The organism is Massilia sp. IC2-476 (assembly GCF_020707295.1).
Taxonomy (GTDB): domain Bacteria; phylum Pseudomonadota; class Gammaproteobacteria; order Burkholderiales; family Burkholderiaceae_D; genus Telluria.
In genome coordinates, this window is the sequence record NZ_JAJFER010000002.1 from 394,833 (window position 1) to 452,097 (window position 57,265).

53 protein-coding genes (2 of these 53 only partly in view) are annotated in these 57,265 nt (G+C 64.9%); 30 read left to right on the top strand and 23 right to left on the bottom strand.

From position 1 onward, the window contains the following. The 5 genes from LK539_RS06655 to LK539_RS06675 all read right to left on the bottom strand — a co-directional run. Positions 1-137: the beginning of an ABC transporter permease gene (locus tag LK539_RS06655; protein ID WP_227800126.1), read on the bottom strand. 955 nt of this gene lie to the left of the window's left edge; 137 of the gene's 1,092 nt are visible here — the first part of the coding sequence; its start codon is at positions 135-137; its stop codon lies off the left edge, out of view. After that, positions 134-1,663: an ABC transporter ATP-binding protein gene (locus LK539_RS06660; protein WP_227800127.1), complete on the bottom strand. Its 1,530-nt coding sequence runs from the start codon at positions 1,661-1,663 to the stop codon at positions 134-136. The genes LK539_RS06655 and LK539_RS06660 overlap by 4 nt, the downstream gene beginning before the upstream one ends. Positions 1,664-1,787: 124 nt before the next feature. Further along, complete coding sequence (locus tag LK539_RS06665; RefSeq protein WP_227800128.1) at positions 1,788-2,789, bottom strand: BMP family protein; 1,002 nt, start codon at positions 2,787-2,789, stop codon at positions 1,788-1,790. Between the two features lie 363 nt (positions 2,790-3,152). Then, positions 3,153-4,118, bottom strand: a complete 966-nt coding sequence (locus LK539_RS06670; RefSeq protein ID WP_227800129.1) for an alpha/beta hydrolase — start codon at positions 4,116-4,118, stop codon at positions 3,153-3,155. A 136-nt stretch (positions 4,119-4,254) separates the two neighbouring features. Then, positions 4,255-4,797 carry a DUF2231 domain-containing protein gene (locus tag LK539_RS06675; protein ID WP_227800130.1) on the bottom strand — a complete coding sequence of 181 codons (543 nt, stop codon included), beginning with the start codon at positions 4,795-4,797 and terminating at the stop codon, positions 4,255-4,257. Between the two features lie 321 nt (positions 4,798-5,118). On the opposite strand from LK539_RS06675, the gene LK539_RS06680 reads away from it, so the two are divergent. From LK539_RS06680 to pcp, 4 genes are all read left to right on the top strand, one after another. Beyond that, positions 5,119-5,421, top strand: a complete 303-nt coding sequence (locus LK539_RS06680; protein WP_227800131.1) for a YciI-like protein — start codon at positions 5,119-5,121, stop codon at positions 5,419-5,421. A gap of 70 nt (positions 5,422-5,491) precedes the next feature. Continuing rightward, positions 5,492-6,196: a DUF969 domain-containing protein gene (locus LK539_RS06685; protein ID WP_227800132.1), complete on the top strand. Its 705-nt coding sequence runs from the start codon at positions 5,492-5,494 to the stop codon at positions 6,194-6,196. Next, complete coding sequence (locus LK539_RS06690) at positions 6,193-7,146, top strand: DUF979 domain-containing protein (protein ID WP_227800133.1); 954 nt, start codon at positions 6,193-6,195, stop codon at positions 7,144-7,146. Before LK539_RS06685 ends, LK539_RS06690 begins: the two co-directional genes overlap by 4 nt. Beyond that, on the top strand, positions 7,146-7,790 hold the full coding sequence (pcp, locus tag LK539_RS06695) for a pyroglutamyl-peptidase I (protein WP_227800559.1): 645 nt from the start codon (positions 7,146-7,148) through the stop codon (positions 7,788-7,790). The genes LK539_RS06690 and pcp overlap by 1 nt, the downstream gene beginning before the upstream one ends. Before the next feature lie 45 nt (positions 7,791-7,835). On the opposite strand, the gene LK539_RS06700 is transcribed toward pcp, so the two are convergent. Then, on the bottom strand, positions 7,836-8,243 hold the full coding sequence (locus LK539_RS06700; protein ID WP_227800134.1) for a hypothetical protein: 408 nt from the start codon (positions 8,241-8,243) through the stop codon (positions 7,836-7,838). A 213-nt stretch (positions 8,244-8,456) separates the two neighbouring features. Between LK539_RS06700 and LK539_RS06705 the strand changes: the two genes are divergently transcribed. Continuing rightward, positions 8,457-8,666: a hypothetical protein gene (locus LK539_RS06705; RefSeq protein ID WP_227800135.1), complete on the top strand. Its 210-nt coding sequence runs from the start codon at positions 8,457-8,459 to the stop codon at positions 8,664-8,666. On the opposite strand, the gene LK539_RS06710 is transcribed toward LK539_RS06705, so the two are convergent. The 3 genes from LK539_RS06710 to LK539_RS06720 are packed head-to-tail and all read right to left on the bottom strand — an operon-like array spanning position 8,667 to position 11,630. Then, positions 8,667-9,566: a LysR family transcriptional regulator gene (locus LK539_RS06710; RefSeq protein ID WP_227800136.1), complete on the bottom strand. Its 900-nt coding sequence runs from the start codon at positions 9,564-9,566 to the stop codon at positions 8,667-8,669. A 13-nt stretch (positions 9,567-9,579) separates the two neighbouring features. Next, positions 9,580-10,488 carry a pseudouridine-5'-phosphate glycosidase gene (locus LK539_RS06715; protein WP_227800137.1) on the bottom strand — a complete coding sequence of 303 codons (909 nt, stop codon included), beginning with the start codon at positions 10,486-10,488 and terminating at the stop codon, positions 9,580-9,582. A 2-nt stretch (positions 10,489-10,490) separates the two neighbouring features. Further along, the gene (locus tag LK539_RS06720; RefSeq protein WP_227800138.1) at positions 10,491-11,630 is read right to left on the bottom strand and encodes a PfkB family carbohydrate kinase; all 1,140 of its coding nucleotides are present in this window, start codon (positions 11,628-11,630) and stop codon (positions 10,491-10,493) included. A gap of 286 nt (positions 11,631-11,916) precedes the next feature. Between LK539_RS06720 and xapA the strand changes: the two genes are divergently transcribed. From xapA to LK539_RS06785, 13 genes are all read left to right on the top strand, one after another. After that, the gene (gene xapA, locus LK539_RS06725; protein WP_227800139.1) at positions 11,917-12,759 is read left to right on the top strand and encodes a xanthosine phosphorylase; all 843 of its coding nucleotides are present in this window, start codon (positions 11,917-11,919) and stop codon (positions 12,757-12,759) included. A gap of 18 nt (positions 12,760-12,777) precedes the next feature. After that, positions 12,778-13,971 carry a phosphopentomutase gene (locus LK539_RS06730; protein WP_227800140.1) on the top strand — a complete coding sequence of 398 codons (1,194 nt, stop codon included), beginning with the start codon at positions 12,778-12,780 and terminating at the stop codon, positions 13,969-13,971. Continuing rightward, positions 13,968-14,924, top strand: coding sequence for a deoxyribose-phosphate aldolase (gene deoC, locus LK539_RS06735; RefSeq protein ID WP_227800141.1), 957 nt, complete (start codon positions 13,968-13,970; stop codon positions 14,922-14,924). Before LK539_RS06730 ends, deoC begins: the two co-directional genes overlap by 4 nt. Positions 14,925-14,942: 18 nt before the next feature. After that, positions 14,943-17,321 (top strand): aldehyde dehydrogenase family protein, encoded by a 2,379-nt coding sequence (locus LK539_RS06740; RefSeq protein WP_373889516.1) that lies wholly within the window; start codon positions 14,943-14,945, stop codon positions 17,319-17,321. 128 nt (positions 17,322-17,449) lie between these two features. Continuing rightward, the gene (gene deoA, locus LK539_RS06745) at positions 17,450-18,772 is read left to right on the top strand and encodes a thymidine phosphorylase (protein ID WP_227800143.1); all 1,323 of its coding nucleotides are present in this window, start codon (positions 17,450-17,452) and stop codon (positions 18,770-18,772) included. Between the two features lie 8 nt (positions 18,773-18,780). Further along, entirely contained in the window at positions 18,781-19,185 is a 405-nt protein-coding gene (locus LK539_RS06750; protein WP_227800144.1) for a cytidine deaminase, read from the top strand. A 152-nt stretch (positions 19,186-19,337) separates the two neighbouring features. Further along, positions 19,338-22,241, top strand: a complete 2,904-nt coding sequence (locus LK539_RS06755) for a type VI secretion system Vgr family protein (protein ID WP_227800145.1) — start codon at positions 19,338-19,340, stop codon at positions 22,239-22,241. Positions 22,242-22,250: 9 nt separating this feature from the next. Beyond that, positions 22,251-23,648, top strand: coding sequence for a hypothetical protein (locus tag LK539_RS06760; RefSeq protein ID WP_227800146.1), 1,398 nt, complete (start codon positions 22,251-22,253; stop codon positions 23,646-23,648). 1 nt (position 23,649) lies between these two features. After that, a complete protein-coding gene (locus LK539_RS06765; protein ID WP_227800147.1) occupies positions 23,650-24,387 on the top strand; it encodes a hypothetical protein in 738 nt (245 codons plus the stop codon). 127 nt (positions 24,388-24,514) lie between these two features. After that, positions 24,515-25,273 (top strand): hypothetical protein, encoded by a 759-nt coding sequence (locus LK539_RS06770; protein WP_227800148.1) that lies wholly within the window; start codon positions 24,515-24,517, stop codon positions 25,271-25,273. Between the two features lie 38 nt (positions 25,274-25,311). Next, positions 25,312-25,809, top strand: coding sequence for a hypothetical protein (locus tag LK539_RS06775; RefSeq protein WP_227800149.1), 498 nt, complete (start codon positions 25,312-25,314; stop codon positions 25,807-25,809). A 36-nt stretch (positions 25,810-25,845) separates the two neighbouring features. Beyond that, complete coding sequence (locus LK539_RS24535; RefSeq protein WP_227800150.1) at positions 25,846-25,968, top strand: SH3 domain-containing protein; 123 nt, start codon at positions 25,846-25,848, stop codon at positions 25,966-25,968. 111 nt (positions 25,969-26,079) lie between these two features. Next, positions 26,080-26,748: a DUF2076 family protein gene (locus LK539_RS06785; RefSeq protein ID WP_227800151.1), complete on the top strand. Its 669-nt coding sequence runs from the start codon at positions 26,080-26,082 to the stop codon at positions 26,746-26,748. 4 nt (positions 26,749-26,752) lie between these two features. Here LK539_RS06785 and LK539_RS06790 read toward each other — a convergent pair whose 3' ends face one another. From LK539_RS06790 to LK539_RS06820, 7 genes are all read right to left on the bottom strand, one after another. After that, on the bottom strand, positions 26,753-27,514 hold the full coding sequence (locus LK539_RS06790; protein ID WP_227800152.1) for a LytTR family DNA-binding domain-containing protein: 762 nt from the start codon (positions 27,512-27,514) through the stop codon (positions 26,753-26,755). Further along, positions 27,514-28,404: a sensor histidine kinase gene (locus LK539_RS06795; protein WP_227800153.1), complete on the bottom strand. Its 891-nt coding sequence runs from the start codon at positions 28,402-28,404 to the stop codon at positions 27,514-27,516. Before LK539_RS06795 ends, LK539_RS06790 begins: the two co-directional genes overlap by 1 nt. A gap of 3 nt (positions 28,405-28,407) precedes the next feature. Further along, positions 28,408-28,659 carry a hypothetical protein gene (locus LK539_RS06800; protein WP_227800154.1) on the bottom strand — a complete coding sequence of 84 codons (252 nt, stop codon included), beginning with the start codon at positions 28,657-28,659 and terminating at the stop codon, positions 28,408-28,410. A gap of 127 nt (positions 28,660-28,786) precedes the next feature. Next, positions 28,787-29,389 carry an energy transducer TonB gene (locus tag LK539_RS06805; RefSeq protein ID WP_227800155.1) on the bottom strand — a complete coding sequence of 201 codons (603 nt, stop codon included), beginning with the start codon at positions 29,387-29,389 and terminating at the stop codon, positions 28,787-28,789. Positions 29,390-29,400: 11 nt separating this feature from the next. Further along, the gene (locus LK539_RS06810; RefSeq protein WP_227800156.1) at positions 29,401-29,964 is read right to left on the bottom strand and encodes a GNAT family N-acetyltransferase; all 564 of its coding nucleotides are present in this window, start codon (positions 29,962-29,964) and stop codon (positions 29,401-29,403) included. A gap of 28 nt (positions 29,965-29,992) precedes the next feature. Then, positions 29,993-30,625 (bottom strand): TetR/AcrR family transcriptional regulator, encoded by a 633-nt coding sequence (locus LK539_RS06815; RefSeq protein WP_227800157.1) that lies wholly within the window; start codon positions 30,623-30,625, stop codon positions 29,993-29,995. A 7-nt stretch (positions 30,626-30,632) separates the two neighbouring features. Then, the gene (locus LK539_RS06820; protein WP_373889517.1) at positions 30,633-32,048 is read right to left on the bottom strand and encodes a PLP-dependent aminotransferase family protein; all 1,416 of its coding nucleotides are present in this window, start codon (positions 32,046-32,048) and stop codon (positions 30,633-30,635) included. A 361-nt stretch (positions 32,049-32,409) separates the two neighbouring features. On the opposite strand from LK539_RS06820, the gene LK539_RS06825 reads away from it, so the two are divergent. The 9 genes from LK539_RS06825 (at position 32,410) to LK539_RS06865 (ending at position 43,643) form a co-directional block, all read left to right on the top strand. Further along, positions 32,410-33,726, top strand: a complete 1,317-nt coding sequence (locus LK539_RS06825; RefSeq protein ID WP_227800159.1) for an aspartate aminotransferase family protein — start codon at positions 32,410-32,412, stop codon at positions 33,724-33,726. A gap of 7 nt (positions 33,727-33,733) precedes the next feature. Continuing rightward, positions 33,734-35,227 (top strand): CoA-acylating methylmalonate-semialdehyde dehydrogenase, encoded by a 1,494-nt coding sequence (locus LK539_RS06830; RefSeq protein ID WP_227800160.1) that lies wholly within the window; start codon positions 33,734-33,736, stop codon positions 35,225-35,227. A gap of 57 nt (positions 35,228-35,284) precedes the next feature. After that, positions 35,285-36,673, top strand: a complete 1,389-nt coding sequence (locus LK539_RS06835; protein WP_227800161.1) for an NAD(P)-dependent oxidoreductase — start codon at positions 35,285-35,287, stop codon at positions 36,671-36,673. Beyond that, positions 36,661-37,941 (top strand): NAD-dependent dihydropyrimidine dehydrogenase subunit PreA, encoded by a 1,281-nt coding sequence (preA, locus tag LK539_RS06840; RefSeq protein WP_227800162.1) that lies wholly within the window; start codon positions 36,661-36,663, stop codon positions 37,939-37,941. The genes LK539_RS06835 and preA overlap by 13 nt, the downstream gene beginning before the upstream one ends. 86 nt (positions 37,942-38,027) lie before the next feature. Further along, positions 38,028-39,509, top strand: a complete 1,482-nt coding sequence (locus LK539_RS06845) for an NCS1 family nucleobase:cation symporter (RefSeq protein WP_227800163.1) — start codon at positions 38,028-38,030, stop codon at positions 39,507-39,509. Positions 39,510-39,525: 16 nt separating this feature from the next. After that, a complete protein-coding gene (gene hydA, locus LK539_RS06850) occupies positions 39,526-40,917 on the top strand; it encodes a dihydropyrimidinase (protein WP_227800164.1) in 1,392 nt (463 codons plus the stop codon). A 9-nt stretch (positions 40,918-40,926) separates the two neighbouring features. Then, positions 40,927-42,165, top strand: a complete 1,239-nt coding sequence (locus LK539_RS06855) for a Zn-dependent hydrolase (protein WP_227800165.1) — start codon at positions 40,927-40,929, stop codon at positions 42,163-42,165. A gap of 144 nt (positions 42,166-42,309) precedes the next feature. Then, complete coding sequence (locus LK539_RS06860; protein ID WP_227800166.1) at positions 42,310-43,092, top strand: LamG domain-containing protein; 783 nt, start codon at positions 42,310-42,312, stop codon at positions 43,090-43,092. 77 nt (positions 43,093-43,169) lie between these two features. After that, positions 43,170-43,643, top strand: a complete 474-nt coding sequence (locus tag LK539_RS06865) for an MgtC/SapB family protein (RefSeq protein WP_227800167.1) — start codon at positions 43,170-43,172, stop codon at positions 43,641-43,643. Positions 43,644-43,656: 13 nt separating this feature from the next. On the opposite strand, the gene LK539_RS06870 is transcribed toward LK539_RS06865, so the two are convergent. From LK539_RS06870 to LK539_RS06890, 5 genes are all read right to left on the bottom strand, one after another. After that, positions 43,657-44,280: a response regulator gene (locus tag LK539_RS06870; RefSeq protein ID WP_227800168.1), complete on the bottom strand. Its 624-nt coding sequence runs from the start codon at positions 44,278-44,280 to the stop codon at positions 43,657-43,659. Then, on the bottom strand, positions 44,277-45,515 hold the full coding sequence (locus LK539_RS06875; protein ID WP_227800169.1) for a sensor histidine kinase: 1,239 nt from the start codon (positions 45,513-45,515) through the stop codon (positions 44,277-44,279). Before LK539_RS06875 ends, LK539_RS06870 begins: the two co-directional genes overlap by 4 nt. A 65-nt stretch (positions 45,516-45,580) precedes the next feature. Next, the gene (locus tag LK539_RS06880; RefSeq protein WP_227800170.1) at positions 45,581-46,168 is read right to left on the bottom strand and encodes a porin family protein; all 588 of its coding nucleotides are present in this window, start codon (positions 46,166-46,168) and stop codon (positions 45,581-45,583) included. Between the two features lie 95 nt (positions 46,169-46,263). Continuing rightward, positions 46,264-48,015, bottom strand: coding sequence for an allantoate amidohydrolase (locus LK539_RS06885; protein WP_227800560.1), 1,752 nt, complete (start codon positions 48,013-48,015; stop codon positions 46,264-46,266). An 85-nt stretch (positions 48,016-48,100) separates the two neighbouring features. Next, a complete protein-coding gene (locus LK539_RS06890) occupies positions 48,101-49,039 on the bottom strand; it encodes a LysR substrate-binding domain-containing protein (protein WP_227800171.1) in 939 nt (312 codons plus the stop codon). A 103-nt stretch (positions 49,040-49,142) separates the two neighbouring features. Between LK539_RS06890 and LK539_RS06895 the strand changes: the two genes are divergently transcribed. Next, on the top strand, positions 49,143-50,378 hold the full coding sequence (locus LK539_RS06895; protein WP_227800172.1) for a urate hydroxylase PuuD: 1,236 nt from the start codon (positions 49,143-49,145) through the stop codon (positions 50,376-50,378). After that, a complete protein-coding gene (locus LK539_RS06900; protein WP_227800173.1) occupies positions 50,378-51,619 on the top strand; it encodes a M20/M25/M40 family metallo-hydrolase in 1,242 nt (413 codons plus the stop codon). Before LK539_RS06895 ends, LK539_RS06900 begins: the two co-directional genes overlap by 1 nt. An 8-nt stretch (positions 51,620-51,627) precedes the next feature. Here the strand turns inward: LK539_RS06900 and LK539_RS06905 are convergent, their stop codons facing one another. Both LK539_RS06905 and LK539_RS06910 read right to left on the bottom strand, forming a co-directional pair. Next, positions 51,628-53,784, bottom strand: coding sequence for a hypothetical protein (locus LK539_RS06905; protein ID WP_227800174.1), 2,157 nt, complete (start codon positions 53,782-53,784; stop codon positions 51,628-51,630). 132 nt (positions 53,785-53,916) lie between these two features. After that, entirely contained in the window at positions 53,917-56,283 is a 2,367-nt protein-coding gene (locus LK539_RS06910) for a prolyl oligopeptidase family serine peptidase (RefSeq protein WP_227800175.1), read from the bottom strand. A gap of 606 nt (positions 56,284-56,889) precedes the next feature. On the opposite strand from LK539_RS06910, the gene LK539_RS06915 reads away from it, so the two are divergent. Further along, positions 56,890-57,265, top strand: the 5' portion of a protein-coding gene (locus LK539_RS06915) for an ANTAR domain-containing response regulator (protein WP_227800176.1). Its footprint extends 269 nt past the window's final position; the window shows 376 of its 645 coding nt (coding positions 1-376); it begins with the start codon at positions 56,890-56,892; its stop codon lies off the right edge, out of view.

Consider the following 57,265-nt stretch of genomic DNA (forward strand, 5'->3'; position numbering starts at 1 on the left):
ATCAGGATCTGCATCGACTCGACCGGGCTCTCGCCCAGCAGGTGGATCACCAAGGCCGCGACCAGCAATGCCGACAACAGGTTCAGGATGGGCAGGACGAAGCCGGATGCCCAGCGTGGGAGTTCAGTGGTTTTCATGATTTGTGCATCCCGCCCATCAGCAGGCCGATGCGGGTGGTATCGAATTCTTCAACATTCAGTTCACCGGTGATGCGGCCACCGGAGACGACCACGATGCGGTCGGCCAGCGCGCGCACTTCTTCCAGCTCGGTCGACACCAGCAGGATGGCGACGCCTTCGTCGCGCAGGCGCAGCAGCTGGGTGTGGATGCTCTCGATGGTGCCGATGTCGACGCCGCGGGTCGGCTGGCCGACCAGCATCAGTTTTGGTGCGGCCGACACTTCGCGCGCGATCACGACCTTCTGCTGGTTACCGCCGGAGAGAAGACCGATACGCAGGTCCGGGTTCTTCGGACGCACGTCGAAGGCTTCGAGCAGGTGGGCGCAGCGCTTGGCGATGGCTTCGAAGTCGAACAGGCCCATCTTGTTGGTAACGCGGTCCTGGTAGCCGAACACGGTGTTCTGCATGACCGAGAAATCCTTGATCACGCCGTCGCGCAGGCGGTCTTCCGGCACGTGGCCGATGCCGAGGTCGCGGAATTCGGCCGGCAGGCCGTCGGCGTTGGAGCGACCGGCATAGGGCAGTTCCTTGCCGAGGAATTCGACGCGACCCGACGTCGGCAGGCGCATGCCCGACAGGATTTCCATCAGTTCGCTCTGGCCGTTGCCCGACACGCCCGCGATCGCGACGATCTCGCCGGCGCGCACGGTGAGGTCGATGTCAGCCAGGAGCTTGACCTTCTGCTTGTCTTCCAGCTGCAGGTTCGAGACCTGCAGCACCGGCGCGCCCGGATTGAAGGGCTTGCGCGGCAGGTTGCCCTCGATCGGGCGGCCAACCATCATGTTGGCCAGCTGCTCCTTGGAGGTCTCGGCGGTGCTCACCGCGCCGACCACGCGGCCGGCCCGCATCACGGTCACCTGGTCGGTGATCTCCATGATCTCGCCCAGCTTGTGGGTGATCAGGATGATGGTCTTGCCCTGTTCCTTGAACAGCCGCAGGATCTCGAACAGCGAGGCGGTTTCCTGGGCGGTGAGGACGGCGGTCGGCTCGTCCAGGATCAGGATCTCGGCGCTGCGGTAGATCTGCTTGAGGATCTCGACGCGCTGCTGCGCGCCCACCGACAGGTCGTGGATGGTGGCAAGCGGGTCGACATCGAGGCGGTAGCGCGCGCAGATCTCGCGCAGCTTCGCTTCGGTTTCCTTGCGCTTGGCAGCCAGCTTGAATCCGCCCTCGGTGCCGAGCATCACGTTGTCCAGCACGGTCATGTTCTCGACCAGCATGAAGTGCTGGTGGACCATGCCGATGCCGAGCGCGATCGCTTCCTGCGAGGAGCGGATCTGGCGCTCCTGGCCGTTGATCAGGAGCTGGCCGCTGTCGGCGTGATAGTAGCCGTACAGGATGCTCATGAGGGTGGACTTGCCCGCGCCATTCTCGCCGATCACACCGTGGATCGAGCCTTTGGCGATCGGGAAGCTGACGTCAGCGTTCGCCTGCACGGCCCCGAAGGCCTTGCTGATGTTGCGAAATTCTACGGCTGGCTGCATTGCGATCAGAGTAAATGGTTGGTGGTGCGCATCGATGATGCGCAATAAAAAGCCTGCATTTCATTCAAAAGCGCGCCGGACCGGGTTGACCGGCGCGGCGCGCTTTTTCATGGGGATAGGTGAATCAGACCGGGCAGCTGCCTGCGGTACGGTAGTCGACGACCTTGATCTTGCCGTTGATGATGTCGGTGCGCACGGCGTTCACGCGCTTTTCCATCTCCGGCGTGACGACTGCGCGGTTGTCCTTGTCCAGGACCCAGTCCACGCCGCCTTCCTTCAGGCCCTTGTAGGTGACGCCACCCTTCCAGGTGCCGTTCTTTTGCGCCATGAAGGATTCGTAGATGGCGTTGTCCACGCGCTTGACCATCGAGGTCAGCATGTTGCCCGGGTGGAGGTAGTTCTGGTTCGAGTCGACGCCGATCGCCAGCTTGCCCTTGGTCTTGGCCATCTGCAGCGCGCCCATGCCGCTGCCGCCGGCCACCGCGAACACCACGTCGGCGCCGCGGTCGAACTGCGCACGCGCCAGCTCGCCGCCCTTGGCCGGATCGTTCCAGGCCGCTGCGGTGGTGCCGACCATGTTCTGCATGATCTCGACTTTCGGGAACTGGGCCTTGGCGCCCTGGCTGTAGCCGCAGGCGAAAGCGCGGATCAGCGGGATGTCCATGCCGCCGACGAAGCCCAGCTTCTTCGACTTGGAGGCCATGGCGGCGGCGACGCCGACCAGGTAGGAGCCTTCCTGTTCCTTGAACATCACCGAGTTGATGTTGTTACCCTGCGCGATGCTGTCGATCAGCACGAAGCGCACGTTCGGGAATTCCTTGGCGACCTTTTGCACTGCCTGGGTCTGCGAGAAGCCGATCGCCGCGATCAGGTCGACCTTCTTGCGCGCGAGGCCGCGCATCACCTGTTCGGCCTGGGTGTCGCTGTTGGCCTGGACTTCCAGCACCTTGATGCCGGTTTCCTTGGTGAAGCGCTGCAGGCCTTCGAAGGCCGACTGGTTGAACGATTTGTCGAACTTGCCGCCCGCATCGTAGACCATGCCCAGCTTCGGCGCGGCCGGTGCTGCAGCTGCGCTGCCGGCGACGCACAGCGCCGCAATGGTCATGGTGAGTTGCTTGAATTTCATGAATGAGGCTCCTGGAATTTCGGTATTGTACCCGGCCCAACCGTAGGCGAGGAACGGGCTGCGCAAGCTGCATCGCCAACGGCGCCGTAGAGCCTGGCAATGCGATGCGCATTGTGTCAGCCGGACGGCGCCCGAGGGGTTACGATTTGTATCGCGGTGGTGATTCTCTCGACAGGCCTTGCTGCATGTAGCTTGATTGCAACAGGCCCGGAGGCGAACACCGCCGCGACGCCGCGCTTTCTCAGGAATCTGGATGCTCGCAGCTCAGCCTGTCAAATATGCATCAAGCGACAGTTTGATGACAAATACCATTTTACTTGGCAATTTATTCCAAGGAAATATAAGTGCCGCCAAAACGCGGGATTATTTTGCGATTGCGCTCAATGCATCGTCGGCGGATGCGGTCGCAGGCAGGGTGGTCGTGGCAACGGGCTCCGGCTTGGGACCAACTTCCTTGCCCACTTCGGCCACGACCTGCGGCGCGTCGCCGGCCGGCAGTTGCGGCGTGGCGGCCGGCTTGGCGAACTGGCGCGTGAGGAAACTGGCGATCAGGGCCTGGGTCGCTTCCAGGTAGGGGATGTTCATGTGGTCCGAGCCTGGTACGGTGTCGTCGCCCACCAGCGTGGCCAGCTTCTGCACCAGCTGGTCGGTGTGCGAGTGCGGCACCACGTCGTCTTCAAGCGCGCGCAGCACGTAGGTCGGGGCCTTGAGCGAGGGCGCGTACTTGATCGACTCGAAGCGGTGGCGCAGCATGTACTCGATCGGCATCACGCGGAAGCGGCGCTTGGCGATCGCGAGGATCGAATCGTAGGGCGTGATCAGGACCACCGAGTGCACCGGCCGTTCCTTGGCCACCTGCACCGCGACACCCGAGCCCAGGCTGCGGCCGACCACGGCGATGCGGGCGGCGTCGACCTGGCCGAGGGCGGCGAGCCAGTCGAACAGGGTGCAGCCGTCTTCGATCATGTTGATTTCTTCAGGCACGCCGTGCGACTGGCCATAGCCGCGGTAGTTCATGACCAGCACGGTCATGCCCGGGAACAGCTTGCCGGCGTCGCGCGCGACCCAGGACACTTCCTCGGAGCGGCCGCCGAAATACATCACGGCGGGACGCGGGCCCGGCACCAGGGGCGTGAGCAGCCAGCCGCAGAGGCGGGTGCCGTCCTTGGCGCGCAGGACGATCGGGCGGGTGCGGTGCCCGGTGCTGCGCGGGCTTTCCACTTCCGGGGTGATGCAGGGGTTGAACACGAGGCGGCGCTGGTTGGCCGCCACGGCGGCCGTCAGGGTCAACCAGAGAAAGCTGGCGAAACCCGTAATCCCCGCTGCCATTTTCTTTGAAGTGTCCATGGTTCCAGTCTACCCCTGCCGCGAACGTTTGTTCTGTGCGGCACTTCGCTCAGTGGATAGCGTTACTGCTGAGTAGCGGAACAGTTGGCTTATTACAACAGCAAGCGGGGAAAGGCGCTTATTCCGGTGCGTGTTTCGTCGATGGGCCGGCGGTGACGTACTGTTCGACGTCGGTCACGGTGTGGTCGATGCGGACCTTGTCGGCGTCGGTATGGACGCCCGCTTCGGCGTGTTCGGTGCCGCCCGTGCCCGTGTCGTTCGACATGCGCTTGCCCAGGTATTCCGACGCCAGCACGCCGGCCGCGGACAGTGCCGTCAGGGCCAGCGAGCCGCCGCGCGCATGGCTGCCCTGGCGCCGCAGCACCAGGTTGGCCGCGCCCACCAGCAGCGCCGCACCGGTCAGCGCAGCATGCAGCTGGCCTTCGCGTTTGGCCTCGGCCGCCTGCGGCTTCTCGGCCACGTAGTCGGCCACGCCGGCCACGCTGGCCGCCAGCCCGCCGACGATGCCCGCGCCCATGCTCAGGTAGGAGGCTTTTGCATAGTCCTCGTCGCCGGTGGCGCTATGCATGGCGTCGAGGATGAAACCGAAGGGAATGAGAATGGCCGGCGCCGCGCTCAGGACCGAATGCAGAGGTTGGCCGGCAATGGTGATCTTGTTCATGGCGTGCTCCATGCGTTGGTTGCTGTCGGGATGAGTGTGGCATAGGGCGGAGGAGGGGAACGCACGCTTGGGTGGTTCTGTGCACGACGCAATCGTATCTACTGCCGCTAACCTCAAAACCGTCATTCCCGCGCAGGCGGGAATCCAAGTTCGGCGCGCATCACTAAGGCAAACCTAATCAATACGCACGCAAACTTGGATTCCGGCCTTCGCCGGAATGACGATTCAGAGGCTAACAACGGGAGTAGACGCCGCCACTATTCATCCTGATCAAGTAAGATCGACATTCCGGCCAACGGCCCTCAACCCATTGGAGCCTCCGTGCACTACCTCCTCATGTATGACCTCGCCCCCGACTACCTCGAACGCCGCGGCGAATTCCGTGACGAGCACCTGAAGCTGGCCTGGGAAGCGCAGCAGCGCGGCGAGCTCGTAATTGCCGGCGCATTGGCCGACCCGAGCGACCACGCCGTCCTGATGTTCAGCTGCGATACGCCCGAACCGGTGCAGATGTTCGCCGCCAAGGACCCCTACGTCACCCACGGCCTGGTGCGCGCCTTCCACGTACGCCAGTGGAATACGGTGGTCGGCGACGACGCCTTCAACCCCGTCCGTCCCGGCTGAGCTTTCCAATAGTAAATTCGGACTAGACTTGCGGTAAGATTGCCCGGCTTTCAACTGAGCCGGAGAGTTCATGCAAACTGCCGTCAACCTGTGGCCGCTGCTGGGTGTCGCGGTCATCGTCGCTGGCTTCCTGCTGCGCGCGCATCCCGTGCTGGTGGTGGTCGCCGCCTGCGGCGTCACCGGCCTGGCCGCCGCGATGCCGGTAGAAGCCATCCTTGCTTCGCTCGGCGCCGCGTTTGTGAAGACACGCAACCTGCCGCTGATCCTGCTGCTGCCGCTGGCCACCATCGGCCTGCTGGAGCGCTTCGGCCTGCGCGAGCGCGCCCAGGCGGCGATCGCGAAGGTGAAGTCGGCTACCGCCGGACGGCTCTTGATCGTCTACCTGTTCGCGCGCGAGACGTCGGCCGCCGCCGGCCTGACCAGCCTGGGCGGCCATCCGAACATGGTGCGTCCGCTGGTCGCGCCGATGGCCGAAGCCGCGACCGAAACCCGCTATGGCAGCCTGCCCGACGCGCTGCGCCACCGCATCCGCGCGATGTCGGCCGCCACCGACAACGTCGGCCTGTTCTTCGGCGAAGACATCTTCGTGGCCTTCGGCGCCATCGTGCTGATGCAGACCATCCTGAACGCCGAGGGCATCGAGGTGAACCCGCTGCACATCGCGCTGTGGGGCATTCCGACCGCGGTTAGCGCCTTCATCATCCACGCCTGGAACCTGCGCCGGTTAGACGCGCGCATCCGCCGCGAGATGGCCGCGGGAGAAAAGGCGGCATGATCACGCTCGAACACTTCTATGTGCTGGTCGGCCTGCTGTTCGTGGCGGTGGCCGCGATGAACCTGGTCGACCGCAGCAATCCGCGCCGCTTCAGCACCGCGCTGTTCTGGGGCCTGTACGCGCTGCTCTACCTGGCCGGCGAGCGCCTGCCGCCTGCGCTGGTGGGCGCCTTGATGATCCTGATGGCGCTGGTCGCCGGCTTCAAGGGTGTCACCGCCGGCAAGGCGGCCGTGCTGCCGGAAGAAGAACGCCGCGCCGCCAGCGCGCGCCTGGGCAACCGCCTGTTCATCCCGGCGCTGCTGCTGCCGCTGGTGACCATGCTGGGCGCGACCCTGTTCAAGGACGTGCAGGTGGGCGGCTTGCCGCTGCTCGACCAGAAGCACCTGACCCTGGTCAGCCTCGGCGTCGCCGCGCTGGTGGCGCTGCTTGCCGCCTGCTGGCTGACGCGTTCCACCCCGCTGCAGGGCGTGCGCGAAGCGCGGCGCCTGGTCGATGCGATGAGCTGGGCCGTGGTGCTGCCGCACATGCTGGCCGTGCTCGGCCTGCTGTTCACCGAGGCCGGGGTGGGCAAGGCGGTGGCCCACGTGACTACCTCGTACATCGGCCTGGATTCGCGCTTCGTCGCGGTAGCGGTGTTCTGCATCGGCATGGCGCTGTTCACCATCGTGATGGGCAACGGCTTCGCCGCCTTCCCCGTGATGGCGGGCGGCGTCGGCATTCCGGTGCTGGTCGGCGTGTATGGCGCCAACCCCGCAGTGATGGCGGCGATCGGCATGTTCAGCGCCTATTGCGGTACATTGATGACGCCGATGGCGGCGAACTTCAACATCGTGCCGGCCGCGCTGCTCGAGCTGCCCGACAAGAATGCCGTGATCCGGGCCCAGATCCCGACCGCGCTGCCGCTGCTGGTGGCGAACATCTTCCTCTTGTACTTCCTGATGAACCAATGATGAAAACTGTCCTGCTCACTGGTTTCGAACCCTTCAACAAGGCGTCAATCAACCCGGCCTGGGAGGCCGTGCGGGCGCTCGAAGGCTGGAGCGGCGAGGGCTTTCGGGTCGAAGCGCGCCAGCTGCCTTGCGTGTTCGACGAGGCCAACCGCGTGCTGGCCGCATTGGTCGACGAGCTGCAGCCCGACATCGTGATCGCCGTCGGCCAGGCCGGCGGGCGCGCCGAGATCTCGGTGGAGCGGGTGGCGATCAATGTCGACGACGCGTCCATCCTCGATAACGCCGGCCAGCAGCCGGTCGACCGCGCCATCCGCGCCGACGGACCGGCGGCCTACTTCACCACGCTGCCAATCAAGGCGATGGTGGCGGCGATGCGCGCGAAGGGCTTGAAGGCAGGAGTGTCGCAAACCGCGGGCACCTTCGTGTGCAACCACGTGTTCTATGGGCTGATGCATCACACGGCGGGCAAGCCGGTGAAGGCGGGTTTCATCCACGTGCCCTACCTGCCGGAGCAGGTCGAGGAGCGGCCGGACGATCCGCCGGCGATGGCGCTGGACGACATCATCCTGGGCATCATGACGGCGGTGGAGACAGCGACCAGGGTGGAACGCGACGTGGCGCAGGCCGGCGGGGCGACCCACTGAGTCGCCCGCCGGGCTGCGCCACGTTTTACTTCAGTACTTCAGGAATTAACGCTTTTCCTGCAGTTTCTCGCCAGCGCGCTCCAGGGCGGCGCCAGTCTTGTCGCCGACCTTGTCCGAAGCAGCCTTGACTTCAGCGGCGGCTTCCTTCGACTCCTGTTTCACTTCGGCGCCGGCTTCCTTGATGTTCTGGCCGGCCTTGTCGGCAGCCTGCTCGATGTTTTCGCCAGCGCGGTCAGCAGCGGCGTCCACGCGTGCAGCGGCGTTTTCGGTTGCGTTTTCGACGTTCTGTGCGGCTTCCTTGGTGTTCTGGGCAGCAGCAGCTGCGGTTGCGTCGATCGCGGCGCCGGCTTCCTGGGCAGGACCGGTGCTTGGATCGTTGTCTGCTTTCTTGCAACCGGTGGCCATCACAGCAACAGCCAGCATCAGGGCGGAGAGGGTAGCGGTGGTTTTCATGGTGTGCTCCTTGTAAAAGGTTTTGTTCAGGTTGTTGTTCATCTTTTGACAAGAGTTTGCACTAGTAGGCTGCCGAGAACGGTGCGCGAAGTAACGCAGAATAAAGAAAACATTGCTTTTACAACAAAATTTATGGAAGAGAGTGTGGCGATTGGTTCTCTTAAAGAGGCGGACGTCTTGGAGTGCGGGCAGGGGGGATGTTAGGATGAATCAATGGACCGACGAACTGATTACAAGACTGCACTGCTCATCGACGCCGCCATCCACGAGGCGGCCAGCGAAGGCCGTCCCCGCGCCGCTACCGAGCTGGCGAAAATGGGCGTGCCGCTCGAAGTCACGATGCGGGTACTGACCCGCCCGGTGGAACGCCGCCACCAGATCGCCTCGCTCAGCACGGTGGCGGTCGAGATCAAGCGCCAGTAATTACTCTTCCGGGAACAGGATGTTTAGGAAGGCCCGCACCACCGGCGCATCGCCCTCCACCGGATAGGCTATATAGAGATTCGCCGACGGCGGATCGGTCCGGATCGGCAGGAAGCGCACGCCCGGCCAGCCGATGCGGCTGGTGGTTTGCGGCAGCAGCGCCACGCCCAGGCCCGCGCCGACCATGGCCAGCAGGGTCTGCGGCTCGGCCGCTTCCTGGAAGATGGTCGGCTGGAAGCCGGCGTTGACGCAGCACTGGATCAGGTAGCGCGGCTCGGCCGACTGGTCCAGGTGCAGGGTGAGCATCGGTTCGCTCGCAATGTCGGTCAGCTCGATCGCATCCTGCTGCGCCAGCGGATGCTTCTCGTTGATCGCCACGCACACGTTCTCCTGGAAGCACAGGTCCTGGCGCAGGCCGGCCTGTTTCAGCACGTCCCCCTCGATGCGCGGTTCGCGCCAGAAGCCGACGTCGATCTGCCTGGCGCGCAGCGCTTCCCACTGGTCGTTCGGCCCGAGCTCGTGGATGGTCCAGGTCACCCGCGGATATTGACTCTGGAAGCGTTCGAGCAGGGCGGGGATCGGCCCCCACATCGCTGAGCCGACGATGCCCACCCGCAAGCGGCCCACTTCGCCGCGGTCGATCTGGCGGATGGTGTCGATCGTCATGCGCATCTTGGCCAGCAGCTCGGCCGCTTCCGTCATCAAGGCCTTGCCCGCCACCGTCAGCTCGAAGCTGCGCGTGGTGCGGGTGAACAGGCGCACCCCGAGTTCGCTTTCCAGCTTCATGATCTGCTGGCTCAGCGGCGGCTGCGAGATGTGCAGGCGCTCGGCGGCGCGCGAAAAGCTTTTTTCTTCCGCGACCGCGAGAAAGTAGCGCAGCTGTTTCAGGTCGATCGACATGGCGTGTGAACGATCAGGCGTTCAGCGCCACGGCCAGGCGCGCGCCGACCAGGGCGTTGTGCTTGACCAGCGCGATGTTGGTCGCCAGGCTGCGGCCCTCCGTCAGTTCCTTGATGCGCCCCAGCAGGAAGGGCGTGACCGCCTTGCCTTTCACGCCCTGCTGGTCCGCCTCGATCAGGGCCAGCCTGACGATGGTGTCGATCTCCTTGGTCGGCATGGCGGATTCGCTTGGCACCGGATTGCTCACCACCACGCCGCCGGCCAGGCCGAGCTGCCACTTGGTGCGGATGAAAGCTGCCTGTTCTTCGGGCGTGTCGAGCTGGAAGTCGGCCTTGAAGCCGCTCTCGCGCGTGAAGAAGGCCGGGAAGCCCGGCTGGCCGACGCTCAGCACCGGCACGCCGTGGGTTTCCAGGTATTCGAGGGTGAGGCCGATGTCCAGGATCGATTTCACGCCGGCGCAGACCACGGCCACGCTGGTGTGGGCCAGCTCCTGCAGGTCGGCCGAGATGTCGAAGCTGGTCTCGGCGCCGCGGTGCACACCGCCGATGCCGCCGGTGACGAAGACTTCGATGCCCGCCAGCTGGGCGCAGATCATGGTCGCGGCCACGGTGGTGGCGCCCAGGCGCTTCTGCGACAGCACGTAGGCCAGGTCGCGGCGGCTGACTTTCATGGCGTCGGGCGAGGAGCCCAGTAGCTCCAGCTGCTCGTTGGACAGGCCGACGCAGATCCTGCCGTCAATGATGGCGATGGTGGCCGGCACCGCGCCGGCGGCGCGGATCACGTCTTCCACTTCGCGTGCGGTCTGCACGTTCTGCGGGTAGGGCATGCCGTGCGAGATGATGGTCGATTCGAGCGCCACGATGGGTTTGCCGCTAGCGCGCGCGCTTGCCACTTCGGGCGAAAACAGGAGGAAGGATTGCATGCTCAGTCCAGTACGGATTCGTTGAGGGGGATGGCAGACGGGACGTCCAGCTGGCCGGGTTCGAGCGCCGGGCAGACAGTCTGCTCGCATTCGATGGTCAGGGCGGACAACTGCAGGCCGCGGCGGCAGGCCAGGCCCAGGTCCGCGCCTTCGCTGGCACCTTCGCTGCCGCTGTGCAGCGACCAGGCGACGGCGGCGGCAAAAGCGTCGCCCGCGCCGGTGACGTCGACCACGTCGACCGCTGGTGCGTCCAGGCGCATCACGCCGGTGGGGGAGGTGTACATGACGCCGCGGGCGCCGCGTGTGACGACCACGTCCTGCGCGCCCTGGCGCTGCACCTCGACGCAGGCGGCGCCGATGGCGGCGTCGCTGTCGAGTCTACGGCCGACCCGCACCGCCAGCTCGCCTTCGTTCAGGATCAGCAGGCGCAGGCCGAGCAGGTTGTGCGGCAGGCGCGCCATCTTCGGCTCCGACACCGCCACCAGCACCAGCGGCACGCCATCGCGCACCGAGTCGTCGAGCAGGGCGGCGATGCTGTCACGGGGCAGGTTCAGGTCGGCCACCACCAGGGCGGCGCTGGCGCGCTGCTGCTGGCGGGTGGCGAGGAAGGCGGGGTTCAAACGGTCGTTCAGGGCCATGTCGGCCAGCGCCACCACCATCTCGCCATCCCGGTCCAGCACCGCGGTATAGGCGCCGCTGGCGACGCCGTCCAGGCGCAGCGCGCCGCGGGTGTCGATGCCGGCGTCCTCGGCATGGGCGAGCAGGGCGCGGCCGGAAGCGTCATTGCCGACCGCCGTGATCAGGGCCGTGGGCGCGCCCAGGCGCGCCAGGTTTTCCGCGATGTTGCGCGCCACGCCGCCGAAGGATTCATCCTGACTGGCCGGGTTCGAGGTGCCGAGCACCAGTCTGTCGAGGGTGCGCAGCTTGCGGTCCAGGTTGGAGGCGCCGATGCACAGGATCGGACGCTGGTCGGGCAGCACGTAGGCGCGTCCCAGGATACGGCGTTCGCGCACCAGGGTGGCGATGTAGTTCGCTACCGCCGAGCGCGACAAGCCCAGTTGGGTGGCAAGGTCCTGCTGCGAAATGAAGGGGTTCGCGCGGATCAACTCGTACAACTGTTCTTTTTTGGGCAGCTCGGTCACGGTCGTCGGCGGAAGTTTCCGATAAACAAATGTTTATCGATACTAGGTAAATGTTTTGCAACTGTCAAAACAATCTTGGTGTGCTGTATCTGCATGTCAACAATACACCGTTTGATTTATTTTTTAAACCAATAAATCGACAAGAAAAATGGTATTTGCCATACATATTCGCCCTCATGCATAGTTATAATATTCTGGCTGATATGTGCCCCTTGCTTACTGTTCTGTAGCAAGGCTGTGTCCAGCCTCCTCACACCATCTCCCGATTCCGCACACAAGGACGACCATGTTCAGCAATACCCCATTCGAAGCAGCAGAAGTCATCAAGGCCCGCAAGCCCGGTTTCGCACCGCGCGCTGCACTGATCCTGGGCTCCGGCCTGGGCGTGCTGGCCGAGCAGATGCTTGATGCCGTCTCGATCAGCTACGCCGACCTGCCGGGCTTCCCGATCAGCACCGTGCACGGCCACGCCGGCGAACTGGTGCTGGGTACCCTGGCCGGCGTGCCGGTCGTGTGCATGAAGGGCCGCGGCCACTTCTACGAAGGGTACGGCGCCAACGTCATGACCTCGGCCGTGCGCACCTTCAAGCTGATCGGCTGCGAGATGCTGCTGGTGACGAATGCCGCCGGCTCGCTGCGCCCTGAAGTGGATGCGGGCAGCGTCGTGGTCCTGAACGACCACATCAACCTGCTGCCGGGCAGCCCGATGGCCGGCCCGAACGACGAACGCTTCGGCCCGCGCTTCTTCAGCATGGCCAATGCCTACGACGCCGAGCTGCGCGCCCTGATCAAGGAAACCGCAGCAAGCAAGGGCATTACCCTGAACGAAGGCGTGTACCTGGCTTGCCCGGGCCCGAACTTCGAAACGGCCGCCGAAATCCGCGCATTCAAGGCGCTCGGCGCCGACGTGGTCGGCATGTCGGTGGTGCCGGAAGTGATCTCGGCGCGCCACTGCGGCCTGAAGGTCGCCGGCATCTCGGCGATTACCAACCTGGCCGAGGGATTGAGCCCGTTCCCGCTGTCGCACGAGCAGACCCTGAAGTACGCCGCGATCGCGGCCAAGGACCTGGTCACCCTGATCCATTCCTTCATCGAGCGCTTCGGTTCGACCCCGCGCAGCGCCGCTTAATTCACCCAGCGAGATCCCATGTCACGCGCATTCATCCTCCTGCTTGACTCGTTCGGCCTGGGCGCCTTGCCCGACGCCGACAAGTATGGCGACGCAGGCGCCAATACCTTCGGCCACATCGCAGCCTGGGCCGCGAAAGAGGGCAAGCCGATGTCGCTGCCCAACCTCGAGCGCCTGGGCCTGGCCGCAGCCGCGCACAAGGCCAGCGGCGAATGGGCCGCCGGCTTCAGCCAGCGCGACGGTTTCCAGGGCGCCTGGGGCGTCGCGCGCGAGCAATCGACTGGCAAGGACACGCAGAGCGGCCACTGGGAAATCGCCGGCGTGCCGGTGCTGTTCGACTGGGGCTACTTCCCGAAAACCGTGCCGTCCTTCCCCAAAGAGCTGACCGACAAGCTACAGGAACTGACGGGCGTGCCTGGCTGGCTGGGCAACTGCCACGCTTCGGGCACCACCATCATCGACGAACTCGGCGACGAGCATGTCGCCAGTGGCAAGCCGATCCTCTACACCTCGGCCGACTCGGTGCTGCAGATCGCCGCGCACGAAGAGCACTTCGGTCTCGAGCGCCTGTACGAAGTCTGCGAAGCGGCGTATGAACTGGTCAAGCCCTACAACATCGGCCGCGTGATCGCGCGTCCTTTCCTGGGCGAGAACGGCAAGTACAAGCGCACCAGCAATCGCCACGACTACGCTGTGCCGCCGACCGCGCCGACCTTGCTGGATCACGTGAAAAACGAGGGCGGCGAGGTGATCGCACTGGGCAAGATCAGCGACATCTTCGCGGCCCAGGGCGTGACCCAGCTGATCAAGGGCGCCGACAACATGGCCCTGTTCGATCGCCTGGTCGAAGTGGCCGACACCGCGCCGTCGAAATCGCTCACGTTTGTCAACTTCGTCGACTTCGACATGCACTTCGGCCACCGCCGCGACGTCGCCGGCTACTCGAATGCGCTGCACGAGCTGGACGCGCGCCTGCCGGAATTCATGGCCAAGCTGAAGGACGGCGACCTGGTCGTCATCACTGCCGACCACGGCTGCGACCCGACGGCCCCGGGCTCGGACCACACCCGCGAGCACATCCCGATGATCTTCTTCGGCCCGAACGTCGCCCCGCAGGAACTGCCTACCGCGAGTACCTTCTCGGATATCGGCGCAACCCTTGCCAAGCACCTTGGCGTCAAACCCCTTTCGAACGGAACCGCACTGCTATGACCCAGCCCCTGGATTTCAAACGTAACACCGCCGTCGGCCTCGACCTCGGCCTGGTCAAGCACGTCAAGGTGAACCGCAACGCGGCCGACCGCCGCGCCGCCAGCCTGGCGAACCGTCGTACCGTCAAGAAGGAATACCAGGCTGCCTGGCTGGTGCGCGCCGTCGAGTGCATGGACCTGACCACCCTGGGCGGCGACGACACCCCGGGCCGCGTCGAGCGCCTGTGCATGAAGGCGATGCGCCCGCTGCGTTCGGACCTGATGCAGGCCCTCGGCCTGGAATCGCTCACCACCGGCGCCGTCTGCGTGTACCACGAGATGATCGGGCCGGCCGTGAAGGTGCTGCAGGGCCGCCTGCCGATCGCCGCGGTGTCGACCGCCTTCCCGGCCGGCCTGTCCAGCCTGGAAACCAAGCTGCGCGAGATCGAACTGTCGGTGGCCGCCGGTGCGACCGAGATCGACATCGTGATCACCCGCCAGCACGTCCTGACCGGCAACTGGCAAGCGCTGTACGACGAGATGGTAGCTTACCGCCAGGCTTGCGGCGAAGCGCACGTCAAGGCGATCCTTGCCACCGGCGACATCGTCACCCTGGACAACGTGGCCAAGGCCTCGATGGTCTGCATGATGGCGGGCGCCGATTTCATCAAGACCTCGACCGGTAAAGAGGGCGTCAACGCCACCATCCCGGTGTCCCTGGTGATGACCCGCGCGATCCGCGACTACTACGAGCAGACCGGCTTCCAGGTCGGCTACAAGCCGGCCGGCGGCGTCTCGACTGCCAAGGCCGCGCTGCAGTACCTGACCGTGATGAAGGAAGAACTCGGCAACGACTGGCTGCAGCCGCACCTGTTCCGCATCGGCGCCTCGAGCCTGATGACCGACATCGAACGCCAGCTCGAACACTACGTGACCGGCAATTACTCGGCCGCCCATCGCCACGCGCAACCATAAAACAGCAACGGATTCGTCATGCCAACTATTAAAGAGATTCTTCAGACTATGGATTACGGCCCCGCACCAGAAAGCACCAAGGAAGCGAATGCGTGGCTGGACCAGCATGGACGCCGTTTTGGTTTGTTCATCGATGGCGCATGGACCGAAGCTGCGACCACCTTCGCCACCAACAACCCGGCCGATGCCAGCGAACTGGCCCAAGTGACGCAAGCCACCGCGGACGACGTGGAACGCGCCGTGCAGGCCGCGCGCCGCGCGCAGCCGGGCTGGGTGGCGCTGGGCGGCCATGGCCGCGCCAAGATCATGTATTCGCTGGCGCGCCTGCTGCAGAAGCACTCGCGCCTGTTCGCCGTGCTCGAGACCCTGGACAACGGCAAGACCATCCGCGAAACCCGCGACGCCGACCTGCCGCTGGCCGCGCGCCACTTCTACCACCACGCCGGCTGGGCCCAGCTGCAGCAAGAAGAATTCGCCGACTACCGCGCCGTGGGCGTGGTCGGCCAGATCGTGCCGTGGAACTTCCCGCTGCTGATGCTGGCATGGAAGATCGCCCCGGCCCTGGCCGCCGGTAACACCATCGTGTTCAAGCCGGCCGAGTTCACCCCGCTGACCGCGCTGCTGTTCGCCGAGATCTGCCAGCACGCTGGCGTCCCTAGTGGCGTGGTCAACATCGTCACCGGCGACGGCGCCGTGGGCGAAGCGATCGTGAACCACCCGGGCATCGACAAGCTGGCCTTCACCGGCTCGACCGAAGTAGGCCGCATCATCAGGAAGAGCACAGCAGGCACCGGCAAGAAGCTGTCGCTGGAACTGGGCGGCAAGTCGCCCTTCATCGTGTTCGACGATGCCGACCTGGATGCAGCGGTCGAAGGCCTGGTCGATTCGATCTGGTTCAACCAGGGCCAGGTCTGCTGCGCCGGTTCGCGCCTGCTGGTGCAGGAATCGGTGTACGACCGCTTCATCGCCAAGGTCAAGGCACGCATGCAGAACCTGCGCGTCGGCTCGCCGCTGGACAAGTCGAACGACATCGGCGCGCTGGTCGATCCGATCCAGCAGCAGCGCATCCACGGTCTGGTGGAATCGGCACGCGCCGAAGGTTGCGAAATCTGGCAGCCGAGCTGCGAAGCGCCGACCGCCGGTTCCTGGTACCTGCCGACCCTGATCACCGGCGCCTCGACCTCGGCCGCCGTCGCGCAAGCCGAAATCTTCGGCCCGGTGCTGGTGGCGATGAGCTTCCGCACCCCGAGCGAAGCGGTACAGCTGGCGAACAACACCGTGTATGGCCTGGCCGCCTGCGTGTGGTCGGAATCGATCTCGCTGGCGCTGGACGTGGCGCCGCAGATCAAGGCCGGCGTGGTGTGGATCAACACCGCCAACCAGTTCGACGCAGCCTGCGGTTTCGGCGGCTACAAGGAATCGGGCTTCGGCCGCGAAGGCGGCAAAGAGGGCATGTACGAGTACCTGACGCCGTTGTCGGAAGATGCACGCCTGGCCGCCCCGGTGGCGCCTGAAAAAGGCCGCGTGAAAGCGTCGGAAGAGGGCAGCCCGTTCGCCGTCGACCGCACCGCCAAGCTGTACATCGGCGGCAAACAGGCGCGCCCGGATGGCGCCTACAGCCGCGCAATCAACGGCGCGAATGGCGCCTTCCTGGCCGACGTCGGCGAAGGCAACCGCAAGGACATCCGCAACGCGGTGGAAGCGGCGCACAAGGCATCCGGCTGGTCCAAGGCCACCGCGCACAACCGCGCGCAGGTGCTGTACTACATCGCCGAGAACCTGGCGATCCGCGCCGACGAATTCGCCCAGCGTATCGCCGCGCAGACCGGTGCGAAAGACGCCGCTCGCGAAGTCCAGGCCTCGATCGAGCGCCTGTTCTACTGGGCCGCATGGTGCGACAAGTACGACGGCCAGGCCCACCAGCCGCCGATGCACGGCATCACCGTGGCGCTGAACGAGCCGGTCGGCGTGATCGGCATCATCTGCCCGAACGAGAACCCGCTGCTGGGCTTCATCTCGCTGGTCGCTCCGGCGCTGGCACTGGGCAACCGCGTGGTGGCTGTACCGTCGGAGACGGCGCCGCTGTCGGCGACCGACCTGTACCAGGTGCTGGACACCTCGGACCTGCCGGGCGGTGCGCTCAACATCGTCACCGGTTCGGCCTCGGAACTGGCGCGCACGCTGGCGTCGCACTCGGACGTGGATGCGGTGTGGCGTCATGATGGTTCGGCGGAAGGTTGCGCGGAAGTCGAGCGTCTGTCGGCTGAATCGCTCAAGCGCACCTGGGTCGGCGGCGCCAAGGGCCGTGACTGGTTCGACGCGAAGCAGGCCTGCGGCCGCACCGTCCTGCAGCACGCTTCGCAAGTCAAGAACGTCTGGATTCCGTACGGCGTTTAAGTATCGTTAGCGCTTGCATGGCGCATTGGTAGGGTGGGCGGCTTTGCCGCCCACGCGGTGGGGCAGATGCCAACTATCACTGCGTGGGCGGGAGACCCGCCCACCCTACGTTATAGAAAAGGTTTGATATGTTCCTCCCCCAAGAAATCGTCCGCAAAAAGCGTGACGGCGGCATCCTGAGCGCCGAAGAGATCCAGTTCTTCGTGCGCGGCATCCCTGACGGCAGCACCACCGAAGGCCAGATCGCCGCACTCGCGATGGCCGTCTACTTCAACGACATGACCATGGACGAACGCGTCGCCTTCACGCTAGCGATGCGCGATTCCGGCCTGGTGATGGAATGGAAATCCCTGGACCTGCCGGGCCCCGTGGTCGACAAGCACTCGACCGGCGGCGTCGGCGACGTGGTTTCGCTCATGCTGGGCCCGATGATCGCCGCCTGCGGCGGCTACGTGCCGATGATCTCGGGCCGCGGCCTGGGCCACACCGGCGGCACCCTGGACAAGTTCGATTCCATCCCCGGCTACAGCACCGTGCCGGATCCGGACACCTTCCGCAAGGTGGTGAAAGACGTGGGCGTGGCCATCATCGGCCAGACGGCCCAGCTGGCGCCGGCCGACAAGCGCTTCTACAGCATCCGTGACACCACGGCGACCGTGGAATCGGTGGCCATGATTACCGGCTCGATCCTCTCGAAGAAGCTGGCCGCCGGCCTGGATGCGCTGGTGATGGACGTGAAGGTCGGCAGCGGCGCCTTCATGCCGACCTATGACAAGTCGGTGGAGCTGGCCGAGAGCATCGTCCACGTCGGCAATGGCGCCGGCACCCGCACCTCGGCAATCCTGACCGGCATGAACGAATCGCTCTGCCACGCCGCCGGCAACGCCGTCGAAGTGCGCGTCGCCATCGACTACCTGACCGGCAAGTCGCGCCCCGCGCGCCTGCACGAAGTGACGATGGCGCTGTGCGCCGAGATGCTGGTCATCTCGGGTATCGCCGCGAACGATGGCGAAGCCCGCGCCAAGCTGCAGGCGGCGCTGGATTCGGGCGAAGCGGCCGAGCGTTTCGCGCGCATGGTCAGCGCCCTGGGCGGCCCGGCCGACCTCATGGACAAGCCGGACGCAAACCTGGAAACCGCGCCGGTCATCGTGCCGGCGCCCGCTCTGCAGGCAGGCTTTGCGAGCTCGGTCGACACCCGCGGCCTGGGCCTGGCCGTGGTGGCCCTGGGCGGCGGCCGTGTGCGCCCGCAGGACTCGATCGACTTCGCCGTCGGTCTCACCAACCTGGTCGAACTGGGCGACAGCATCGCCGTCGGCCAGCCGCTGGCGATGGTTCACGCACGCTCCGTGGAGGCTGCCGAGCAGGCGGTGCGCCAGGTCCAGGCGGCCTACCAGATCGGCGCCGCGAAGCCGGCTGCCGAGCCGATGATCTACAAGACCATCCGTCCTTGAGGCCCCAGATGAAATACGCAAAACTGATCGACGAAGCGCGCGCCGCGCGCGAACTGGCCTACACCCCGTACTCGAAGTTCAAGGTGGGCGCGGCCCTGGAATGCAAGGACGGCCGCATTTTCCGCGGCTGTAACATCGAGAACGCGTCCTACGGCCTGTGCAACTGCGCCGAGCGCACCGCCTTCTTCAGTGCGATCGCCCAGGGCTACCAGCCGGGCGACTTCACCGCGCTGGCGGTGATCGGCCAGACTGACGGCCCGATCGCTCCCTGCGGCGCCTGCCGCCAGGTGATCCTGGAACTGGGCGGCAATGCGCTGCCGGTGGTGCTGACCAACCTGAAGGGCGACGTGTTCGAGACCACCGCCGCGGAACAACTGCCGAACGCCTTCGGCGGCCGTGACCTGAACACCTGAGACCTCACTGTCTGATCACGAAGCGCTGCACGTGGCAACACGGCAGCGCTTTTTTGTTTTCCGAACAGCAAGCCGACTGAGCTTCCTCAAGAGCAGATGTGCGATCCGGGCGTGTAATCGCCTGATCGCGTTGCATTGCGTGGGAGGAAACGATGTCGGAACACGCCCAGATTGCCAGCCTGTTGGCTGCCTTTGGCAGCTATACGCAGGACACCCGCCTGCTCAGGCTCACGACGCCGCTCGGCACCGATCTGCTGGCGGAAAGCATGCGCGGCGAGGAGGGGATCAGCCGCGGCTTCCGCTTCGCCATCGACGCGCTGTCCACGGATGTCGGCATCCCGCTGAAATCGCTGGTCGGGCAGCCGGCGCTGCTCGAGCTGCTCACCGCCGGCACGGGCGTGCTGCGGCCCTTCCACGGCTACGTCAGCACGATGGAGATGAGCGGCGCGAACGGCGGCTTCGTGCGCTATACCTTGACGCTGGAACCGTGGACCAGCTTCCTGGCGCTGGGGCGCGATAGCCGCATCTTCCAGGACATGTCGGTGTTCGACATCCTGGACGTCGTGTTCGGCAGCTATGCGGGACGGGCCAGGCTGGCGCCGCAATGGCGGCTGGAGATCGCCGACCGCAGCGTCTACCCCAGGCGCAGCCTGACCACGCAGTACCAGGAGAGCGACCTGGCTTTTGTGGAACGCCTGATGCACGAAGAGGGGCTGTTCTACTTCTTCGAGCACAGCGGCGACGCCGACAGGGCCACGCTCGGCCAGCACACCATGGTGATCGCCGACCACAACGGCGCCTTCCAGCCAAACCTGCAATCGGAAGTCGACTTCACGCGGCCCGGCGCCGTCATGAAGGCCGACAGCATCGACCGCTGGCGCACCGAATCGCGCCTGCTGACCAATGCGATCGAGCTGGGGAGCTGGGACTACCGCACGGTGCGCCAGCGGGTCGTCGCGGCATCCGGCGCCGATGCGTCGGGCGAATTGCTGCTCAGCCGCGACGCCCCCGGCGTGTACGCATGGGAGACGCGCGAGCAGGGCGAACGGCTGGCGGAAAACCAGATCCAGGCCTGCGAGGCCGCGCGCCAGCTCCACGTCGCCGCGGGCACCGTGCGCAGCTTCGCGCCTGGCACCAGCTTCACGCTGCACGGACATGCGCGCTTTGACGCGCTCGATGGCGACGATGCGCGCCGCTTCATCATCGTCGGCGCCCGACACCTCATGCATAACAACCTGACCGCGGACATGCTGCAGACGGTCGAGAAGCTGCTGGGACGGGGCCCGGTCGCCGGCATCGGCGCGCACGACGCCGAACTCAGGATTCCTCGGCAGCTCGACGGCGAACGGCCGATGTACCGCAACCGGATCGAAGCCATCCCTGCCAGCGTCCCGTATCGCAGCACCGGGCAGGAAGAGCACGGACGCTTCCTCCATCCACGCCCGACCGTGCGCGGGCAGCAGACCGCGATCGTCGTCGGCCCGCCGGGCGCGGTGGTGCACACCGACCGGGATCACCGCATCAAGGTGCAGTTCCACTGGCAGCGCGGTGCGGCGAGCCACAGCCGCATGACGCATCCGTCCGCCGAGGGCCACACCGGCGCCCCCGGTGACGACACGGCCGGGACCTGGGTGCGGATTGCGACACCGGTCGCAGGCGCCAACTGGGGCAGCAACATGGTGCCGCGCGTGGGACAGGAAGTGCTGGTCGATTTCATCGAAGGGGACATCGACCGGCCGGTGGTTATTGGCGCCCTGTACAACGGGCGCGGGCAGCCGGATGCGCAGCACAACCAAGTGGCGAGCGGCCCTGGTGCGATGACCGGAAATGCGCCGCCATGGTTCCCCGGCGAGGGCGGGGGACATGGTCATGCGGCCGTGCTGTCCGGGTTCAAATCGCAAAGCATGGGTGACAGCCAGTCCGGCAGCGGCGCGTACAGCCAGCTGGTGTTTGACGACAGCCCGGGGCAGGCGCGTATCGGGCTGCAATGCCACATGAAGCCGCACCAGGGAACGGCCGAGCTGAACCTGGGGCATCTGGTGCATCAGACCGACAACGAGCGCCTGGCGACTGTCGGTTTCGGCGCCGAGCTGAAAACTGCGCACAGCCTGGCGATGCGGGCTGGGAAGGGCATGCTGCTGTCGACCGATGCACGCCAGGGCGCGAGCGGCAGCCAGCTCGATGCGCGCGAAGCGGTGGCGCAGATCGAGGAGAGCCATCAGCTGCAGGTAGAGGTGGCTGGTTTGGCGCAGAAGCACAACGCAAAACTCGAAGGCGAACCAGCGCCGGAAGAGATCGCGGCGATCAAGGAGATGCGCCACAGCGCGGAGGTGATCGCTGCCGAAGAAGGTGGGGCGGCGGCGTTCAGCGAGCCGCAGCTGCAATTGTCGAGTCCAGCGGGGATTGTGGTGACTACGCCGGCAGATGCCGTGCTGTCGGCGGGGACCAGCAGCTCCATCGTGGCGGGACAGGACATCAACATGGTCGCGCAGGGGAGTTCGTCGATGCTGGTGGCGAAGGGCATCAGCTTGTTCACGTACGGGAAAGCGACCAATAAGGACAAGCCGAATCAGGAGGTGGGGATCAAGCTGCATGCCGCCAGTGGCAAGCTGAGTTGCCAGAGCCAGTCGGGTTCGACCAGGCTGACGGCGGACAAGAAGATCACGGTGGCCAGCGTGACGAAGTCGGTGACGATTGCGGCGCCGAAGAAGCATGTGGTGCTGACTGCACAGGGGGCCTACATCAAGCTGGAAGGGGGGAACATCGAGGTGCACGCGCCGGGGAATGTGGAGTTCAAGGCGAGCAAGAAAGAGCTGGCTGGGCCGGTCAGTGTATCCAGCCCGGAGCTAGCTATGAAAGTGTCCGAGCTCAACATAAAGCGTGACCTTGAGATCGAGTATGTCGATGCTGATGGCAATGCTCTCACCGATGAGCCAATCAGCTTGGCGTTCTCCTCTGGTTCAGAGAAAAAGGCTGTACTGGATGGGAGTGGGAAGGCAGTGATCAAGAACGTCCCGCTAGGGCCGTTTGGCGCAAATCAGCCACGACGCAAGTGAGGCCAGTGAATGGGTGCTAAGAACACAGGTTCCACATCGAAGCCGGCGGCGCAAGAGGTATGTATTGATCTGCCTGGAGAGCGTGTGCAGTGCTGGCGCTCGGCCGACAACGTAAAAGTCATTTTGCGCAAGCACCGCGATGTCTTTTTCGATATCAATCTTAAGAGCAATGCCATTTATACCGTCGAGTCGCAGTCAGCATTTTATAGTCCGAGAGAAAAGAAACTGTTGAAGACCGCGCTGTTCCTCGATGGCGAGCGGTTTCACCTTTGGGTGGGGCGAGACTTCAAAGGGCATCTTGTTCTTAGCGCCGATGGTGCCGTCATCGGAAGATATGAGGTATCCATACTCGACTCCTCACGCTATGGAAGCGATCCTAAAGAAAAGCCTGAGCCTCTGTTAGTTGCAATCGGGACAAAAAAAGAGAGCTTCTCCTGTACCGCAGCTGACCCCCTAGGAGTGGCGCAACCCCAATTAAGCATTTTCTCTTCGCTCGAGCCAAAACTGCCACTTCTCGCTGACATAGGGCGCAGCCGCTTCGACTATTCCTATACTCCCGAACCTCCAGAGATAGCGAAGTATGTAGCGGTTGTCGATGTAGAACAGCAGGAGATTCGTCCGGAGGTTTTGAAGCAGCTCGAGAGCGGCGCGGTGACAGGTACCCCGAGTCAGGTTTTTACGATCTCTGACAAAACGCGTGACGATTCGAAACTTATTGATGCCCTGGCTGCCACAGCGACGGCCATTGCTGGGAGCTCCTTTGTTACAAGTAATGAGTTTAAGGAAACTGCTGGCTATCTTCAGGAGAATTTGAGAACTCTGGACAAGCTTTCAATGGTTGTCCGTATTGAGAAGAAAACGAAAGGTGCATATAAGGTGATACTGAAAGGGAAGCCCTTATCGAGGTTTCTTGCTGAATCCGCCGGTCTCATAAAAACGTCCAAAACCGTCCATAAGAGCGCTGCCCTAGGATCCGAAGCGACCAAATTCCTTGATGGCGGCTTTGGAAGGACGGGCATGGCGCGATTTGGCGGCGCGCGTCGCATTATGTTGACGACGGTCAATAATTTTAAAGGCGGTTTAAAAATACAGGTTGTGGGGACGATCATCGATCTGTTTGTCGATGCGCACAACGTCTACGTTGATGAAAAAGGCAGCAGGGACCTATCCGAGTTTCTCGGCCGCGCTGGTGTCTCGATTGCGAAGGCTGGGGCGACTGCGGCGATTGGTAGCGCTATTGCAGCAATCAGCGTAGCAGGGCTGACTGCTCTAGCCTGCGGAGTAGCCGTACCTGTTGCTGCAGTAGTTCTAGTAGTGGTTGGCGGCTATATCGCAGCAGCGTATGCAGTCGATAAACTGGACAACGCCTTCAAAATCAAGCAATCAGTGGCTGAATTGGCGAGATAACATGTTAAGCAGATCCGTCTCTAGAATTTATTTTTCTGCGCTCCTGTCGGCAGGCGCGACCCTTGGAGGATGGGCAATCACCGCAACGTTTGGAGGAGATAGTGCTGCGCTATCCTTCTTATACTTCAGTGTTCCGACAACCGTAGGCGCCCTGGTTATTCAGATTGTGCTTTTTTCAAGGAGCGAAGATCGGCTGCGAGCCCTGATAATGTTTAATATTTCGGCTGGATTTGGTGTCTTATGGTTGATGATGTGTTTAGTGCTTCCGATATTTTGGGCCGGTTCGATCGGTGTCATTGGAAAATCGATTTTATGCCTTTTCTCATTTGTGGTTTTTTATGCGAACGTTGCGGAGGGAGTCAGTAAGTTTCGCGAGCAATGGGGGCAGAAAGGTGAGCGGATTCTCGATCGACACTACAAGGCAGGCCAAGGCGTGATCGATTGGAACAAAATCATAGGAAGCTTGAAATTATCAGCCTCAATCTACATCCCTGGAATTCCAGCAAAAATGGATCCAGTTGTGTCGACATCGCTGGTCATATCGATGCTCGCTGGATTCACACTTAGGAAGGTTTTTCCAATCGCCAGTATATTTGCCTGGAGTATCCCGTCCTTGATTGTTATCGCAACAATCTTGCAGATCGTAGGGATTGCGATTGGTCAACTCTCGGTTTTGAGTGAGCTTGAGAGAAAAAACGATAAAGTTCTTAGGCTAGCATTTCCCGGAAAAACAAGTTAAAGCGTTTCCCTATCACCGCGCGACATGTGGAAGTAACTTCCCCATTTTGAGAAATTTAGATGATATCAACCCAAAAGGGATGCGCCCATCGAGGCTCGTCGGCATCTGCGCGTGCCTTCCGTTTCTCATGAGTTTTGTCACTCTGCCTCTCGCTTATGGTGCTGCACCACACATTCCACTTACAGCAAATCCAGTCGCGCGGTTAGTTTTTCTAGTCTTGGCGATTTCGCTGCTTCTGGCCTTCTTATCGTTCGCTCTGCGCTGGGATTGGCGAACGAAATATTACGGGATATCGCTAATGTTCGGTGCGAGTATTTCGCTCTTTGCCATCGTTCCTTTATTAGCCTTGATGATATACGGAAGCCTCGCGCTATGGCTAAAGTTATTTGTGCTAGCGTTTTATGTCATCAGCCACGTAGTGTGGTGTCGAAAGTTTTCGGCCTTGTACAAGGACGCATTTGAGAACGACGCGCTGCGCGAGGTCTTGTATGAAGAAGAGCCGAATGGCGTTTATTATATGCGTAGTGGAGACCAATATCTTCTTGATAAATATTACAAATTTACGCAAATGCCGCGTGATAGATATTTTGCGATATTCATTGTGCTTGCGTTAGCGTTGATGCCGATGACGCGCAGCGTTCGAGAATTTACGGGAATTCCATTCACGCATGCTTTTCTTGTGGTTGCAATGGTTCCTGTAAGCTGGATGAGTTTCGGTTTTTCTTTTCGAGGCTATCTAGTTTGTTACCTCTATCCCGCTAAAATCCGGCGTGCGACAGGGAAGGAAGTGTTGGTAGACGTGGTAAGCAAGCATAAGGCTTTAGATAGGAAAATATTTCGTGCGAACCGTCTTAAGCCTCAAGATAGAGGTATTACAAATTCATAAAGTTTGATGGACGAACTGAAATCGCAGGCAGAGAAGAGATGAAAAACCTTGGATCATTAAGCATTGCAATACTTATTTCGTGTACCGGCGCTCAAGCATTCGCGTCAGGGTTTCCCGGCTCCGCGAAAGGGGATTTCTTGGATAACCCATTCTTGGCATATGGGTTCAACCCAACAACCAAAGTCATTAGTGGCTATCTGGTAGCACTCAGGACAGCTCCTGGAAGGACGGATGAGTGCAAGATGGCATTCAAAGGTAGTGCAAATGAATTGTCGGTGAAATATTTAGCAGGAACATGGGTGCGCGAAGACGCGCCTCAATCCGACCAGCGAACTTCCATCAAAATAGAAAGGAATGAGCCTGTTTTGAAGTTCCATACAGAATCGTTAGGCGGCGAATGTGACTGGATTCTTCCTTTTGTGCTCGCTTCGCCGGAGCGAGAAATCGGAGACGAATTCGTTGTAAGTATGAACGTTCAGAATTCCGGCGACTGGATCGGTGTATATGTGATCAGCACGAAAAAAGCTAAGCTCTAAGGTGAACCTGTAAGTATTTTATTGAAGAACGCGTACTTGGTCCGAGGCGACGTAGTCTACGTGTATGAAGAACGGCCTGACTGGTATTTTGTTCGATACGACAATGGGAAAAGGGAGACTATGGGATGGATCAGAAAGTCTGATACGGTTCAGCCGTAAGCACCTCGACGGCTCTCTCCGGTTATCGCCCATCCTAGTGCGTTGGCCTTGAAATCGCTGCCAAGCACACAACATGCAGAAGTGACCACTTTTTCGATGAGGAGCACCACCATGAGCCCATCCGACACTCAAAAACTGCATGACTTCCTCGGCCAACTCATCCAGGCACGAGGCATCCAGAAAGACCCTGAAGCCGACGCGCTTATCCAGCGTGCGGTTGCGCAGCAGCCCGATGCCGCCTACCTGCTGGTCCAGCGTGCGCTGCTGATGGATCAGGCGTTGGACAGCGCCCGCGCCCAGATTGCCGCGCTGGAAAACCAGCTGCATCAGCATCAGAACCAGAGCAGCGGCGGCGGCTTCCTCGACCCGTATTCCTGGGGCAGCCGGCGCCAGGTCAGCCACCCGCAATCCCACCACATGCATTACCAGCATGCCATGCCGGGCTCGATGAGCCGCGGCATGGGTGGTTTCCTGCGCGGTGGGGGAGGGGGCGGGCTGCTCGGGTCGATTGCGGCGACGGCGGCGGGCGTGGCTGCGGGCAGCTTCCTGTTCCACGGTCTCGACAACCTGTTCCATGACCACGACGGCAACGCAGGCGGCGCCCATCTGCTGGGCGGGGAGAACCTGAGCGGCGGCGACCTGTCCGGCAGCTCGCTGGCCGACCAAGCCGGCCTGGGCGACATCGGCAGCGGCGACAGCCTGCTCGCCGACGACCTCGGTTCCGAAGGCAGCGGCGGCTTCTTCGACGGCGACGGTTCCGACGAAGGCCTGTTCGGCTGAACCCTTACATCTGCTGGAACAGGTGGCCGTGATTGCGGCTCACCTCCAGCTCGCCCGAGAAGTCGTGCAGCCTGCACATCTGCCGGCCGCGCAAGTCGCGGTAGATCTCAGCGATGGCATCGACCCGCACCAAGGTCGAGCGGTGGATGCGCCAGAATTCGTCCGGGTCCAGCTCGTCCGCCAGTTCCTTGAGCGTCTTGCGGATCAGGAGCTGGGTGGTGGCGGTCTGCACGCAGGTGTATTTGTCGTCGGCCTGGAAATACAGGATCTCGCGCGTGCTGACCATGCGCAGGCTGCCGCCCACCTGGGCCTGGATCCAGCGCAGGTAATTCGGCTTGGCCGCGCCGCCCTGCTTGAGCAGCGTGCCCAGCTCGAGCAGCTGCGCGCCGATGTCCTGCGGTTTGCGGTTCAGGCGCGTGCGCAGCCGTTCGCAGGTGGTCTGCAGGCGCGCCGGCGTTACCGGTTTGAGCAGATAGTCGATCGCGCCCTGCTCGAAAGCGTCCAGCGCGTACTGGTCGTAGGCGGTGGCGAACACGATGTGGCAGCGGTCGTAGAGCTGGCGCGCGGCGTCGATGCCGCCCATGCCCGGCATGCGGATGTCAAGAAAAGCGATGTCAGGCTTGTGCTGCGCGGCCAGCGCCAGCGCTTCCGCGCCGTTGGCTGCTTCCGCCACGATGCGCAGCTCGGGCCAGGCTTCGTGCAGGCGCGCGCGCAGCTGGTCGCGCAGCGGCGCTTCGTCGTCGGCAATCAGGGCAGTGACAGTCATCAGTCGAACTCCGTCATCCGGTAGGGCAGGCGGATCGAGGCGCAGGCGCCGCCGCCCGGCGGCATTTCGATCACCAGTTCGGCATCCTTCCCGTACAGCAGGGCCAGGCGCTCGCGGATGTTGGCCAGGCCCACGCCCTCATCGGCGTGGACGTCGATCCCGATGCCGTCGTCACAGACGTCGACGTGCAGCGTGGCGACTTCGACGTGGGCGCGCACGGTGATGGTGCCGCCGGCCACCTTCGGCTCCAGGCCATGCTTGATCGAGTTTTCGATCAGGGTCTGCAGCATCATCGGCGGGAAGGGCGAGCTGCCGAGGAAGTCCGGCACCTCGAAGCGCACCGTCAGGCGTTCCTTCATGCGCGCCTGCATGATCGCCAGGTAGGCGCGCGACAGTTCGACCTGCTTGCCAAGCGTGCCGCCGCCACCTGCGCGCATCTGCGGCAGCGAGGAGCGCAGGTATTCGATCAGGTGCGCATGCACGCGCGCCGCTTCCTTCGGGTCGGTTTCGATCAGCTGGCCGATCAGCGCCAACGTGTTGAACAGGAAGTGCGGTTCGACCTGGGCCTGCAGCGTTGCCATCTTCGCTTCCATCAGGCGGCGCTCCAGGGTGGCCACATTGGCCTTGTCGGACGCTTCGCGCGCCGTCAGCTCGGCGCGGCGCTTGCCGCCGGCCAGGACCTTGACGCCGAAGGACAGCAGGATGAACCACACCGCCGGTTCGGTCAGGTTGAATGAGATGCCGAAGATGAAAGCCAGGAACCAGGTCACGTACAGCTTGCGCCACTCGACCAGGGCCAGCCAGTCGAAGAAGCCCCACCACAGGGCGCTGGCTTCGCTGACGGCCTCGCGCACGAAGTCGAGTGCGCGGTTGATCGGGGCGGCGACCATGGCTTACTCCACGATCTGGGCCGGACGGCGGCCGAACAGGGCCGCGGCGACGAATTTCAGCAGCAGGAAGCCAACGAACAGGGTGAGCGCGAGCGGGACGATGCTCAGGATCAGCGCCAGGCCGATCGAGACCGCCAGCAGCGAGGGCCAGGGCAGGGCCGCCAGCGTGCGGGCGCCGGTGCGCAGGGCGCGGTTGGTCTTGCGGGCGATGTCTTTCATGTCGGTCGTGAACGAATCGAAGCGGGAGGTTTTCATGTGTGCGTCCTTCGGTTGAGTCGATGGCGCCACTGTAGGCCTGCAGCCTGCAATGCGCCATGGCGATCCGACGAACGGTCGAAATCCCGGTTTTGACGGTAAGAAGGGCCGATAAACGGTCGGGCCCTTATTGCTTTCGAGGGAGCTTTGCTGCTTCGCGCTGCATCAGGCCGAACAGGATTTCCCGAGGCTGGGTTGCGCAAGCGGCAATGGCGGTGGCCGCGACGGCGCTGCTGTGTTGCGCGTAGGGCATCTGCTGTGGTCCGGGCAGGGTGAAGATCAGCGCATCCCTTGCCATCTTCACTACCTCCATGTCGCTGGCTTGCAGCTCGGGGAAGGTGGCCATGAACCAGGCTTTGTCGATATTGAAATCCGCGCAGGTCTTGCGCGGCAGGTCAGCCATGCTGTCCTTGCTGAAGCGGATCGGCACCAGGACTTGTGCCGGCGCCACGCCCGGCTGTGGCGGCGTGTACGGAAAGCTGCGGGTCAGCGCCAGCGCGGCCTTGTCCAGTTCGGGCGAACGCGAGGACTCGGTGATCGCGGCGGCGGCAGCCTTGCCTGCCGGGCCGACCGTGACGCGCACCACGGCGCGGCCCTGCACGCCGCGCTCAGCCAGGCCGGCGGGATAGGCGGCGTCCCTCGGGTACACCATCGTGTCGCCTTCCATCATCTGGGCGGAAGCACAGGGGAGGGCCGCAACAGCCAGCAGGGCGAGAGCGAAGTCTTTCATGAGGTGTCGCCCTAGCGGCGGCCGCGCTCGTCCCAGTAGCTGCGCAACAGTCCATAGTTGATCGTGTCGGCCATCTCGCCATGCACGAACCAGCGCTCGGGCATGTAGCCTTCCTTGCGAAAGCCCATCCGTTCCAGCACGCCCGCCGAGGCGGCGTTGCGCGGGTCGATGTCGGCTTCGATGCGGTTCAGGCGCAGTTCGTGGAAGGCGTAATCGATGGCCGCTTCCAGCGCTTCGCTTGCGAAGCCCTTGCCCCAATAGGCGCTGCCGAGGGCGTAGCCGATTTCGCAGCGCCGGTTTTGCGGGAAGAAATGGTGCAGATTGGCGGTGCCGATCAGCTGTCCGGTTTCGACAAGCTCGATCCCGAAGCGCACCTCGGACTGTTCGCGGTAGCTCTCGAGCGCGCGCTCGATGTTCTGTTCGGCGAACGCGATCGACGTCCAGGTCGGAGCGCTCCAGTAGCGCACCACCGCCGGGTCGGAAAACACGGCGAACAGGTCGGCGGCATCCTCCATCGTCACGGGACGCAGGGTGAGCCGGCTGGTAGTCAGGATGGGGGTTGGGTAGCTCGACATGACGAAGATGATAGCACTGCCGCCGAGCTCAGACAGATGTGACCACCGCCCGCACCACCATGTCGCCGATCAGCTGCTGCGCATGTTCGAAGTCGCCCGTGTCCAGTTCCGGCTTGTCGAGCACCAGCGCCATCTGGGCCGAGAAATCGGCGTAGGACTGGGTCATGGCCCACAGCGCGAACAGCAGGTGGGTGGCGTCGACGCGGGCGATGCGGCCGTCTGCCATCCAGCCCTCGAACACCTCGATGTCGCGGCGAAGCAGCGGCACCACGCGCGCGCGGATCTGGTCGCCGTAGAACTTGGCGCCGCCGATGACTTCCATCGCATACACGCGCGAGGCCCAGGGCTGCTCGCGCGAGAAGCGCAGCTTGGCCGCCACATAGGCGCGCAGCACGTCAGCGGGTTCGGCGGCTGGATCGGCCAGGTGGGCCATGCGCTCGAGCCAGTCGTCCAGCACGTCGTCCAGCACGCGCTGGTACAGGGCGTTCTTGGTCGGGAAGTAGTAGAGCAGGTTCTGCTTCGAGATGCCGGCCCGCTCGGCGACGGCGGCGATGCTGGTGCCTTCGAAGCCGCACTCGGCGAACAGGCGAGTGGCGGCGCCGAGGATCGCGTTTTCCAGCTTGTCGCGGCGCGTGCTGCTGTCGTTGACGTGAATGTCCATGCTGTCCTCAGCGCTGGGCGCGCAAAAAATCGAGCAGTTGCGGGCTGGCCGCGTAAGCGGCGTTGAAGCGGAACCAGATGCCCTGCGCTTCGCGCTGGGTGAAGAACTCGCCGGGCGCCAGCAGGATGCCGCACTTCAGGGCGGCGTCGGCGATCGTGCGGCCATTGCGTGCGGACGTCGGGAGATCGTCCCAGCCGGCGCTGACGAACATGCCGCCGCGCGGCTGCGCCAGCGGCGCCATGCCCAGTCCGCGCAGGGCGTCCAGGGTGCGCTCGCGGGCGTCATCGAGCTGGCTCGCCAGGCGCTCGACCATGCGGCGGTAGCCGCGCGTGCCGATGGCGTGGAATACGGCGCGCTCGTTGATCTCGGATGTGGTCAGGCCCGCCACCATCTTCACGCGCAGCAGTTCCGGCACCAGGGAGCGCGAGGCGCACAGCGAACCCACGCGCAGCACCGGCGACAGGGTCTTGGAAAAGCTGCCGACCCGGATCACGCGGCGCAAGCCGTCCATCGCCGCCAGCGAGGCCTCGCCGGGCTGCGCCAGTTCGCGGTAGATGTCGTCTTCCACCAGCCAGAAATCGAACTGCTCGGCCAGCCCCAGGAGACGGTGCGCCTGGGCCTGCGAGAGCGAGGTGCCGAGCGGATTCTGCAACACCGTGTTGACGAACATGAGTTTCGGATGCAGCAGCGCGGCCTGGCGCGCCAGCTCTTCCATGTCCAGGCCGGCTTCGCCGCGCGCGATCCCGACCGGGATGCAGCCGTGGTGCCGCACCAGCGACAGCAGGTTGCTGTAGCCGGGATCTTCGACCAGCACCACGTCGCCGGGACGGGTGAGGGTGCGCAGCACCAGGTCGAAGGCGTGGGTGGCGCCGTTGGTGAGCAGCAGCTGGTCGGGCTCGACGGGGAACAGCTCGCCCGACAGGGTGGCGGCCAGGTGCTGGCGCAGCGAAGGAAAGCCGAGCGGGTGGCCATAGCCGCGCAGGCGGCTGGCCGGAATCTTCATCGCGTGCCGTACGGCGTCCAGGATCGTGTTTTCGCCATACCACTCGGGCGGCAGCCAGCCGGCGCCCACCGGCAGGGTTTCAGCCTGGCCGCTGTACAGGTCGGGGGCGAGGGCGTCGATCTCGGATTGCAGGCTGGGCTGGCTGGCAGCTGGTGCGCAGGGCGCCTGGGGCAGGCTGCGCGCCACGAAGAAACCTGACCCACGGCGCGAGGAAAGCAGCCCCAGCTGCAGCAGGCGCTCATAGGCTTCGACCACCGTGAATGTGCTGACGCCATTGCACTTTGCGAATTGTCTAACCGAGGGCATTTTCGTACCGGCACCGAGCTGGCGCTCGTTTACCATCGTCGAGATAGTCGCGACGATCTGGTCGACCAGGCTGCCGCGCCGGTTCCGGTCGATACCGAGTAGTGGCCACGCCACACAGGGTGCCATACTGGCGGCAGATCGCAAGGTTTTACAAGGAATGACCTCTGTTAACACAGCTTCTTCCATCGCCACCACTCCATCCACGGGGTTGAAGGGCGCCTCGAAAAACCGTCGCGAGCGGCAGCAATGGTGGTCGAGAAGCGCAGCTGTACGAGGAGTACAGCGAGCATCGCAGACCGCCAGTGCAACGCGCAGCAGGTTTTTCGAGGCGCCCGGACTGTACAGGCCGCGTCGCCTGTACGGTTGGTCGGTTTTGCCCTTGGTGTATCTGTGCCGGTGTTGCCTTGCTGACTATTATTGATCAATATTTTGCCAACTGGTAAAAATTTTTCGCCGTCATGGCGGGGAGAGACGCATGAACGAGTCCAGGCCCAAGTCGATGTCGTCGTTTTGGATGCCCTTCACCAATAACCGCGACTTCAAGGCCAGTCCGCGCCTGCTGGTATCTGCCGAAGGGATGTACTACAAGGATGTGGACGGCAACAGCGTGCTCGACGGCACCGCCGGCCTCTGGTGCGTGCCCTGCGGCCACGCCCAGCCGCGCATCACCCAGGCCGTCAGCGAAATGGTCGGGCAGCTCGACTTCGCGCCGACCTTCCAGATGGGCCACCCAGCCGCATTCGACCTGGCCGAGCAGTTGATGGACTACACCGGCCACAAGTTCGGCCACGTGTTCTACACGAATTCCGGTTCCGAAGCGGTGGATACCGCCCTGAAGATGGCGCTGGCCTATCACAAGGCCCGCGGCGAGGGCGGACGCACCCGCCTGATCGGGCGCGAGCGCGGCTACCACGGGGTCGGCTTCGGCGGCCTGTCGGTGGGCGGGATCGGCAACAACCGCAAGAGCTTCGGCCCGCTGCTGCCGGGCGTGGACCACCTGCCGCACACGCACAACCTGTTGAAGAACGCCTTCTCGCGCGGCGAGCCGGACTTCGGCGTGGAGCTGGCCGACGAACTCGAACGCCTGGTCACGCTGCACGATGCCTCCACCATCGCGGCCGTGATCATCGAGCCCGTGTCCGGCTCCACCGGCGTGCTGGTGCCGCCCAAGGGCTACCTGAAGCGCCTGCGCGAGATCTGCGACAAGCACGGCATCTTGCTCATCTTCGACGAAGTCATCACCGGCTTCGGCCGCCTGTGCACGCCTTTCGCCAGCGACTATTTCGGCGTCGAGCCCGACATGATGACCACGGCGAAGGGGCTGACCAACGGCGTGGTGCCGATGGGCGCCGTGTTCACCAAGCGTTTCATCCACGACGCCTTCATGGAGGCGCCGGCCGGGATCGAGCTGTTCCACGGCTATACCTATTCCGGCCACCCGCTCGCCTGCGCGGCCGCGATCGCCACCCTCGAGGTGTTCCGCGAGCAGGGCATCATCGAGAACGCCAAGGCGCTGCAAGCGTACTTCGAGGACGCGCTGCATTCCCTGCGCGGCCTGCCGCACGTGATCGACCTGCGCTCGATCGGCCTGGTCGCGGGCATCGAACTCGAACCCATCGCCGGTAAGCCGGGCGCGCGCGCCTACAGCGCCTTCAAGAAGGCGTTTGCGGACGGCATCCTGATCCGCGTGACGGGCGACATCATCGCGCTGTCGCCGCCGCTGGTCCTGAACAAGCAGCACATCGACGAATTGTTCGGCAAGCTCGCCAACGTACTCAAGAACCTGGACTGAATCTCTCATGGACATCATTTCGCATTTTATCAACGGCCAGCCGACGCAAGGGAGCGGCACGCGCCAGGCCGACGTCTACAACCCGGCGCGCGGCGAGCCCTGCGCCCGGCTGGCGCTGGCCGAGACGGGCGACGTCGACGCCGCGGTCTGCGCGGCGCAGGCTGCCTTCCCGGCCTGGGCTGCCACGCCGCCACTGGCGCGCGCACGCATCCTGTTCAAGTACCTGCAGCTGTGCCAGCAGCACACCGACGATTTCGCGAAGATGGTCGTACGCGAGCATGGCAAGACCTTCGCGGATGCCCAGGGCGAAGTCGCGCGCGGCATCGAGGTGGTGGAATTCGCGGTGGGCATCCCGCAGATGCTCAAGGGCGAGTTCACCGACCAGATCGCGCGCGGCATCGACGCCTGGTCGATGCGCCAGCCGCTCGGCGTGGTGGCCGGCATCACCCCGTTCAACTTCCCGGTAATGGTGCCGATGTGGATGTTCCCGGTTGCGCTGGCATGCGGGAATACCTTCGTCCTGAAACCTTCCGAACGCGATCCCTCGCCTTCGCTGCTGCATGCCCGGCTGCTGCAGGAGGCGGGCTTGCCGGACGGCGTGTTCAACGTGGTCCAGGGCGACAAGGTGGCGGTCGATGCGCTGCTCGACCATCCGGATGTCCAGGCCATCAGCTTCGTGGGCTCGACGCCGATCGCCGAGTACATCTATTCCCGTGGCTCGGCCAAGGGCAAGCGCGTGCAGGCCCTGGGCGGCGCCAAGAACCACATGGTGGTGATGCCGGACGCCGACATGGACATGGCGGTCGACGCCCTGATCGGCGCAGCCTACGGCTCGGCCGGCGAGCGCTGCATGGCAATCTCGGTGGCGGTGGCCATCGGCGACGCCGGCGACCGGCTGGTCGCGGCACTGGCCGAGCGCACCGCGAAGCTCAAGATCAACGACGGCATGGCCGAGGGGGCGGAGATGGGGCCGGTGGTCACCAGCGCCGCCAAGGAACGCATCGAACGCCTGATCGGCCAAGGGGTGGAGCAGGGCGCCACCCTGGTGGTGGACGGCCGCGGCTGCCGCGTGGACGTCTGCCCGAACGGCTTCTTTGTCGGCGGCACCCTGTTCGACCACGTCACGCCCGACATGACGATCTACCAGGAAGAGATCTTCGGCCCGGTGCTGTGCGTGGTGCGCCTGCCGGACGTGGGCCGCGCGGTGGAACTCATCAACGCCAACGAATACGGCAATGGCGTGGCCATCTTCACGCGCGACGGCGGGGTGGCGCGCGAGTTCGTGCGCCAGATCGAAGTCGGCATGGTGGGCGTGAACGTGCCGCTGCCGGTACCGATGGCCTTCAACAGCTTCGGCGGCTGGAAGCGCAGCCTGTTCGGCGACCATCATGCCTACGGTCCCGAAGGCGTGCGCTTCTATACCCGCCACAAGGCGGTGATGGAGCGCTGGCCCAATACTGCCAGCAGCGGGCCGGAGTTCGCTTTCCCGCAGATGAAGTAATTCGGCACCCGTGGGGTGCAGCAGCATGTCGTCGACCAACAACAAGAAGGGATGCACATGATCGAATCACTCCAGCACCTGCCGCCCGCGGCGGGGTCGAACGGCGAGCTCGCCCTGCAGTTCACCGACCTGGCGCCGCCCCTCACGGCACGCCAGGCCGCCGTCGAGGCCGCGCGCTGCCTGTACTGCTACGACGCCCCCTGCATGAACGCCTGCCCGACCGGCATCGACGTCGCCAGCTTCATCAAGAACATCCACGACGGGAACATCGACGGCGCCGCCCACGGCATCCTGAAGGCCAACATCTTCGGGGGCAGCTGCGCCCGGGTGTGCCCGACCGAGATCCTGTGCGAGCATGCCTGCGTGCGCAATAACCCGGCCGAGCGCGAGCCGGTGCGCATCGGCCTGCTGCAGCGCTATGCGATCGATAACGCCAGTTTCACCGGCCATCCCTTCCAGCGGGCTCCCGCCACCGGCAAGATGATCGCCGTGGTCGGCGCCGGCCCGGCCGGCCTGTCCTGCGCCCATCGCCTGGCCATGCTGGGCAACGACGTGGTGGTCTATGAGGCGCGCCCGAAAGCCGGTGGCCTGAACGAATACGGCATCGCGAAATACAAGCTGCCGGGCGACTTTGCCCAGCGCGAAGTGGACTTCCTGATGTCGATCGGCGGCATCCACATCGAATACGGCCGCAAGCTGGGCGAGAACCTCAGCCTGGCCGAGCTGCACACCCGCTATGACGCGGTCTTCCTGGGTATCGGTTTGCAGGCCAGCCGGGCGCTGGGCCTGACCGGCGAAGACGCGCCCGGCCTGATGGCGGCAATCGACTACATCGCCGCACTGCGCCAGGCCAGCGACCTGTCCACCTTGCCGGTGCCGCGCCGCGCGGTCGTGATCGGCGCCGGCAACACGGCGATCGACATGGCGGTGCAGATCAAGCGCCTTGGGGCCGAGGACGTGACCCTGGTCTACCGCCGCGGCCTGGAGTCGATGAGCGCCACCGGCCACGAGATCGAGATCGCCAAGGCGAATTACGTGCGCATCCGCACCTGGGCCGCGCCGCTCGAGGTGCTGCTGGACGAATCCGGCCGGGTATCCGGCATGCGCTTCGAGCAGACCCGCATGGAAGAGGGCCGCCTGGTACGCACCGGCGGCTACATCGAGATCGCGGCCGACGCCGTGTTCAAGGCCATCGGGCAGAGCATGAGCGAAGACGGACTGGTCGAACCGCTGGCACGGGAACTGTCGCGTGAGGGCGACCGACTCCGGATCGACGAGCGTTTCCGCACCGCGATCCCCGGCATTTATGCGGGCGGCGACTGCGTGGCGCCGGGCCAGGACCTGACCGTGCAGGCGGTCCAGCACGGCAAGCTGGCGGCCCTGTGCATCCACCAGGACATCCAGGCGCGTATCGGCACCACTATGGAGGCAGCATGGCAGACCTGAGCATCGATTTCTGCGGCATCAAGAGTCCGAACCCGTTCTGGCTGGCCTCCGCGCCGCCCACCGACAAGGCCTACAACGTCGTGCGCGCCTTTGAGGCGGGGTGGGGCGGGGCGGTGTGGAAGACCCTGGGCGAAGACCCGCCGGCGGTGAATGTCTCTTCGCGCTACTCGGCCCACTACGGCAAGAACCGCGAAGTCATCGGCTTCAACAACATCGAGCTGATCACCGACCGCAGCCTGGCCATCAACCTGGAAGAGATCACCCAGGTCAAGAAGGACTGGCCGGACCGCGCCGTGATCGTGTCCCTGATGCTGCCCTGCGAGGAGGCGCCATGGGCGGCGATTCTGCCGCTGGTGGAAGCCACCGGCGCCGACGGCATCGAGCTGAATTTCGGGTGCCCGCACGGGATGCCCGAGCGCGGCATGGGCGCGGCCGTGGGCCAGGTGCCGGACTACGTCCAGATGGTGACCAGCTGGTGCAAGAAGCACACGCGCCTGCCGGTGATCGTCAAGCTCACGCCCAACATCACCGACGTGCGCCACCCGGCGCGCGCGGCGCTGGCCGGCGGGGCGGATGCGGTCTCCCTGATCAACACGGTCAATTCGATCACCCACCTCGACCTCGACCGCATGGTGGCCTTTCCGATCGTGGGCGGGGCCAGTACCCACGGCGGCTACTGCGGCTCGGCGGTCAAGCCGATCGCGCTCAACATGGTGGCCGAGATCGCGCGCGACCCGCAAACCCGTAATCTCCCGATCTCCGGCATCGGCGGCATCGGCAGCTGGCGCGACGCGGCCGAATTCATCGCGCTGGGCGCCGGCAGCGTGCAGGTCTGCACGGCCGCCATGCTGCACGGCTTCCGCATCGTCGAAGAGATGAAGGATGGCCTGTCGCGCTGGATGGACAGCCAGGGTTACGCGAACATCGCCGCCTTCTCGCGCAAGGCGGTGCAGAACACTACCGACTGGAAGTACCTGGACATGAACTACCAGGTGATTGCCCACATCGACCAGGACAAGTGCATCAAGTGCGGCAAGTGCTACGTGGCCTGCGAGGACACCTCGCACCAGGCCATCGCACGCGCTGTGGACGACGTGGGCAACCGCCGCTACGAGGTGAAGGATGCCGAGTGCGTGGGCTGCAACCTGTGCGAAATCACCTGTCCGGTGGAGGCCTGCATCACCATGGTGCCGCAGGAAACCGGCAAGCCTTACATGAACTGGACCCAGGACCCGCGCAACCCGCGTGCCGAGCCGGTAGTGGTGTAAACACCCGACCCCGCACGCGACACCTTTGTACAGACGATTGCGCTACACTCGGTTGCACAATCGGCAACCGACCAGGAGAGGCCCACGTGACGACGCAACACAACGCAAGCTCCGAACTCTGGAACCACGACCTGGCCCCCACCGGGGCCGCGCAGCGCACCTGGCGCTGGTACCACTTCGCCGCACTGTGGGTCGGCATGGTGATGTGCATTCCCGCCTATACGCTGTCCGCCAGCCTGATCGAATCGGGCATGTCGGCCTGGCAGGCGGTGTGGACGGTCTTCCTCGCCAACGCCATCGTGCTGGTGCCGATGCTGCTGATCGGCCACGCCGGCACCAAGTACGGCATTCCCTATGCCGTGCTGGCGCGCACCTCCTTCGGCACCCGCGGCGCCAAACTGCCCGCCCTGATGCGCGCCATCGTGGCTTGCGGCTGGTACGGCATCCAGACCTGGTTCGGCGGCAGCATGATCTACACGCTGCTGGGTGTGATGAACGGCGCGCCGATCGGGGGCGAGCCGATCGCGGGCCTCGGCATCAACTTGGCGCAGCTGCTCTGTTTCCTCGCCTTCTGGGCGATCCAGCTCTACTTCATCGTGCACGGCATCGAATCGATCCGCAAACTCGAGACCTGGACCGCGCCTTTGAAGATCGCGATCTGCTTCGTGCTGCTGTGGTGGGTGTACGAGCGCGCCGGCGGCTTCGGCCCGCTGCTCGATCGTCCCTCGGCTTTTGTTGCCGGCGGGCCGAAGGAGGGCCAGTTCTGGCAGGTGTTCTGGCCTTCGCTCACCGCCATGATCGGCTTCTGGGCCACGCTGGCGCTGAACATCCCCGACTTCACCCGTTTTGCGAAGACCCAGCGCGACCAGGTGGTCGGCCAGACCGTGGGGCTGCCGGTGCCGATGGGTTTGCTGGCGGCGCTGGCGGTGATCGTCACCTCGGCCACCGTGGTCCTGTACGGCAAGGCCTTGTGGGACCCGGTCGACCTGGCCAGCCGCATGGAAGGCACGGCCGTGCTGGTGGCGCTGATCGTGCTGCTGGTCGATACGGTCAGCGTCAACCTGGCGGCCAACCTGGTCGGCCCGGCCTACGATTTCTCCGCACTGGCGCCGCGCGCAATCAGCTATCGCATGGGCGGCTACATCACCGCCGGCCTGGCCCTGGTCATGATGCCCTGGAAGATCCTGGAGACCACCCAGAACTACATCTTCACCTGGCTGGTGGGCTACTCGGCGCTGCTCGGGCCGATCGCCGGCATCCTGATCGTCGACTACTACCTGGTGCGTAGAACGAAGCTCGACGTCGACCAGATGTACCGCGACGACGGCATCTATTCGTACCGGAACGGCTGGAACATGGCGGCCATCGTCGCCTTCGTGCTGGGCGTGGCGCCCAACATCCCGGGCTTCCTGAACGCCGCCTTCCCGGCATCCTTCCCGGACGTGGGCGAGGCGTTCAAGACCATTTATACCTATGCATGGTTCGTCGGCGTCGCCATCGCGGCCATCGTCTACGGCGCCATGATGAAGGGCCACCGCGTGCCGCTTCTTTCGGCGCACCAATCCTGAAACGAGGGAGAACCTGATGACGATCCTGATCCGTGGCGGTACCGTCGTGAACGCCGACCGGGCCTTCCGCGCCGACGTGCTCTGTGTGGGCGACAAGATTGCGGCGGTCGGCGAGAACCTGGAGGCCCCAGGCGGGGCCACCATCGTCGACGCCGGCGGCCAGTACGTGATGCCGGGCGGGATCGATCCCCACACCCATATGCAGCTGCCCTTCATGGGGACGGTCACGGCGGACGACTTCTTCACCGGCACCGCGGCCGGGCTGGCGGGCGGCACCACCACCATCATCGACTTCGTCATCCCCGACCCAAAACAGTCGCTGTTGGAAGCCTTCCACACCTGGCGCGGCTGGGCCGAGAAATCGGCCGGCGACTACACCTTCCACGTCGCCGTCACCTGGTGGGATCAGTCGGTGCATGAAGAGATGGGCGTGCTGGTGCGCGAGCATGGCGTCAACAGCTTCAAGCACTTCATGGCCTACAAGAACGCGATCATGGCCGACGACGAGACCCTGGTAAAAAGCTTCCGCCGCTCGCTGGAACTCGGCGCGATCCCGACCGTTCACGCGGAGAACGGCGAACTGGTCTACCAGTTGCAGCAGGAGCTGCTCCAGAAGGGCATCCGCGGCGCCGAAGCGCACCCGCTGTCACGCCCACCGGAGGTCGAGGCGGAAGCGGCCAACCGCGCGATCGCCATCGCTAACGTGCTCGGCACGCCGGTCTACATCGTGCACGTGTCCTGCGCCGAGTCGCTGGAGGCGATTACGCGGGCGCGCGCAAAAGGACAGCGCGTGTATGGCGAGGCCCTGGCCGGCCACCTGGTCATCGACGACAGCGTCTACCGCCACCCCGACCCCGATTTCGCGCGCGGCCACGTGATGAGCCCACCCTTCCGCAGCCGCCATCACCAGCAGGCGCTGTGGCAGGGCCTGCAGGGCGGGAACCTGCACACCACGGCGACCGACCACTGCACCTTCTGCGCCGAGCAGAAGGCAGCCGGCAAGGACGATTTCACCAGGATCCCGAATGGCTGCGGCGGCGTCGAGGAGCGCATGGCGGTGATCTGGGATGCGGGCGTCAACGCCGGCCTGCTCACGCCTTCGGAATTCGTGCGCGTCACCTCCGCCAACGCGGCCCAGATCTTCAACATGTACCCGCGCAAGGGCCTGGTCGCGGCCGGGGCGGATGCCGATATCGTGGTCTGGGATCCGAACGGCAGCCGCACTATCTCAGCCGCGACGCAGTTCGCCAAGGGCGGCTTCAACGTGTTCGAGGGCCGCAGCGTGCGCGGTGTCCCGACCCATACTGTGGCCGCCGGCAAGCTGGTGTTCGAACGTGGCGAGCTGCGCGCCGAACGCGGCGCCGGCCGCTACGTTCCGCGTCCCGCCTTTACCGCCACCACCGCCTGAGAGGAAACCATGAACGAACTGAGGATCAAGGGCGAGCGCCTGTGGCAGTCGCTGATGGACCTGGCCGCCATCGGCGCCACCGAGAAGGGCGGCGTCAAGCGCCTGGCCCTGACGGACCTGGACCGCCAGGGCCGCGACCTGGTGGTGAAGTGGGGACGCGAAGCGGGCCTGGAAGTGACGGTCGACCAGATCGGCAACGTCTTCATGCGGCGCGAAGGGCGCAACCCCTCGCTGTTCCCGATCGTCACCGGCAGCCACGTCGACACCCAGCCGACCGGCGGCAAGTTCGACGGCAACTACGGTGTGCTGGCCGGGCTGGAAGTGGTGCGCACCCTGAACGACTTGAACATCCAGACCGAGGCGCCGATCGAAGTCGCGTTCTGGACCAACGAAGAGGGATCGCGCTTCGTGCCCGTGATGATGGGTTCCGGTGTGTTCTGCGGCGCCTTCAGCCTGGAGACCGCCTACGCCGCCCGCGACGTCGAGGGGAAAAGCGTGCGCGACGAACTGGAACGCATCGGCTACCTGGGCGACGAGGTGCCCGGCAAGCACCCGATCGGCGCCTATTTCGAGACCCACATCGAACAGGGCCCGGTACTGGAAGACGCCGACAAGGTGATCGGCGTGGTGCCGGCCGTGATGGGCCTGTCCTGGTACGACTGCACGGTGACGGGCATGGAAGCGCACGCCGGCCCGACCCCGATGGGCCTGCGTCGCGACGCGCTGCAGGTCGCGACCGGCATCATGCAGGAGGTGGTGCAGATCGCGAACCGCTACCCGCCCTATGGCCGCGGGACGGTGGGCATGGTGCAGGTCTTCCCGAACAGCCGCAACGTGATCCCGGGCCAGGTCAAGTTCAGCATCGACCTGCGCAACGTGAACGAGGCCTTGCTGAACACGATGCATGAAGAGATGCTGGCGTTTGTTGCGAAGACGCGCGCCGAGAGCGGCCTGGGCATCGACATCGAGCGCGTCTCGTACTATCCGCCTTGCCCCTTCCACCCGGAATGCGTGAACGCGGTGCGCAAGGCAAGCGAAAAGCTGGGTTATTCGAGCATGGACGTGGTGTCCGGCGCCGGGCACGACGCCATCTATGCCGCGCGCGTGGCCCCCTCCGGCATGATCTTCGTGCCCTGCAAGGACGGCATCAGCCACAACGAGATCGAGGACGCCCAGCCGGCCCACCTGGAAGCCGGCTGCAACGTGCTGCTGCATGCGATGCTCGAGCGAGCCGGCGTCGCGAGCTGAGTGCTACTGTCGGGAATATTTACACTTGCTTGCGGCCGCTGCCACGTCCTGTCAACAAGTGCTTGATTATAATCATGATTATTTTCTTGGCATAAACATTGCTTTTGATCCTTTATCGTTAATATATGATAAGGAATCTTAGCAATGAGCAATATTCGCAGTATCGTCGCAGGTCTCGCACTGGCTGCCGTCACGGGCAGCGCCGCCGCATTGCCCATCCCTGTCGACCACTTTATTTTCAATAACAACACCCTCGACACCGGTTCCAAGCCGAAGTCGATGGCACAGGCCGGCAGCTTCAGTTATGCGTCCGCGCCGGCTGGCGTCACGGGCAAGGCCGCTGTCTTCAACAGCAGTGGCTATCTCCGCTCGACGAGCATGGCCGCGATTTCCGGCGACTTCAGCGTGTCGTTCTGGATGAAGACCGGCGCCACCAGTCCGCAGGGTGTATCCCAGTGGTACGAAGGCATGGGCCTGGTCGATGCCGAGCGCGGCGGCGTGACGACCGACTGGGGCCTGAGCTTCATGAACAACAAGATTGGCTTCGGCATCGGCTGGCCGGACACGACGATCACCACCGCCACCAGCGTCAATGACAACCAATGGCACCTGGTCAACGCAAGCTGGCAAATGAACACCGGAACCATGTCGCTTTACCTCGATGGCGTGCTGAGCAATTCGAAGGTCGTTGCCGCTTCGAAAGATATGACCCGTGCCAACCAGAACCTGCTCGCCATCGGCGGCCTGGCCACCGGTATCAACTGGTTCTCGGGTTCGATCGCAGACGTGCAAGTCTTCGATAGCGTGCTGAGCGCCGCCCAGGTACGCGAAATCAGGTCCAACGCCGTGCCGGAACCGACCTCGCTGGCGCTGCTGGGCCTGGCTGGACTGGCCGGCCTGGTCGCGCGCCGTCGCCGCCAGGCTTGACCGCAAGGCCAACCGGACGCGGGCGACAGCTTCCTTGTAAAAATGGCATGATCCTGGGGTAACCTGGGAGATGCCGCATGGATTGGCTGGAGCGCAGCTGGAATACGATACTGTTTGAATTTTCCGACCTCGGCAACGTGGAGGACATCACGCGCATCGTGCTGCGCCTCCTGGTTGCCGTCGTCCTCGGCGGCCTGCTCGGCTACGAGCGCGAGTCGGTCGGCGCCTCGGCTGGCCTGCGCACCCACATGCTGGTGTCGCTCGGCTCGGCCCTGTTCGTGCTGATTCCGCTGCAGGCGGGGATGGAGATCGGCGACGTCTCGCGCGTCCTGCAGGGCGTCACGGCAGGCATCGGCTTCATCGGCGCCGGCGCCATCCTCAAGCATCACCAGAAAGACGACGTGAAGGGCGTGACCACGGCCGCCAGCGTGTGGCTGACCGCGGCGGTCGGCATCGCGGCCGGCATGGGACGCGAAGCGACCGCGGTGCTGAGCGCCCTGTTCGCGCTGGTGATCCTGGCGATCCTGCGCATCACGCCCAAGAAGGAATAAAGGCCTGGCCGCTTCAGATCAGACTTAGCTCGATCCCCCGCAGGACGGCACGCACGCGGTCGCGCACGCCTAGCTTCGACAGGATGCTGGAGACGTGATTCTTCACGGTGCCTTCGCTCGAGCCCAGGTGGGCGGCGATTTCGGCATTGCTCAATCCCCCGGCCACCAGGGCCAAGACTTCGGTCTCGCGTTGCGTCAGCACGCCGGGGATGGCCGCCGTGCCCCCGCGCGCGAAGGAGGAGCGGACGCGTTCCGTCAGCGCGGGCCGGAACAGCGTGCCGCCGGCCGCAACCTGCCGGATGCCCTCGGCCAGGCGCTCGAGCGAGATATCCTTGAGCACGAAGCCGCGCGCACCGAGGCGCATGGCCTCGAACATGGCGTCTTCGTCGTCGAAGGTGGTCAGCATGATCGTCGGCGGCAGGGTGCAAGCGGGTTCCCGCAGCAGCTCGATGCCGCCGCAGCCGGGCATGCGCACGTCGAGCAGCAGGACGTCCGCGCCGGCCTGCGCCAGCACCTGCCTGGCCTTCACCCCGTCCTCCGCTTCCGCGACGACGCGGATGTCGTCCGTCAGCGCGAGCAGGCCGTGGATGCCGCTGCGCACCAGGGTCTGGTCGTCGACCAGCACCACGCGGATCACGCCGCCACCTCCCGCGGGGGCAGGCGCAGCTCGAGCGCGAAGCCGCCGCCGGCAGGGGCGCCGTAATGCAGCCCGCCGCCCAGGTCGGCGAGCCGTTCGCGCATGCCGCGCAGGCCATTACCTTCGGCCAGGGCGGCGTTTCCATGCCCGTCGTCGGCCACCCGGAGCACGGTGGCGCCGTCCTGCAGCGCCAGCGCGATGTCGAGCCGGCGCGCATGCGCGTGGCGCAGGGCGTTGGTCACGGCTTCCTGGATACAGCAGAACAGGGCGTGCGCGACGGGCGCCGGATGGCGGGCGGCCGCGGGATCGACGTGCAGGCCGATCGCCAGCCCCGGGATGCCGTCGCACAGCAGGCGGATCGCCTGTTCCAGGTCGATATCCTGGTCCTGGCGGCTGCCGGAGACGACGTTGCGCACCTGGGCTAGCAGCTGGCCGCCGGCGTCGCGCGCCGTGATGAGGGCGGGCGGCGCGGCTTCGCGCGATTGGCGCAGCGCCAGGTCCAGGTGCAGGTTTAGGGCGGTGAGGTGGTGGCCGACCGCATCGTGCAGGTCACGTGCGATGCGCAGGCGCTCGGCGCCGCGCACCGTTTCGGCCAGCAGCGACCGGGTCGCCAACATCTGCGCGTGCGCCGTGGCCAGCGCACGGCGCATCCGGTGTTCGCGCAGGACCAGGCGGGCGGCGATGAAGCCCGCCGCCGCGATGGTCCGTTCGGCCGAAACATAGGCGAGGAGTGACCAGCGCGGCGCTTCACCCAGGCGGACGCCCAGGTCCAGCACCAGCAGGGTGTCCACCGCAACGCCCGCCAGGTACTGCGCCAGCAGCATCCACAGACCGTGGCGCCAGGGCAGCAGCAGGCCGAGATGGGCGGCGACGAGCACGTGCAGCGCGATCGAATCGAGCAGCACCGCGCAAGCGACCAGCAGGCCGAGGAAGACCAGGCGGCGCCGCGGCGTCCTGGCCACGCAGGCGGCGCCCGACAGCAGGGCGAACAGGGCGCACCCCGCCGCCTTGGCTGCCACGAACAGCTGGAAAGCCAGGGGCACATGGGACGGGCTGATATCGCCGCGCCAGTCGCCAGTGAGGGCGACTGCCGCCAGGCCGAGCGGATTATGCAGGGAGATGCGGCCGGCCAGCGCGGCCGCGACGTCAAGCCCGCCGAACAGCAGTGCGGCCGTGACGGCGATGATCCAGGGCGGAACAGTGGGCAGCTTGCTGGCGGTCGGCTCTTGCGTCATGAACTCATGGATTGAAAAGGGTGCTGCATTCTAGCGGATGGCCGCGCGGCGCCCGGCCATCCCCGTCAGAAGCCGAAGCGCAGACCGGCCTGCAGCTGCCGCTGGCTCAGCTTGACGTCCTTCTCGCGCACGGTGCCGTAGTGTTCGAATTCGAGCGTAGCGGCGACATTCTCCGTCAGCTTGTACGAGGCGCCGACGCCGAACATCGGCTTGGTGTCGCTGACCGTACCGTCAAGCTGGCCGGCGTTCGACATCTCGAAGCGGCTGTGCGCCACGCCCAGCTTGGCGTGCAGCGACACCTTGTCGCTGACGGCCACCGAGCCTTTCACGGCCGCGTAGAGAGCGCGCGATGCCAACCGTGGATCCTGGGCGGTGTCGAACATGTCGCGGTCGAATTTGTACCTGCTCGCCACGCCTGCGTAACCGGCTTCCAGCGCCAGGTGCTCGCTCAGTGCGAGTCCGCCATACAGCTTGACGCGCAGGGGATGGTTCTTGCTGCTGAAGCGTTCGCCCTCGGGGTTCTCAAGGGTCGACTTCGACTGGCCGGTTGCGATGCCGGCATAGAAGCGGGTGTCGTCCGGCCCGGCCGCGTGCGCGGACAGGCTGGCGAACAATGGCAGGGCGAGGAGGATTGCAGAGACGCGTTTGTTCATGTGGCTTTTCCGATCAATGTGGTCCGCTGCGTCACCGAGATGCAGCGTGTACCCCTATTGTCGGGATGCGGCGCGCCGGCCGCATGTGCCATTCGTCATGCGTATGTGTAACGTCGCAGGAAGTCCAGCAGCACCTCGCCCGCGATCTCGGCATCGTCCGCCGTCATGGTCTCCAGCGGATTATGGCTGATGCCGCCATTGCCGCAACGGGTGAACAGCATCGCCACTTCCGTAACCTTGGCCATCTCCATGGCATCGTGGCCGGCGCCGGACAGCAGGTCGAAGCGCGGCAGGCCGGCCGCTTCGATGGCGGCGCCGAGGCCGTCCATCAGGCGCGGCGCGCAGGGAGCGGCGTCGGCCTCGACCAGCTTCCACAGCTTTTCCTCGATGCCGCGCCGGGCGCAGATGGCGCTCAGCCCCGCCAGGATATCGTCTACTGCCGCCAGGCGCTCCTCGTCGCTGGCCGCGCGGATATCGAGCGACAGCCGGCACTGGCCGGGGATCACGTTGACCGAACCGGCCGGCACTTCGAGCTGGCCGACCGTGCCGACCAGCGAGCCGCGGCCGCTGCAGCGCTGCTCGACCAGCAGCACGATCTCGGCAGCCGCTGCGGCGGCGTCACGCCGCATGCCCATCGGCGTGGTGCCGGCATGGCTGGCCACACCAAGCAGTTCGACCAGGTAACGCGAGCTGCCGGCAATCGCCGTGACCACGCCCACGGGCAGGCCGCGCCCCAATAGAACCGGTCCCTGTTCGATATGGACCTCGACAAAGCCCAGCAGCGTGGCAGGATCGCGCGCGATCGCGGCGATGGCCGCCGGGTCGTGGCCAGCAGCCTGCAAGGCGTCGCGCATGCTGACGCCCTCGCTGTCCTGCTGGTCCAACAACGCCGGCTTGAAGCGCCCTGTGATCGCGCTGCTGCCCAGGAAGGTGCTGCGAAAGCGCACGCCTTCTTCTTCCGCAAAGCCGATCACCTCCAGGTGGAAGGGCAGGCGCTCGCCCCGCTGGTTCAGGTGGCGCACCAGGGAGATCGGCAGCAGGATGCCGAGCCGGCCGTCGTACTTGCCGCCCTTACGCACCGTGTCGTAGTGCGAGCCCGTGAGCAGGGTCTTGGCATCCGCCTGGGCCGCCGCATAGCGCCCAACCACGTTGCCGACCGCGTCGATGTGCACTTCCATGCCGGCCTCGATCATCCAGTCGCGCAGCTGCTGTGCGCTGCGCTGGTGGGCCGTGGTCATGTAGGCGCAGGTCAGTCCATCCTCATCGTCGCTGATGGCGCCGAGCGTTTCGGCCCAGTCCATCACCTGCGGCCCGAAGCGCAGCTGCACGCCCAGCAGTTCGTTCAGGCGGATCTCCGCGATGCGGTGCACCTGGCGCAGGCACTCAAGCATCTCATCAGGACGGGTGTTCTTCAGGCGCCGCGCGAACGTGGCGATGATGGCGGCGCGCGTGAGGCCGCGTCCCGTCGGTCCCTTCACCGCCAGGATGAAGGGAAAGCCGAATTTCTCGCTGTACCGGGCATTGAGTTCGTGCAGCCGGGCGTATTCATCCGGACTGCAGCGGTTCAGGCCGGACGCGGCCTGCTCGCCCGTCGATTCCGCCGTCAGCTCGCCCGCGATGGCTGCCTTGCCGGCCAGCTCAGGGTGGGCGCGCAGCAGCGCCAGCTGCTCGTCCTCGTCCGCCTGCGTCACCACCTCCTGCAGGGCCAGCTTGAGCGCAGCCAGGCTGGCAAAGGGGCGCTTGCCGGCCGCGCGCTCGGCGATCCACCGAGAGTGTTCATAGATGCCGCGCAGCGCCTCGACGAAGGCGCTGGCTTCGCAAGTATTCAGGTCGGACAGGGTAGTCATGGTATGCATCGCCTCATTCGAGTCCATGATGATAAATCCTGCAAGCCTCCAGCTTATACGCGCGGGCGCATAGCCGGTATTGCGCTTACTTCGGTACCAGCGCCCGCGCCGCGGCGCTTACCTGGTCGCGCAGCCATTTGTGCTCGGACGACTGGTGCACGCGCTGGTGCCACAGCTGGTAGAAGCGCATCGGCGGGAACTTGATCGGCACCGCGAAGCTTTTCAGGGGCAGCGTGCGTTCGTAGAAGCGGATGAACTGGCGTCCGGTCGTGAGCACCAGGTCGCTCTGGGTCAGCATGTAGGGGATCACGCCGAAATAGGGCGACTCGACCGCCACCTTGCGCTGCATGCCCATGCGGTCGAGGTGGGCGTCGATCACGCCGTGGTAACCGGGCAGCATCTGCGAGGGCGCCACGTGCGGCAGCGACAGGTAGTCTTCGACCGTCATGCCGTCGGCCGCGGTGCGCCGTGCGTACGGGCTGTCGGCGCGCATGGTGCAGATGATCGGGTCTTCGAACAGCTTGGACATGTGCAGGTGCGCGGGCGGCTCGTCCCAGTTGGCGATCACCAGGTCCATCTCGCCGTCGGACAGCATGCGCAGGTAGTCCAGACCCGGGCCCAGGCTGTGGATCACCACCTTGCTGTTGGGCGAACCGCGGCGCAGGGCGGCCACCACGCCCGGCAGGAACTGGGTGTCGAGGTAGTCGGGCGCGGCGATGTGGAAGGTGCGCGTCGCTTCTTCCGGCACGAAGGGCGACTTGCGCACGAACAGGCTCTCGGCTTCGTCCAGGATGCGCTTGGCCGGCTTCATGAGGCTCTCGCCGTGCTGGGTCGGCACCATGCCGCGCGCACCGCGCACCAAGAGCGGGTCGCCGGTCAGCTCGCGCAGTTTGCGCAGCGAAGCCGAGATCGATGGCTGCGGCTGGTTCAGCTTGAGGGCGACGCGCGACACGTTCTTCTCCTGCAGCAGCAAATAGAGGATGCGGATCAGGTGCAGGTCGAGGTGCTGGGGCAGGCTGGCCATGGGCGCGTATATCAATACAGATATGTTGAATATACGCTAAATTTCATGTTGCAGAAAATGAAATCAAGCTATCTTCGAGGGATACTCAATAAGGACGCCTCCTATGGATGGTTTCGGATATCTCGGCCCGTATGCTTTGGAATGGTTCAACATGCTGGTGCGCTGGCTGCACATCATCACGGGCATCGCCTGGATCGGCGCCTCCTTCTACTTCGTCTGGCTCGACAACACAATCCGCCCGCCGGCGCCGGGTTCGGAGCTGGCGAAGAAGGGCGTCGCAGGTGAATTGTGGGCCGTGCACGGCGGCGGCTTCTACAACCCGCAAAAGTACCTCGTGGCGCCCGCCGAGCTGCCAAAGGAGCTCCACTGGTTCAAGTGGGAGGCCTATTCCACCTGGCTGTCGGGCTTCGCGCTGCTGGTCATCGTCTACTACCTGAATGCGCAAGCCATGATGGTCGACCGCAGCGTGGCGGACCTCACCAGCTGGCAGGCGGTCGGCATCGGATTGGGAAGCCTGGTCGTCGGCTGGATCGTCTACGACCTGCTGTGCCGCTCCCCGCTGGGCAGGCACGATCTGGCTTTCGGCCTCACCATCTTCGCCTTCCTGGTGGCCAGCAGCTATGTGCTGACGCACCTGCTCAGCGGCCGCGCCGCCTACCTGCACGTGGGGGCGATGATCGGCACCATGATGGTGGCGAACGTGGCGATGCTGATCATTCCCGGCCAGCGCAAGATGGTCAAGGCCATGCTGGCGGGCCAGAAGCCGGACCCGATCCACGGCATCAAGGCCAAGCAGCGCAGTGTTCACAACAATTACTTCACGCTGCCGGTGCTGTTCATCATGATCAGCAACCACTATGCGATGACCTACCGCCACGAATACTCATGGGCGGTGCTGGGCGTGATCATGGCGGCCGGTGTGCTGATCCGCCACTTCTTCAACCTGCGCCACAAGGGCCGCATCGAGTGGAAGTACCCGGCGGCGGGCGTGGCGCTGCTGGCGCTGCTCGCCTTTGCCATTGCGCCAAAGGCGCCGGCAGGGAGCCAGGCCGCGGCGGGGCAGGACGAGGCGGCGCGCTTCGCCCAGGTCCGCACCATCATCGACCAGCGCTGCGTGTCCTGCCATGCGCAGCAGCCGACCCAGCCGGGCTTCGCGACGGCGCCGGGCGGCGTGATGCTGCACACCCCCGAACTCGTGAGCCAGAACGCCCAGCGTATTTACCAGCAGACGGTGCAGCTGAAAGCGATGCCGCTGGCGAACCTTACCCACATGACCGATGCCGAACGGGCGCAGGTCGGCGCCTGGTTCGAAACCGGCGCAAAAACAGGACAGAAATAATGAACGACCAGCGACAGCAACAGCTCCTGGAATGGATCGACGCGCACTTCGACGAACAGGTCGGCTTCCTGCAGCAGGTGATCCGCATCCCGACCGACACGCCGCCGGGCAACAACGCGCCGCACGCGGATGCGGTGGCGCAGATGCTCGCGCAGTACGGCTGGAACGCCGAGAAGCACGCGGTACCTGAACAGGAGGTGCGCGACTATGGCATGGCGAGCATCACCAACCTGATCGTGCGCCGCCCCTACGGCCCGGGAGGCCCGACGCTGGCGCTGAATGCGCATGGCGACGTGGTGCCGCCGGGCGAGGGCTGGACCAGGCCGCCCTACGGCGCCGAGATTCACAATGGCGCCATCTACGGCCGCGCCGCGGCGGTATCGAAAAGCGATTTCGCCACCTATGTGTTCGCGGTGCGCGCGCTGGAAGCGCTGGGCCTGCCGCTCAAGGGCGCGCTCGAGCTGCACTTCACCTATGACGAGGAATTCGGCGGCCTGCTCGGCCCGGGTTGGCTGCTGGAGCAGGGGCTGACCCGTCCCGACTACGTGATCGCGGCCGGCTTCAGCTACAACATCGTCACCGCCCACAACGCTTGTTTGCAGCTGGAGATCACGGTGCACGGCAAGGCCGGTCACGGCGCGATGCCGGAGACCGCGGTGGACGCGCTGCAGGCCGCCACCCGCATCCTGAACGCGATCTACGGCCAGCTGCCGGAACTGAAGAAGATCAAGTCCGGCGTGCCGGGCATCGATTCACCCACCATGCTGGTCGGACGGATCGACGGTGGCACCAACACCAACGTGGTGCCGGGCAAGGTGGTGATGAAGATGGACCGCCGCATGATCCCGGAAGAAGACCCGGTGGCGGTGGAAGCGCAGGTGCGCGCGCTGATCGAGGATGCGGTGGCGGGCATGCCGGGTATCCGCCTGGAGATCCGGCGCCTGCTGCTGTCGCACGCCTTGCGCCCGCTGCCCGGGTCCGACAAGCTGGTGGCCAGCCTGCAGCGCCACGGCCGCGCCGTCATGGGCGAAGAGATCACGGCCCAGGGCACGCCGCTGTATGCGGACGCGCGCTTGTACGGCGAGCGCGGCATTCCGGCGGTGCTGTACGGCGCCGGGCCGCGCACGGTGCCCGAATCGAACGCCAAGAAGGCCGACGAGCGGCTGGTGTTGGACGACCTGCGCAAGGCTACCAAGGTGGTGGCGCTCACGCTGCTCGACTTCCTGGCGCAGTCCGAGTAAAGGCTGCCTCAGCGCGGCACGATGGCGAACTGCGGGCCGTTGCCGTAGTCCGGCTTGACGCTGCGCGCCATGAAGCGTTCCCACGCCTTGCGTCCGTCGTCGCCTGCGACGGCGGCGCTGTAGGCGAGCGCCGGCTGCATGTTCGACGGGTAGCCCACCACGCTGGTGGAGTAGCCGGTCATTTCGCCCACGGCCAGCTTGAGCGCCGCCGCCATGTCTGCGCCGGCGCAGGGCAGGGCAAGGAACTCGGGGGCGTGGCTGGCGCGGTAGGCCTGGGCATAGTTGCGGTAGAACGGGCTGCCTGCGCTGTCGCGCACCTTCAGGTCGTAGATCGCGCCATCGATCCAGCACGCGTCCGGATCGACCATGCGCGCGACCGGGAACCTGGCCTTCCACTTCAGCAGCGGCAGGGCCTTGTCGAAGCCGAGTTCCGCTGTCATGCCGACGGCCGCGGTGAAGAAATCGTCCTGCCACGGCGCCAGCGCGGTGCCGTTCTTGTAAACGACCGCGTAGCCATCGACGACGACACCCAGCGCGTTGGCCTGGGGATTGTCGGTGTAGTGCGCGTTGTACCAGGCCAGGTTGCTGTCGACGATGTGCCTGAAATGCTTTTTCAGCGGATCGTCGTCCGGCGTGATATAAGCGGCGCGCGCCAGCGTGCGCAGGCCCCAGGCCTGGCCGCGCACCTGGTCCGGCTTGAGCAGCCCCTTGTCGAATTCGCGGTAGTAGGGATTCGACGAGAAGGCGTTGTACATCGCCCAGAACTGCAGTTCTTCGAGATAGTAATGGTCGCCGGTGACCAGATAGGGGAGATAAGCCAGTTCCGGCTGGTGCGGCACGTCGTGCAGGTTCGGGCTGTCGCAGCTGCCCGGCGTCTCGCAACCGCGGAAACCTTCGGACTTGCCGGTGGCCGGATTGATGGCGTCGCCGGGGCGGCCCAGGATCGTCATGTAGGGAAAGTCGCGCACGCTCACCGGCCGTCCGCTGCGCTTGTCCCGGAAGTGCGCGGAGAAGCTGCCGGCCAGGTCGCCCGTGCCCAGCGTGACCTTCCTGGCCCGCGCATCGGCGCTCAGCAGGTACATCGCCGCCCATCCCGGGAGCAGGCCGATGTCGGCGCGCCCGCCCGTGGTTCCCATCGCAGGCAAGGCTTCACCGGTGCCCATCGGTTCGGTGCGGGGGCCGTGCCAGCGCGCCTGCATGTCGGCCAGGGCCGATTCCGCCACCAGCACCGTGGGGTCGTAGTTCGGGATCGCGCGGCTGGCCATCAGGTCCTGCATGCTGGGATGCACGTCGACGCCCGGATCGCCGCCGACCCAGAACACCTTGCGCCAGCGCGTGTGGTGGTAGTGGTTCAGGCCGGGCCGCGTGTACACGGCAGCGCCATCGAGCGCGATCTGCGCGTCGTAGGTGAAGTTCCTGGCCCCCGGCTCGAAAGCCCAGGCGTTTTCGACGGTGATGTCGACCCTGGTTCGCCTGGCCCCGGGATAGGTGCGCAGCGCGAAGCGCGCCACGAGCTGCGGATGCTCCTCGCCGCCGGCACTGCGCAGCGGCACGGCGGCGTGCCACTCGTGTGCGATGGGGCCAGCCAGCCAGCTGTCCCTGGGCGGCTGCGCAGGGCGCCGATCGAGCGTGGCGCTGTAGCGCTTGCCGTCGATGGTGGCGCTGACCACGGCATCGACGGCCGGCCGCTCCGTTTCCGGCGCGGCGCTCGTGTGCGCATTCGGGGCCGCTCCCGCGAACAGGCCGAGCGCCACCGGCTTGCGCGCTTCCGGCCGCGCGACCAGTGCCGAGATCACTGCGTGCCGCACCGACCCGTCGGGGTGGGTCGCCTTGACGTCCATTTGAAGGGGGATTGTTCCGGCGGCGGTCCTGCCGTGCAGCGAAGTGCCGGGTTGGAGGACGCCAGGCGCAAACACTTGTCCGAACGAGACCGGAACCGCTTCGCCGGCCGCGGCGCCGCCCGTGTTCTCCACGGTGGCCGTGGTGAGGCTGCCCTCGATCCGCTTCACCAGGTTGGGCGTGGCGCTGCCGTAGCGGGCTTCCACCACCTTGCGGGCGTCCAGGCCGCCTCCTGCCGGCAGGCCGGTAAAGACCTGGATCTCGGCGTGGGCGGTGCCGGCGGCGAGCAGGAAGGCGAGCATGATTGGTACGCGGAAGGCGGACATGGCGGCTCCGGGGAGGATAGGGTGAAAGGCTGGCATGCCGTATGGTAGCGCCTGGCGCATGCGCGCTGCGTTCACGCTCAAGCAACAAGGGCGCCCGCAGGCGCCCTTGCAATCACGGCGGTATCGCGTCGCTTACTGCTTGAGCGTGCGCTCGAACAGCTGGTAGATGCGGCGGTACTGGTCGTACCAGGCTTCCGGCTGCACATAGGCGTGGCGCTCCAGCGGGTAGCTGGCCAGTTCCCAGTTGTCCTTTTTCAGCTCGATCAGGCGCTGGGCCATGCGCACCGAGTCCTGGTAGAACACGTTGTCGTCGATCATGCCGTGGGCGATCAGGAGATGGCCCTGCAGCTTGTCGGCGTACTCGATCGGCGACGAGATCCGGTAGGCCTCCGGGTCGATGTCCGGCGTGTTCAGGATGTTCGCGGTGTAGCCATGGTTGTAGGTCACCCAGTCGGTCACCGGGCGCAGCGCGGCGCCCGACTTGAAGGTCTCCGGTGCGCGCATCAGGGCCATGAAGGTCATGAAGCCGCCGTAGCTGCCGCCGTAGACGCCGACATTCTTGGCGTCGCCCTGGTGCTGGCCCACCATGTAGTTCACGCCGTCGATGTAGTCGACCAGTTCCGGGTGGCCCATCTGGCGGTAGATCGCGGTGCGCCACTTGCTGCCGTAGCCCTTGGAGGCGCGGTAGTCCATGTCGAGCACCACATAGCCCTTCTGGACCAGCAGGTTGTGGAACATCTGCTCGCGGAAGTAGTTCGGGTAGCGCTTGCTGACGTTCTGCAGGTAGCCGGCGCCGTGCACGAACATCACGACCGGATACTTCTTGCCCGGCTCGAGCTGGGCCGGGCGGTACAGCTTGGCCCAGACCGGATCGCCGCCGGCGCTCGAGGGCACCGCCACGTATTGCGGCTCGACCCACTGGCGCGTCTTGTACTCGGCGGTACGGGTGTCGGTCAGCTTGCTCGCCGCGCCGCCGCTCACAGGCACCATGGCGATCTGCACCGGAGTGTAGCTGCTCGACCAGTGAACCAGCAGCTTCTTCTCGTCCGGCGACAGGGTGAAGCGTTCGACGCCGTCCAGGTTCGTGACTTCGCGCACGGCGCCGTCCTTCGCGTTGACGGCGCAGACTTCGTAGTCGCCCGGGGTGGCGCGGTTGCACATCACGTAGGCGACGCTGCCGTCATGCGACCAGCGCACGTCCGAGGCTTCCCACTTGCCCGAGGTCAGGGCACGTGGGGCGCCACCTTCTGCCGGCTGGGTGTACAGGTGCGAATAGCCGCTTTCCTCGGACAGGTACCACAGGGTGCGGTTGTCCGGCAGCCAGCCGAATTCGTTGTTGTCGTAGTTGACCCATGCGGTGTCGCTCAGGCGGTGCAGCGGCTTGAGTTTCGCAGCCTGCAGGTCGACGGTGGCGATCCAGCGGTCCTTGTTGTCCACCGAACGCAGCATGACGGCGACATTGGCGCCGTTCGCGCTCCATTCGATGGCGTCGGCGCCTTCGAGCACGCGCACCGGACGGCTGCCCTTGAGCGGCTCCTTCTTGGCAGCGGCGCGCAGCTCGGCCAGCGGGTCGACATTGACGCCGGGGAGGACGTCGAAGGACAGGTCCTGCACCTTGTTGGTGCGCAGGTCGACCAGCTTGAGTGCGTGCGGCGCCGGCGTGTTGCGGCCCACGCGCGGACGCTGGTCGTCGAATTCCTCGTAGCCCGATTCGGTCACATAGCGCGGCATCTTGCCGATGCGGCCCTTGTCGGCGCCTTTCGGTGCGGTGACCACCAGCAGCCAGCGGCCGTCGGGCGACAGCACGCTGCCTTCGATCGCGACCTTCTCGCCCAGGTAGATCGGGGCCGGGGGCAGGGTCGGGTCGGCGCGGCGCTGCTCGTTCATGCGCTCGCGCAGGGCGTCGCGTTCGTCCTTCTGGCGCTTGAGGGTGGCGATCAGGCGCAGCTGCTGGTCGCGCAGCGGATCGTCCTCGTTCACGGCCGGGTCCTTGGCAGCGCGCGGCAGGGCGACCGGGCCCACCACGCGGGTGGCGCGGTCCCAGCTGTACCAGTCGGTGCCGATGCGGTACTGGACGCTGCGCTCGTCGCTCGCATACTGCGGCGACTCGAGACGATTGGCGCCGCGCGTGATCTGCACCAGCGCGCCGCTGCGCAGGTCGCGCTCGAACAGGTCGCCGTTACGCAGCATCAGGACACGGGTCTGGGCCGGGTTGTAGACCACGTCGGCGCCGTCGATCCTGGCGGCTTCGACATCGCTCACCAGCTTCGGCTTGCCGCCTTGCGCCACCTGCCAGGTGTCGCGGATCGGCGAGCCGGTGCGCTTCTGCTTGTAATACACCTGCTTGCCGTCCCAGCTGAACCAGGCGGTTTCCACCGGAGTGCCGATCCAGTCGGGGTGGGACATGGCCTGGTCGAGGGTGATGGGCGTGGAGGCCGCCGCCGGCAGGGCAAGCAGGGCGAGTTGTGCCGCGAAGATTGTGAGTGCTGGTAGTCGCATCGTGTTCTCAGTGCTGAGTGAAAGGGAATTAGCTTTCTTGCCAGAAAATGCGCTTTGCATTCTAGCTCAGCATGTGGCCCTGCGGGGGAGGGATGCGGAGAATGATTAGACCAAAAAACAATGCGCCGGCGTACGTATGTACGGCCGGCGCATGCATGTCAGTACAGCTGTTGCGTCGCAGCGCGTCAGGCTGCCTCGCCCGATTCGCGCGACGGGCGCAGGAACAGGGCAAGACGAATGACCAGTCCGGCGAGGGCGCAGACGATGAGGACGGTTTCAAGTGTGGTCATGCTCAGCCCCGGACGACCGGCGCCCAGCCGCCGTGGGCGGCGTAGAGTTCGATCGAAAAGCTGCGCAGGGCGGCGGCGGCATTGCTGAAGAAGCGGCGGGTGACGGCCATGTGGCTCTCCTGTAAAGACTGTGATGTTGCGGTGCAGTATAGGGAAGTCCGAGCCATAAATAAACTTTAGATTTGTGATTCCAGCGATGCTTGGCGTGAATAATTGACGATCTATCTCGGCGACTGATATTTACGTCGCGAATGTCTCATTGTTGCCACTGTGAATGATTGGGGCAGCTGGTGCGCTTCTTGCATGCAATACCGGCATGACTTTTCCCGGCTGTGCATCTCCCCTCCTGCGCATCGTCGTCGTGAATCCCGCCAGCACGCCTGGCGAGGAACGCGATGCCGTGCTTGCCGAGCAGGCGCGCCGCAGCGCCGCGCTGCGCATCGGCCTGCTCGAATCGGGCTACGACCTGGTCGCCTCGCTGCCGGCCGACGTGTTCCTGCCCGAGCGGATCGCGCAGCTGCAGCCGGACATGATCATCGTCGACAGCGAGTCGGACGCGCGCGACGTCCTCGAACACATCGTGATCGCCACCCGCGACGCGCGCCGGCCCATCGTGCTGTTCACCGAAGACGATGCGCCGGCCAGCATGGATGCGGCGCTGGAGGCGGGCGTCTCGGCCTATATCGTGGCCG

Bases quoted from the DNA above. Each gene is read 5' to 3' on its own strand.
- LK539_RS06825 (WP_227800159.1), top strand. From the start codon at position 32,410: ATGAACGAGTCCAGGCCCAAGTCGATGTCGTCGTTTTGGATGCCCTTC.
- LK539_RS06700 (WP_227800134.1), bottom strand. From the start codon at position 8,243: ATGAAAACCACCGCTACCCTCTCCGCCCTGATGCTGGCTGTTGCTGTG.
- LK539_RS06910 (WP_227800175.1), bottom strand. From the start codon at position 56,283: ATGCGACTACCAGCACTCACAATCTTCGCGGCACAACTCGCCCTGCTT.
- pcp (WP_227800559.1), top strand. From the start codon at position 7,146: ATGAAAACTGTCCTGCTCACTGGTTTCGAACCCTTCAACAAGGCGTCA.
- LK539_RS06760 (WP_227800146.1), top strand. From the start codon at position 22,251: ATGGGTGCTAAGAACACAGGTTCCACATCGAAGCCGGCGGCGCAAGAG.
- LK539_RS06855 (WP_227800165.1), top strand. From the start codon at position 40,927: ATGAACGAACTGAGGATCAAGGGCGAGCGCCTGTGGCAGTCGCTGATG.
- LK539_RS06675 (WP_227800130.1), bottom strand. From the start codon at position 4,797: ATGAACAAGATCACCATTGCCGGCCAACCTCTGCATTCGGTCCTGAGC.
- LK539_RS06830 (WP_227800160.1), top strand. From the start codon at position 33,734: ATGGACATCATTTCGCATTTTATCAACGGCCAGCCGACGCAAGGGAGC.
- LK539_RS06900 (WP_227800173.1), top strand. From the start codon at position 50,378: ATGAACGACCAGCGACAGCAACAGCTCCTGGAATGGATCGACGCGCAC.
- LK539_RS06660 (WP_227800127.1), bottom strand. From the start codon at position 1,663: ATGCAGCCAGCCGTAGAATTTCGCAACATCAGCAAGGCCTTCGGGGCC.
- LK539_RS06750 (WP_227800144.1), top strand. From the start codon at position 18,781: ATGAAATACGCAAAACTGATCGACGAAGCGCGCGCCGCGCGCGAACTG.
- LK539_RS06730 (WP_227800140.1), top strand. From the start codon at position 12,778: ATGTCACGCGCATTCATCCTCCTGCTTGACTCGTTCGGCCTGGGCGCC.
- LK539_RS06805 (WP_227800155.1), bottom strand. From the start codon at position 29,389: ATGAAAGACTTCGCTCTCGCCCTGCTGGCTGTTGCGGCCCTCCCCTGT.
- LK539_RS06890 (WP_227800171.1), bottom strand. From the start codon at position 49,039: ATGGCCAGCCTGCCCCAGCACCTCGACCTGCACCTGATCCGCATCCTC.
- deoA (WP_227800143.1), top strand. From the start codon at position 17,450: ATGTTCCTCCCCCAAGAAATCGTCCGCAAAAAGCGTGACGGCGGCATC.
- LK539_RS06785 (WP_227800151.1), top strand. From the start codon at position 26,080: ATGAGCCCATCCGACACTCAAAAACTGCATGACTTCCTCGGCCAACTC.
- LK539_RS06690 (WP_227800133.1), top strand. From the start codon at position 6,193: ATGATCACGCTCGAACACTTCTATGTGCTGGTCGGCCTGCTGTTCGTG.
- LK539_RS06800 (WP_227800154.1), bottom strand. From the start codon at position 28,659: ATGAAAACCTCCCGCTTCGATTCGTTCACGACCGACATGAAAGACATC.
- LK539_RS06865 (WP_227800167.1), top strand. From the start codon at position 43,170: ATGGATTGGCTGGAGCGCAGCTGGAATACGATACTGTTTGAATTTTCC.
- LK539_RS06715 (WP_227800137.1), bottom strand. From the start codon at position 10,488: ATGCAATCCTTCCTCCTGTTTTCGCCCGAAGTGGCAAGCGCGCGCGCT.
- LK539_RS06710 (WP_227800136.1), bottom strand. From the start codon at position 9,566: ATGTCGATCGACCTGAAACAGCTGCGCTACTTTCTCGCGGTCGCGGAA.
- LK539_RS06885 (WP_227800560.1), bottom strand. From the start codon at position 48,015: ATGACTACCCTGTCCGACCTGAATACTTGCGAAGCCAGCGCCTTCGTC.
- LK539_RS06790 (WP_227800152.1), bottom strand. From the start codon at position 27,514: ATGACTGTCACTGCCCTGATTGCCGACGACGAAGCGCCGCTGCGCGAC.
- LK539_RS06665 (WP_227800128.1), bottom strand. From the start codon at position 2,789: ATGAAATTCAAGCAACTCACCATGACCATTGCGGCGCTGTGCGTCGCC.
- LK539_RS06875 (WP_227800169.1), bottom strand. From the start codon at position 45,515: ATGACGCAAGAGCCGACCGCCAGCAAGCTGCCCACTGTTCCGCCCTGG.
- LK539_RS06740 (WP_373889516.1), top strand. From the start codon at position 14,943: ATGCCAACTATTAAAGAGATTCTTCAGACTATGGATTACGGCCCCGCA.
- LK539_RS06905 (WP_227800174.1), bottom strand. From the start codon at position 53,784: ATGTCCGCCTTCCGCGTACCAATCATGCTCGCCTTCCTGCTCGCCGCC.
- LK539_RS06895 (WP_227800172.1), top strand. From the start codon at position 49,143: ATGGATGGTTTCGGATATCTCGGCCCGTATGCTTTGGAATGGTTCAAC.
- LK539_RS06810 (WP_227800156.1), bottom strand. From the start codon at position 29,964: ATGTCGAGCTACCCAACCCCCATCCTGACTACCAGCCGGCTCACCCTG.
- LK539_RS06880 (WP_227800170.1), bottom strand. From the start codon at position 46,168: ATGAACAAACGCGTCTCTGCAATCCTCCTCGCCCTGCCATTGTTCGCC.
- preA (WP_227800162.1), top strand. From the start codon at position 36,661: ATGGCAGACCTGAGCATCGATTTCTGCGGCATCAAGAGTCCGAACCCG.
- LK539_RS06795 (WP_227800153.1), bottom strand. From the start codon at position 28,404: ATGGTCGCCGCCCCGATCAACCGCGCACTCGACTTCGTGCGCGAGGCC.
- deoC (WP_227800141.1), top strand. From the start codon at position 13,968: ATGACCCAGCCCCTGGATTTCAAACGTAACACCGCCGTCGGCCTCGAC.
- LK539_RS06770 (WP_227800148.1), top strand. From the start codon at position 24,515: ATGAGTTTTGTCACTCTGCCTCTCGCTTATGGTGCTGCACCACACATT.
- LK539_RS06765 (WP_227800147.1), top strand. From the start codon at position 23,650: ATGTTAAGCAGATCCGTCTCTAGAATTTATTTTTCTGCGCTCCTGTCG.
- LK539_RS06670 (WP_227800129.1), bottom strand. From the start codon at position 4,118: ATGGCAGCGGGGATTACGGGTTTCGCCAGCTTTCTCTGGTTGACCCTG.
- LK539_RS06755 (WP_227800145.1), top strand. From the start codon at position 19,338: ATGTCGGAACACGCCCAGATTGCCAGCCTGTTGGCTGCCTTTGGCAGC.
- xapA (WP_227800139.1), top strand. From the start codon at position 11,917: ATGTTCAGCAATACCCCATTCGAAGCAGCAGAAGTCATCAAGGCCCGC.
- LK539_RS06815 (WP_227800157.1), bottom strand. From the start codon at position 30,625: ATGGACATTCACGTCAACGACAGCAGCACGCGCCGCGACAAGCTGGAA.
- LK539_RS06685 (WP_227800132.1), top strand. From the start codon at position 5,492: ATGCAAACTGCCGTCAACCTGTGGCCGCTGCTGGGTGTCGCGGTCATC.
- LK539_RS06705 (WP_227800135.1), top strand. From the start codon at position 8,457: ATGGACCGACGAACTGATTACAAGACTGCACTGCTCATCGACGCCGCC.
- LK539_RS06835 (WP_227800161.1), top strand. From the start codon at position 35,285: ATGATCGAATCACTCCAGCACCTGCCGCCCGCGGCGGGGTCGAACGGC.
- LK539_RS06860 (WP_227800166.1), top strand. From the start codon at position 42,310: ATGAGCAATATTCGCAGTATCGTCGCAGGTCTCGCACTGGCTGCCGTC.
- LK539_RS06775 (WP_227800149.1), top strand. From the start codon at position 25,312: ATGAAAAACCTTGGATCATTAAGCATTGCAATACTTATTTCGTGTACC.
- hydA (WP_227800164.1), top strand. From the start codon at position 39,526: ATGACGATCCTGATCCGTGGCGGTACCGTCGTGAACGCCGACCGGGCC.